At 68.0% G+C, this 54965-nt stretch carries 56 protein-coding genes (2 of these 56 running past the window's edge); 13 read left to right on the forward strand and 43 right to left on the reverse strand.

The window, feature by feature from the left end:
• The 3 genes from ACMV5O_RS01310 to ACMV5O_RS01320 all read right to left on the reverse strand — a co-directional run.
• Nucleotides 1-185 carry the 5' end (the start) of a porin gene (locus ACMV5O_RS01310; protein WP_416161766.1) on the reverse strand. Its footprint begins 967 nt before the window's first position, so the window shows 185 of its 1152 coding nt (coding positions 1-185); its start codon is at nt 183-185; its stop codon lies off the left edge, out of view.
• 173 nt (nt 186-358) lie between these two features.
• The gene (locus ACMV5O_RS01315) at nt 359-760 is read right to left on the reverse strand and encodes a type II toxin-antitoxin system VapC family toxin (RefSeq protein ID WP_416161767.1); all 402 of its coding nucleotides are present in this window, start codon (nt 758-760) and stop codon (nt 359-361) included.
• The gene (locus ACMV5O_RS01320) at nt 757-987 is read right to left on the reverse strand and encodes a type II toxin-antitoxin system Phd/YefM family antitoxin (protein WP_012584826.1); all 231 of its coding nucleotides are present in this window, start codon (nt 985-987) and stop codon (nt 757-759) included. The genes ACMV5O_RS01315 and ACMV5O_RS01320 overlap by 4 nt, the downstream gene beginning before the upstream one ends.
• A 150-nt stretch (nt 988-1137) precedes the next feature.
• On the opposite strand from ACMV5O_RS01320, the gene ACMV5O_RS01325 reads away from it, so the two are divergent.
• From ACMV5O_RS01325 to ACMV5O_RS01355, 7 genes are all read left to right on the forward strand, one after another.
• Nucleotides 1138-1446, forward strand: a complete 309-nt coding sequence (locus ACMV5O_RS01325; RefSeq protein WP_416161768.1) for a type II toxin-antitoxin system Phd/YefM family antitoxin — start codon at nt 1138-1140, stop codon at nt 1444-1446.
• A complete protein-coding gene (locus ACMV5O_RS01330; RefSeq protein ID WP_416161769.1) occupies nt 1443-1733 on the forward strand; it encodes a type II toxin-antitoxin system RelE/ParE family toxin in 291 nt (96 codons plus the stop codon). Before ACMV5O_RS01325 ends, ACMV5O_RS01330 begins: the two co-directional genes overlap by 4 nt.
• 88 nt (nt 1734-1821) lie before the next feature.
• Complete coding sequence (locus tag ACMV5O_RS01335; protein WP_416161770.1) at nt 1822-2085, forward strand: antitoxin; 264 nt, start codon at nt 1822-1824, stop codon at nt 2083-2085.
• Complete coding sequence (locus ACMV5O_RS01340) at nt 2082-2501, forward strand: type II toxin-antitoxin system VapC family toxin (RefSeq protein WP_416161771.1); 420 nt, start codon at nt 2082-2084, stop codon at nt 2499-2501. Before ACMV5O_RS01335 ends, ACMV5O_RS01340 begins: the two co-directional genes overlap by 4 nt.
• A gap of 87 nt (nt 2502-2588) precedes the next feature.
• Complete coding sequence (rpoH, locus tag ACMV5O_RS01345) at nt 2589-3440, forward strand: RNA polymerase sigma factor RpoH (protein WP_416161772.1); 852 nt, start codon at nt 2589-2591, stop codon at nt 3438-3440.
• A gap of 44 nt (nt 3441-3484) precedes the next feature.
• Nucleotides 3485-3721 carry a DUF433 domain-containing protein gene (locus ACMV5O_RS01350; RefSeq protein ID WP_416161773.1) on the forward strand — a complete coding sequence of 79 codons (237 nt, stop codon included), beginning with the start codon at nt 3485-3487 and terminating at the stop codon, nt 3719-3721.
• The gene (locus ACMV5O_RS01355; protein ID WP_416161774.1) at nt 3718-4050 is read left to right on the forward strand and encodes a DUF5615 family PIN-like protein; all 333 of its coding nucleotides are present in this window, start codon (nt 3718-3720) and stop codon (nt 4048-4050) included. The genes ACMV5O_RS01350 and ACMV5O_RS01355 overlap by 4 nt, the downstream gene beginning before the upstream one ends.
• A 5-nt stretch (nt 4051-4055) precedes the next feature.
• On the opposite strand, the gene ACMV5O_RS01360 is transcribed toward ACMV5O_RS01355, so the two are convergent.
• The 11 genes from ACMV5O_RS01360 to ACMV5O_RS01410 all read right to left on the reverse strand — a co-directional run bounded on the left by ACMV5O_RS01360 (nt 4056) and on the right by ACMV5O_RS01410 (nt 12910).
• Nucleotides 4056-4658, reverse strand: a complete 603-nt coding sequence (locus ACMV5O_RS01360; protein ID WP_416161944.1) for an SCO family protein — start codon at nt 4656-4658, stop codon at nt 4056-4058.
• 218 nt (nt 4659-4876) lie between these two features.
• On the reverse strand, nt 4877-5344 hold the full coding sequence (locus ACMV5O_RS01365; RefSeq protein WP_416161775.1) for a nuclear transport factor 2 family protein: 468 nt from the start codon (nt 5342-5344) through the stop codon (nt 4877-4879).
• Between the two features lie 2 nt (nt 5345-5346).
• A complete protein-coding gene (locus tag ACMV5O_RS01370) occupies nt 5347-6183 on the reverse strand; it encodes an SDR family NAD(P)-dependent oxidoreductase (protein ID WP_416161776.1) in 837 nt (278 codons plus the stop codon).
• A 60-nt stretch (nt 6184-6243) separates the two neighbouring features.
• Nucleotides 6244-6774 (reverse strand): DUF3833 domain-containing protein, encoded by a 531-nt coding sequence (locus ACMV5O_RS01375; protein ID WP_416161777.1) that lies wholly within the window; start codon nt 6772-6774, stop codon nt 6244-6246.
• Complete coding sequence (locus tag ACMV5O_RS01380; protein ID WP_416161778.1) at nt 6771-8234, reverse strand: MFS transporter; 1464 nt, start codon at nt 8232-8234, stop codon at nt 6771-6773. The genes ACMV5O_RS01375 and ACMV5O_RS01380 overlap by 4 nt, the downstream gene beginning before the upstream one ends.
• A complete protein-coding gene (locus tag ACMV5O_RS01385) occupies nt 8231-8821 on the reverse strand; it encodes a chalcone isomerase family protein (protein ID WP_416161779.1) in 591 nt (196 codons plus the stop codon). Before ACMV5O_RS01385 ends, ACMV5O_RS01380 begins: the two co-directional genes overlap by 4 nt.
• Nucleotides 8821-10062 (reverse strand): class I SAM-dependent methyltransferase, encoded by a 1242-nt coding sequence (locus ACMV5O_RS01390; protein WP_416161780.1) that lies wholly within the window; start codon nt 10060-10062, stop codon nt 8821-8823. The genes ACMV5O_RS01385 and ACMV5O_RS01390 overlap by 1 nt, the downstream gene beginning before the upstream one ends.
• Nucleotides 10062-10820: a DUF1365 domain-containing protein gene (locus tag ACMV5O_RS01395; RefSeq protein WP_416161781.1), complete on the reverse strand. Its 759-nt coding sequence runs from the start codon at nt 10818-10820 to the stop codon at nt 10062-10064. The genes ACMV5O_RS01390 and ACMV5O_RS01395 overlap by 1 nt, the downstream gene beginning before the upstream one ends.
• Nucleotides 10820-12160, reverse strand: a complete 1341-nt coding sequence (locus tag ACMV5O_RS01400) for an NAD(P)/FAD-dependent oxidoreductase (protein ID WP_416161782.1) — start codon at nt 12158-12160, stop codon at nt 10820-10822. The genes ACMV5O_RS01395 and ACMV5O_RS01400 overlap by 1 nt, the downstream gene beginning before the upstream one ends.
• Before the next feature lie 4 nt (nt 12161-12164).
• A complete protein-coding gene (locus ACMV5O_RS01405; protein WP_416161783.1) occupies nt 12165-12671 on the reverse strand; it encodes a GTP cyclohydrolase I FolE2 in 507 nt (168 codons plus the stop codon).
• Nucleotides 12668-12910 (reverse strand): hypothetical protein, encoded by a 243-nt coding sequence (locus ACMV5O_RS01410; protein WP_416161784.1) that lies wholly within the window; start codon nt 12908-12910, stop codon nt 12668-12670. The genes ACMV5O_RS01405 and ACMV5O_RS01410 overlap by 4 nt, the downstream gene beginning before the upstream one ends.
• A 201-nt stretch (nt 12911-13111) precedes the next feature.
• Here ACMV5O_RS01410 and ACMV5O_RS01415 point away from each other — a divergent pair, with 201 nt between their 5' ends.
• Nucleotides 13112-14797 (forward strand): Na/Pi cotransporter family protein, encoded by a 1686-nt coding sequence (locus ACMV5O_RS01415; protein WP_416161945.1) that lies wholly within the window; start codon nt 13112-13114, stop codon nt 14795-14797.
• A gap of 71 nt (nt 14798-14868) precedes the next feature.
• Here ACMV5O_RS01415 and ACMV5O_RS01420 read toward each other — a convergent pair whose 3' ends face one another.
• A complete protein-coding gene (locus ACMV5O_RS01420) occupies nt 14869-15783 on the reverse strand; it encodes a MerR family transcriptional regulator (RefSeq protein WP_416161785.1) in 915 nt (304 codons plus the stop codon).
• A gap of 239 nt (nt 15784-16022) precedes the next feature.
• Here ACMV5O_RS01420 and recQ point away from each other — a divergent pair, with 239 nt between their 5' ends.
• A complete protein-coding gene (recQ, locus tag ACMV5O_RS01425; RefSeq protein WP_416161786.1) occupies nt 16023-17873 on the forward strand; it encodes a DNA helicase RecQ in 1851 nt (616 codons plus the stop codon).
• A 117-nt stretch (nt 17874-17990) separates the two neighbouring features.
• Here the strand turns inward: recQ and ACMV5O_RS01430 are convergent, their stop codons facing one another.
• The 5 genes from ACMV5O_RS01430 to ACMV5O_RS01450 form a co-directional block, all read right to left on the reverse strand.
• Nucleotides 17991-18830, reverse strand: a complete 840-nt coding sequence (locus ACMV5O_RS01430) for a VWA domain-containing protein (protein ID WP_416161787.1) — start codon at nt 18828-18830, stop codon at nt 17991-17993.
• A 250-nt stretch (nt 18831-19080) separates the two neighbouring features.
• On the reverse strand, nt 19081-19992 hold the full coding sequence (cyoE, locus tag ACMV5O_RS01435; RefSeq protein ID WP_416161788.1) for a heme o synthase: 912 nt from the start codon (nt 19990-19992) through the stop codon (nt 19081-19083).
• A gap of 74 nt (nt 19993-20066) precedes the next feature.
• On the reverse strand, nt 20067-21152 hold the full coding sequence (locus tag ACMV5O_RS01440) for a COX15/CtaA family protein (RefSeq protein WP_416161789.1): 1086 nt from the start codon (nt 21150-21152) through the stop codon (nt 20067-20069).
• Nucleotides 21149-21706 carry a hypothetical protein gene (locus ACMV5O_RS01445; RefSeq protein WP_416161790.1) on the reverse strand — a complete coding sequence of 186 codons (558 nt, stop codon included), beginning with the start codon at nt 21704-21706 and terminating at the stop codon, nt 21149-21151. Before ACMV5O_RS01445 ends, ACMV5O_RS01440 begins: the two co-directional genes overlap by 4 nt.
• Nucleotides 21693-22454, reverse strand: a complete 762-nt coding sequence (locus ACMV5O_RS01450) for an SURF1 family protein (protein ID WP_416161791.1) — start codon at nt 22452-22454, stop codon at nt 21693-21695. The genes ACMV5O_RS01445 and ACMV5O_RS01450 overlap by 14 nt, the downstream gene beginning before the upstream one ends.
• A 23-nt stretch (nt 22455-22477) precedes the next feature.
• Here ACMV5O_RS01450 and ACMV5O_RS01455 point away from each other — a divergent pair, with 23 nt between their 5' ends.
• A complete protein-coding gene (locus ACMV5O_RS01455) occupies nt 22478-22687 on the forward strand; it encodes a DUF2909 domain-containing protein (protein WP_416161792.1) in 210 nt (69 codons plus the stop codon).
• A 26-nt stretch (nt 22688-22713) separates the two neighbouring features.
• Here ACMV5O_RS01455 and ACMV5O_RS01460 read toward each other — a convergent pair whose 3' ends face one another.
• The 5 genes from ACMV5O_RS01460 to ACMV5O_RS01480 form a co-directional block, all read right to left on the reverse strand.
• Nucleotides 22714-23586 carry a cytochrome c oxidase subunit 3 gene (locus ACMV5O_RS01460; RefSeq protein ID WP_416161793.1) on the reverse strand — a complete coding sequence of 291 codons (873 nt, stop codon included), beginning with the start codon at nt 23584-23586 and terminating at the stop codon, nt 22714-22716.
• A 61-nt stretch (nt 23587-23647) separates the two neighbouring features.
• Entirely contained in the window at nt 23648-24172 is a 525-nt protein-coding gene (locus tag ACMV5O_RS01465) for a cytochrome c oxidase assembly protein (RefSeq protein WP_416161794.1), read from the reverse strand.
• 25 nt (nt 24173-24197) lie between these two features.
• Nucleotides 24198-25796, reverse strand: a complete 1599-nt coding sequence (ctaD, locus tag ACMV5O_RS01470) for a cytochrome c oxidase subunit I (RefSeq protein WP_416161795.1) — start codon at nt 25794-25796, stop codon at nt 24198-24200.
• A 3-nt stretch (nt 25797-25799) separates the two neighbouring features.
• The gene (gene coxB, locus ACMV5O_RS01475) at nt 25800-26849 is read right to left on the reverse strand and encodes a cytochrome c oxidase subunit II (RefSeq protein ID WP_416161796.1); all 1050 of its coding nucleotides are present in this window, start codon (nt 26847-26849) and stop codon (nt 25800-25802) included.
• A 352-nt stretch (nt 26850-27201) separates the two neighbouring features.
• Nucleotides 27202-27429 (reverse strand): hypothetical protein, encoded by a 228-nt coding sequence (locus tag ACMV5O_RS01480; RefSeq protein ID WP_416161797.1) that lies wholly within the window; start codon nt 27427-27429, stop codon nt 27202-27204.
• Nucleotides 27430-27690: 261 nt separating this feature from the next.
• Here ACMV5O_RS01480 and ACMV5O_RS01485 point away from each other — a divergent pair, with 261 nt between their 5' ends.
• Nucleotides 27691-28401, forward strand: coding sequence for a PEP-CTERM sorting domain-containing protein (locus ACMV5O_RS01485; RefSeq protein WP_416161798.1), 711 nt, complete (start codon nt 27691-27693; stop codon nt 28399-28401).
• Nucleotides 28402-28469: 68 nt separating this feature from the next.
• Here ACMV5O_RS01485 and ACMV5O_RS01490 read toward each other — a convergent pair whose 3' ends face one another.
• A complete protein-coding gene (locus tag ACMV5O_RS01490; protein ID WP_416161799.1) occupies nt 28470-29519 on the reverse strand; it encodes a Glu/Leu/Phe/Val dehydrogenase dimerization domain-containing protein in 1050 nt (349 codons plus the stop codon).
• Nucleotides 29520-29619: 100 nt separating this feature from the next.
• On the reverse strand, nt 29620-33213 hold the full coding sequence (locus ACMV5O_RS01495; protein WP_416161800.1) for an indolepyruvate ferredoxin oxidoreductase family protein: 3594 nt from the start codon (nt 33211-33213) through the stop codon (nt 29620-29622).
• 524 nt (nt 33214-33737) lie between these two features.
• On the opposite strand from ACMV5O_RS01495, the gene ACMV5O_RS01500 reads away from it, so the two are divergent.
• A complete protein-coding gene (locus ACMV5O_RS01500; protein WP_416161801.1) occupies nt 33738-35081 on the forward strand; it encodes a sodium-dependent transporter in 1344 nt (447 codons plus the stop codon).
• A gap of 50 nt (nt 35082-35131) precedes the next feature.
• Here the strand turns inward: ACMV5O_RS01500 and ACMV5O_RS01505 are convergent, their stop codons facing one another.
• The 16 genes from ACMV5O_RS01505 to ACMV5O_RS01580 all read right to left on the reverse strand — a co-directional run bounded on the left by ACMV5O_RS01505 (nt 35132) and on the right by ACMV5O_RS01580 (nt 53867).
• Nucleotides 35132-35590 (reverse strand): Lrp/AsnC family transcriptional regulator, encoded by a 459-nt coding sequence (locus ACMV5O_RS01505; protein ID WP_416161802.1) that lies wholly within the window; start codon nt 35588-35590, stop codon nt 35132-35134.
• 94 nt (nt 35591-35684) lie between these two features.
• Nucleotides 35685-36029 carry an FKBP-type peptidyl-prolyl cis-trans isomerase gene (locus ACMV5O_RS01510; RefSeq protein ID WP_416161803.1) on the reverse strand — a complete coding sequence of 115 codons (345 nt, stop codon included), beginning with the start codon at nt 36027-36029 and terminating at the stop codon, nt 35685-35687.
• A 33-nt stretch (nt 36030-36062) separates the two neighbouring features.
• Nucleotides 36063-36629 (reverse strand): peptide-methionine (S)-S-oxide reductase MsrA, encoded by a 567-nt coding sequence (gene msrA, locus ACMV5O_RS01515; RefSeq protein ID WP_416161804.1) that lies wholly within the window; start codon nt 36627-36629, stop codon nt 36063-36065.
• Nucleotides 36630-36764: 135 nt separating this feature from the next.
• Nucleotides 36765-41129, reverse strand: coding sequence for a translocation/assembly module TamB domain-containing protein (locus ACMV5O_RS01520; protein WP_416161805.1), 4365 nt, complete (start codon nt 41127-41129; stop codon nt 36765-36767).
• Between the two features lie 9 nt (nt 41130-41138).
• Nucleotides 41139-41939: an indole-3-glycerol phosphate synthase TrpC gene (gene trpC, locus ACMV5O_RS01525; protein WP_416161806.1), complete on the reverse strand. Its 801-nt coding sequence runs from the start codon at nt 41937-41939 to the stop codon at nt 41139-41141.
• Complete coding sequence (gene trpD, locus ACMV5O_RS01530) at nt 41936-42976, reverse strand: anthranilate phosphoribosyltransferase (RefSeq protein ID WP_416161807.1); 1041 nt, start codon at nt 42974-42976, stop codon at nt 41936-41938. Before trpD ends, trpC begins: the two co-directional genes overlap by 4 nt.
• Nucleotides 42977-42998: 22 nt before the next feature.
• Nucleotides 42999-43586, reverse strand: a complete 588-nt coding sequence (locus ACMV5O_RS01535; protein ID WP_416161808.1) for an aminodeoxychorismate/anthranilate synthase component II — start codon at nt 43584-43586, stop codon at nt 42999-43001.
• Nucleotides 43587-43596: 10 nt separating this feature from the next.
• A complete protein-coding gene (gene trpE, locus ACMV5O_RS01540; RefSeq protein ID WP_416161809.1) occupies nt 43597-45072 on the reverse strand; it encodes an anthranilate synthase component I in 1476 nt (491 codons plus the stop codon).
• Nucleotides 45073-45369: 297 nt separating this feature from the next.
• A complete protein-coding gene (locus ACMV5O_RS01545) occupies nt 45370-46050 on the reverse strand; it encodes a phosphoglycolate phosphatase (RefSeq protein ID WP_416161810.1) in 681 nt (226 codons plus the stop codon).
• A complete protein-coding gene (rpe, locus tag ACMV5O_RS01550) occupies nt 46047-46742 on the reverse strand; it encodes a ribulose-phosphate 3-epimerase (protein WP_416161811.1) in 696 nt (231 codons plus the stop codon). Before rpe ends, ACMV5O_RS01545 begins: the two co-directional genes overlap by 4 nt.
• A gap of 58 nt (nt 46743-46800) precedes the next feature.
• Nucleotides 46801-49152: an ATPase, T2SS/T4P/T4SS family gene (locus ACMV5O_RS01555; RefSeq protein WP_416161812.1), complete on the reverse strand. Its 2352-nt coding sequence runs from the start codon at nt 49150-49152 to the stop codon at nt 46801-46803.
• 73 nt (nt 49153-49225) lie between these two features.
• Nucleotides 49226-49993 carry an MBL fold metallo-hydrolase gene (locus ACMV5O_RS01560; protein WP_416161813.1) on the reverse strand — a complete coding sequence of 256 codons (768 nt, stop codon included), beginning with the start codon at nt 49991-49993 and terminating at the stop codon, nt 49226-49228.
• Nucleotides 49994-50115: 122 nt separating this feature from the next.
• Nucleotides 50116-50853: an FHA domain-containing protein gene (locus tag ACMV5O_RS01565; RefSeq protein WP_416161946.1), complete on the reverse strand. Its 738-nt coding sequence runs from the start codon at nt 50851-50853 to the stop codon at nt 50116-50118.
• 148 nt (nt 50854-51001) lie between these two features.
• Entirely contained in the window at nt 51002-51895 is an 894-nt protein-coding gene (sucD, locus tag ACMV5O_RS01570) for a succinate--CoA ligase subunit alpha (RefSeq protein WP_416161814.1), read from the reverse strand.
• 12 nt (nt 51896-51907) lie between these two features.
• Nucleotides 51908-53068, reverse strand: coding sequence for an ADP-forming succinate--CoA ligase subunit beta (gene sucC / locus ACMV5O_RS01575; protein WP_416161815.1), 1161 nt, complete (start codon nt 53066-53068; stop codon nt 51908-51910).
• 232 nt (nt 53069-53300) lie between these two features.
• Nucleotides 53301-53867: a DUF2889 domain-containing protein gene (locus tag ACMV5O_RS01580; protein WP_416161816.1), complete on the reverse strand. Its 567-nt coding sequence runs from the start codon at nt 53865-53867 to the stop codon at nt 53301-53303.
• A 216-nt stretch (nt 53868-54083) separates the two neighbouring features.
• Between ACMV5O_RS01580 and ACMV5O_RS01585 the strand changes: the two genes are divergently transcribed.
• Nucleotides 54084-54965: the 5' portion of a FimV family protein gene (locus ACMV5O_RS01585; protein WP_416161817.1), read on the forward strand. The gene runs 777 nt beyond the window's last position; 882 of the gene's 1659 nt are visible here — the first part of the coding sequence; its start codon is at nt 54084-54086; the stop codon falls past the right edge of the window.

The following is a 54965-nucleotide window of genomic DNA, read 5'->3' on the forward strand; positions in this document are numbered from 1 at the left end:
GTGCCACGGAAGCCGATGCGGCTACCCGACAGCACGCCGCTCAGCACGCCGCGGAAGTCGGTATCGCCATGCTCGCCGTAGGCAAGACCGGCATCGACCACACCGTAGACGGTCACGTTCGACTGAGCGAAGGCCGGGGCCGAAACGAGGCCAGCAACAGCCAGCGCGATCAGTTTCTTCTGCATATGTTTCTCCTCAAATTTGAAGTTGAGACCGCGGCACCTGCCTCGGCCCTACTCACCTCTCTGGCGAGAAGTTGAGGCGATTCTGCAAACCTGCCGCCGGCCTTGCAAGCATGACAACGCGAAAACGCCACATTCCGGGCTTTGCTGTTGCGGACGTGCAACAGAACGGCCGTTCAGCGCCGCGCATCGAGCCGCGGCAGGGCCGTATTCCATGCCAACAGCTTCTCGTCCGCCGTCACCAGCGTCGCGCTACGCACGACCGCAGAGGCGGCGATGAAGCGGTCCGCAGGGTCGAGATGCAGGTCGGCGAATCCCGCCGCCGCAAGCGCAATGCGGCCATCGAGCGCAATCTCGACCAGCCCGGCGCCCAGCAGGCCTGCCCGCCAGCTTTCAACAGCAAGCGGCAGGACGATGCGGCCCTTCTCTACAAGCATCGCGCATTCCCAGAAGCTGATCGCGCTGACCGCGACCTCGCCCGCGGACCACGCCTGCCCGATGCGCGCGCGCGCCTGCGGGCCGAGCGCGGCATCGTCGGCATCCATCCAGATGAGCACATGCGTATCGAGGACGATCACGACAAGGCCTCCCAGTCCTCGTCGGCGACCGGCGACACGATGTCGCCCAAGATGCGCACGCCCGGGTGCAGCCCGAAAGGCGACGATGCCCGCGCGCCCTGATAGGGATGCAGCTCGGCGACCGGCTTGCCGTTCTTGGTGACGACGAGGATCTCGCCGGAAGCCGCCACCTGGTCCATCAGGGCGAGGCAGCGAGCCTTGAATTCGGAGGCCTGGATGGTTTGCATGGTCGTACTCCCTGGACAATAGATGACCATGATCATGACCATGGTTGCACATGAGATCAAGCCCAATCCACCATCCCGGATACAGACGCTTGCCGCACCGCCTAAAGTAGCTACTATGGACTCATCTCAACGCTAATCAGGACACTGATCATGAAAGTCATGACCGCACGCGAAGCGAAGAACCGATTCGGCGAATTCCTCGATGCATCGCGCCGGGAGCCGGTCGTCATCACCAGGAACGATCGCCCCGTCGGCATCATGGTGTCGATCGAGGACGCAGCGGACACACTGTTGCCCGAATTCCTGCTCGACAAGACGCCCGGTTACGACGGCTGGCTCTTCGAGAAGGTCACGGCGACGCTCGAACGCATCGATGCGGGCCAGACCACGCTACATGCCCACGACGAAGCCATGGCGCTGCTACGCGAGCGGGTGGCAGCACGGAATCGTCGTGCATGAACATCCTCTGGACTGACGAGGCGCTGGACGACTTTGAGGAGATCCTTGTTTATTACCACTCGGAGGCAGGCCCCCTGACTGCGGAAGCCGTCCATTCGCGCATCGTTGCCGAGATCGAAGCCTTGCGCGTCTTCCCCGAGCGTATTCGGGCAAGTGCACGAATCCCGGGGGTACGTGAGCTCGTCGTTCGCCGGCTACCTTACGTCGCCCTCGTGCAAGTCACTGACGACGCGGTGGTCGTGCTGAACGTCGTTCATACCGCAAGGGAATTTCCTGCGCGCCACTGAGATGCCACGAAGGGAGCAGCGAAGGTTTGCCGAACTGTTAGACAAACACTAATATACACACATAATCGTAATTACAAAGGGTGGCATGATGGAAACACTGCTAAGCCGCGTCTTCAACAATGGCAACAGCCAGGCGGTCCGCATCCCGGCAGAGTTCCGCCTCGACACCGACCGCGTCAGCATCACGCGCAACGACGCGGGCGACCTGGTGATTCACCCCTTGCGCGTACAGCGTGGCACCGCCCTGATGCAGGCCCTTAAAGCGCTGGGCGAAGTAGACGACGACTTCATTGCCGCACTCGAGTCCGAGCGGGAGGCGGCGCTGCCTGTGCAGGAGCGCGAGGCGCTGTGATCTACCTGCTCGACACCAACATCCTCATCTACCTGATCAAGAACCAGCCGCCCAGCCTCGCGCAGCGCGTCGACGCACTCCCCGAGACCGATACGTTGTGCATGTCTTTCGTGACCTGGGCAGAGTTGCTGAAAGGCGCCGAGCGCAGCACCCGCAAGACGGAGGTGCTGCGGCGGCTGAACGCCTTGACACGCCAGGTACCAGTGCGCTACCCCGCCGATCCCGCCATCTGCCGGCATTACGCGGAACAGGCCACCCGCCTCAGGGAGGCAGGCACACCGATCGGCGCGAACGACCTGTGGATCGCCTGCCACGCGCTGGCGGAGGGGGCCACCTTGGTCACCCACAATACGCGCGAGTTCAGGCGCATTTCGGGTTTGTGCGTCGAGGACTGGGTGTCCGCCGAAAAAGACTGAAAAAGGCCACCCCGGAACTCCCGCCGCCCCTTAGCACTCTCACGCCCCGAGTGCTAATATTGAGGCGCACAAGGAGGACCCAAGCCCATGTCACACGCCCTGACCTTTCCCGTTCCCGCCGCCGGCAGCCTGGACCAATACATCCAGAGCGTGAATCGCATGCCGATGCTGAGCGAGCAGCAGGAGGTGGAACTGGCGACGCGGCTGCGCGACGAGGGCGACGTGGATGCGGCACGGCAACTGGTGATGTCGCATCTGCGCGTCGTCGTCGCCATCGCGCGCGGCTATCTCGGCTACGGCCTGCCGCATGCCGACCTGATTCAGGAAGGCAACGTCGGCCTGATGAAGGCGGTCAAGCGTTTCGACCCGAGCCGCGGCGTGCGGCTGGTGTCGTTCGCGATCCACTGGATCAAGGCCGAGATCCACGAATACATCCTCAAGAACTGGCGCCTGGTGAAGATCGCCACCACCAAGGCGCAGCGCAAGCTGTTCTTCAACCTGCGTGGCATGAAGAAAGACAGCGCCACGCTGAACCCGAGCGAGGTCAGGGCGATCGCCGCCCAGCTCGACGTCAAGCCGGAAGAGGTGGTCGAGATGGAAACCCGCCTCGGTGGTCGCGACATCCCGCTCGACGCCGGCAGCGACGACGAGGACGAACGCTTTTCCCCGATCTCCTACCTGCCCGACCCGCAGGCCGAGCCGTCCGAGGTCATCGAGCAGGCCGAGCTCGCCCACCTGCAGGACAGCGGCCTGCGCAACGCGCTCTCCAGCCTGGACGAACGCAGCCGCGCGATCGTGCAGCGCCGCTGGCTGACCGAAGGCGACAGCGCCACGCTGCACGAGCTGGCGGCCGAGTACGGCGTGTCGGCCGAGCGCATCCGCCAGATCGAGGCCAAGGCGATGCAGAAGATGCGCGGCATGCTGGCGGCGGTAGTGTGAATAGCCAGCTATACTGCCGCTGACTCACGCCTCAAGGAGTAGGCATGCGACAGGCAAGTGAGCTCCACAAGCGAATCACGATCTCCGCGGACCAATGTGGCGGACGGCCCTGCGTGCGCGGCCTGCGCATCCGCGTGTCGGACGTCTTGGCGCTGCTGGGCGCGGGGGCAAGCGTGGAAGAGATTCTCGAGGATTACCCGCTGCTCGAAGAGGCCGACATCCGGGCCGTGCTCGAATATGCCGCGCGCCAGGCTGACCACACCGTACTGATTGCCGCGTGAAGCTGCTCGTTGACGCGCAGCTACCGGTCGCTTTGGCCCGCTGGCTGGCTGAGTGCGGCTTCGAGGCGAGTCACGTCAATGACGTAGGCCTCGAAAGCGCGTCCGACACGGCAATCAGGACGTATGCCCGTGCTGGTAGCTTGGCGATCGTCACGAAAGACGAGGATTTCAGGATGCTCGCCGACCAGTTTGGGCAGGTCCCGCCTCAGGTAGTCTGGGTTCGTCTTGGTAACTGTCGTAAGCCAGCCCTCCTGGCTGCGTTCGAATCCGTACTTGCACCACTGCGTTCGGCGCTCGAGCGCGGCGAGCGGATCATAGAGATCCGCTGAAGGCATCACTTCCCCTCCAGCAGCGCCTTGATGTCCGCCGCGACCACCTGCGGAGCTTCGCCGTGCCTCATGTAAAGCCGCAGCCGGCCGTCCGGCCCGAACACGTAGGTGCCGGCCGAATGGTCGATGGTGTAGTGGCCCTCGAGGTCGCCGCTCTTGCGGTAGAAGACGCGGAAGTCCTTGGCGACGGCGGCGATCTGTTCGGGCGTGCCATGCAGGCCGAGGAAGCGCGCATCGAACACCGGCACGTATTCGGCCAGCAGCGCCTGGGTGTCGCGCTCGGGGTCGACGGTGATGAAGATCACCTGCACGCGATCGCTGTCCGGGCCGAGCAGGCCCATCACCTCGCTCATGCCGACCAGCGCCGTGGGGCATACGTCCGGGCACTGCGTGTAGCCGAAGAAGAGGGTGACGACCTTGCCGCGGAAGTCGGCGAGCGTGCGTTGCTGGCCGTGATGGTCGGTCAGGCGCAGGTTCTTGCCGTACTCGGCGCCGCTGATGTCGGTGCTGCGGAACACCGGCTCGGCCGGCGCGCAGGCGGCGAGCAGCCCCAGGGCGAGCACCGGGAAGACGAACGCACGCAGGCGCGCGATGAGGGCGGACGGCATGGGGGACAAGGACATGGGCTTGCCTGTGTGACGGCTGAATCAGCGCCCGATGATAGACCCATCGACGGCGCGCCGGAACCCAATGCGGCAAACGGCCGCAGCCGCCTCAGCGGCTTGTCCGTCATCAAGGCGCACGGGCGTTCGAGCCCACCCGAACGCAGGCGCCCAACCGCAATCCGGCGCCGGCCGCCTGCACGCAAACGCCTTGCAGCCCGACCTCAGCCTGCCGACAGCCGCCTGCGCAGTGCGCGCATCAAGGTGCCCAGCAGCGGCAGCTTCTCGTACAGTTCCTCGGCGGCGTCCCAATAATCGCGGTGCAGCACCACCCGCCCGCCGGCGTCGAAGCGTAGATGGGTCACGCCGTGGACCACCACCGGCCGGCCGCGCAGCACGAAGTGGAAGTCCCAGCCCAGCATGGCCTGCGCGCCCTGCGCGATGCGCTCGGTGACGACGAAGCGCGGCGCGTCCACGGTGTCGAACATGTGCGCGAAGATGCGGCGGATCGCCGCCGTGCCGACGACCTCGTTGAACGGATCCTTGAAGCGCGCGTCGGCGGCGTAGAGCGCGTCGAGCCCGGCCAGCGTGTGCGGCGCGAGCGTCTCGTAGAAGCGCGCCACGGCCTCGGCGGCGCTTGCCCCAGGCCCCGTGCCGCCGAGGTCCGTGCCATCGAGGCCCGTGTCCTTCACCCTCATAGTCCGGTCGCCCGCCGCACGAGCGGGAAGTAGAAGCGCCGCGGCAGCCACTGCAGGAGCTTGAGCACGCGGGTGAAGCGCTTCGGAAAGTGAATCTCGAAGTCGCCCCGCGCGAAGCCGTCGACGATCGCCTGCGCGGCCTGCGCTGGCGTCTGCAGGGCCGGCATGTGGAAGTCGTTGGCGGCGGTGAGCGGGGTGGCGACGAAGCCGGGGTCGATCAGGAAGACGTCGATGCCGCGCGGCGACAGATCCAGGTACAGCGTCTCGGCGAGATTGATCAGTGCCGCCTTGGTCGGCCCATAGACGGTGGCCTTGGGCAGGCCGCCGTAGCCCGCCACGCTGCCGACCAGGGCGATCGCCCCGCTGCCCTGGCGCAGCAGCGCGGGCACCAGCTCGCCGACGCCGCACAGCGTACCCACCAGGTTGAGCGCCACCGTCTCGCGCACGGCCTCGGCGCTCAGCTCCCAGGCGCGCAGCGGGCGGTAGGTGCCGGCGTTGAACACCACCAGGTCCACGCCGCCCCAGCGCGCCAGCAGCGCGCCCTGGGCGCGGGCGAAGTCGCCATCCCGGGCGAGGTCGAGCGCCTCGACCACGCAGTCCGGCTCGGCCACGCCACGCTCGAGGCAGGCCGCGCGCACCACCTGCAACCGCTCCACGCCGCGCGCCGACAGCGCCAGCCGCGCGCCGCGCGCGGCCAGCGCCAGCGCCAGCGCCTCGCCGATGCCGGTGGAGGCGCCGACGATCCACACTCGCCGCCCCTGCCAGTCGCGGATCGGGGTGTTGAGCGGGGAAAACAGCCCGCGCGTTGTCCGGATCACCGTCGTCGCCGTCATTGCTGCCGCCCTCGGAGCTGCATGCTGCCTGTCACTCGCCACCCCCGCCTCACTCGCCGCTCAGTCCGTACGCTTGAAGAAGGACAGCGTGACCTCGCCGAGGCGAAAACCCCACTTGCTCATCAGCGAACGGTTGAGCATCACCTTGTCGTCCATCAGGAACATCCAGTCGTCGAAATCGACGTTGTACACCTTGCCATCGACCGGCAGCGCCAGCACGTAGCGCCAGCGCAGCGCATTGCCCGCGGCCTCGCCGCTGGCCTCGCCGACGACGTCGTCCGCGCGCCCGCTGTAGCGCCCCGGCCCGAGGCGGGTGATCGTCCACACGCGGCGCTGGGTGCTGCCGTCGGAGTAGGTGAAGTGCTCGTCCAGGGTGCCGACCTCGCCCTCCCAGCTCGCCTCGATGAGCACGTGAAAGCGCTTGACCACCTTGCCCGAACGATCCTGGAACATGCCATAGGCGTCGAGCGTGCCGTTGAAGTAATCGCGCAGCTCGAGCACCGGCTGCTCGGCGCGGTACTGATCGACATTCACCGTACTACACCCCCACAGGCCGACCACGGCCACCAGCCATACCAAGAAACGTCTCACGATTGCGCTCCCCCACATGCAGCCGCCTTGCGCAGGCCGTCGGCAGACGGCACGCCCGGCTCGATCCAGGCGCGCCAGCGCCACAGCAGCACGATCGCACCCAGCTTGAGCACGACCGGCACGAAGCCATACACCGCCGCCAGCGCCGCCAGCGCGCCCGGCTCGCGCGCGCCCGGCGCGTAGCCCAGCAGCGCGAGCAGCGGCAGCGCCAGCCCCGCCGCCAGCGCGAGGTTGGCCTTGGCGACGAAGTTCCACCAGCCGAAGCACGCCCCCGCCTGCAGGCGCGGCTGCGCACGCCCGGCCGCACTGCGCGCGATGAGGTCGGCGAGCAGCGAAGGCGGCAGGCTGAGGTCGGCACCGAGCGCAAGGCCCGACAACACGCAGATGAGCGCGTAGGCGAGCACGGCGCCCTCGCCGAGCAGTCCGGCCCAGGCAAACACCGCCACTGCCAGCACCATGCTGGCGAGCCAGGCGCGCAGCTTGCCGATGCGCTGCGACAGCCGCACCCACAAGGGCAGACTGGCCGCGGCGGCGACGAAATAAAGCACCAGGAAGAGCCCGGCGAGTTGCGCCGCGCCGAGCACGTCGGCGACGAAGAACAGCACCGTCGCCGACGGAATCGCCGCGGCGATGCCATTGGCGGCGAACACCGCGAGCAGGCGGCCGAAGCCGGCGTCGCGCACGGTTGCGCGCAGACCGGCCCACAGCGGCGTGGCCTTCCCGGGCCGATCCGCGGTGCGCGGGTGAGGGCCTGCAACGTGGTCCCGCCCGCGTCCTGCTGCCTCCACCCTGCTGCCCTCGAGCAATTCCGCCGCGTCGGCGGCCAGCGTGCGGACGGGCGCGGCAGGCGCACGCCACAGCGTCCACAGGCCGAACACCGCCAGCAGCGGCAGGAACAACCAGGCCAGGCGCGCCAGCCCGGTCGCCTCGCCGGCGCCCAGCGCCAGCACCGCCGGCAAGGCCGCCGCCAGCACCACGCCGCCAAGCCCGAAGGCCTCGCGGCTGGCAACGTAGCGGGTGCGCAGCAGCGGCGTGTGCGCCACCTCGGCGCCCCAGGCGTTGTAGGCGATGGTCGCCACCGACCACGCCAGCGAGACGCCGACCAGCAGCCCGAACAGCCAGCCGAGACCGGCTTGTGCGGGCGGCGCGAGCAGGCCGAGCATGCCGGCGCCCAGCGCCGGCAGCGCCAGCGCGATCCACAGCCGGCGCCGCGGCAGACGGTCGTTGGCCCAGCCGATCAGCGGGTCGGTGAGCGCATCGACGATGCGTGCGGCGAGCAGCACCGCCCCCACCAGCGCTAGCGGCAGGCCGAGCCCTTCGGCGTACAGGCGCGGCACATGGACGTAGATCGGCAGCGCAGCGAAGGCCAGCGGCAGGCCGAGCGCGCCATAGGCAAGCAGCGCCCGGCGCGAATCGGTGCCGGTGCCCGGGTCAGGTGCAGCGCCGGCGGCGGCGCTCATCGCCCGCGCTCCGCCAGGCCGAGCAGCTGCGCGCGCAGCCGCGGCTCGCGCGTGCGCGGATCGAGCCAGATCGCGAAGAAGGCCGCGGCCAGTTCGGCGTCGTCGAGCGCGGCGGTGGGCTGACCCTGGTGCCAGAACTGCGCGCCCTCGCCCGGCCGGTGCAGGCCGACGAGGGTCTCGCCCGCCTCCACCGAGGGCAAGGCGCGCGCCAGCGCCTGCCCCCAGCGCGCCAGCTGCGCCTCGTCATCGAAGCCAAGGCGACGCATCTCGCCCAGGCTGAGCTCGACCAGGCGATCGGACGACACCGCGCGTGCGTAGCGGATCGACAGCGCATGCTCGGCGCCGAGCACCTGCGCCACCTCGGCCTCGTCCTCAGGCGGCGCGGCCACCACCGCGGGCCTCGCCCACAGCGCCGCGTCATAGAGCTTGAAGCCGAGCCAGCGCAGCTCGCCTTCGCCGATACGCTGCAGCTCGCCCTGCAGCGCGGGCGGCAGTTCGCGCGCAAAGGACGGCACCGCGGCCAGCATGGCGGCGGCGACCAGCACCGGCGCCAGCAGGCGGCAGAGGACTGCAGCCCGGCCTGGCATCAGCGGCTCCCGCCAGTGCCGTCCGCATGCGCGAACACGTAATGGTGCACGTCGATGTCGCCGGTCTCGAAGCCGGCCTCGCAGTAGGACAGGTAGAAGCGCCACATGCGCAGGAAGCGCTCGGCGAAGCCCTGCGCGCGCACCGCGGCGGCCTGGGCCTCGAAGCGGCGCTGCCAGTGGGCGAGCGTGCGCGCATAGTCGCGGCCGAAGGCGAAGTCACCGACGGTCGCCAGCCCGGCACGCCGCGCCTGCTGGGCCACCGCGCCCGGGCTGGGCAGCATGCCGCCGGGGAAGACATGGCGCTGGATGAAGTCGGTGCCGCGCCGGTAGCGCGCGAACAGCGCATCGTCGATGGTGATCGCCTGGACCACGCAGCGCCCGCCCGGCTTGAGCAGCGCGCCGAGCTGGCCGAAGTAGGTCGGCCAGAAGCGCTCGCCCACCGCCTCGATCATCTCGATCGACACGATGTGGTCGTACTGGCCACGCACGTCGCGGTAGTCGCACAGCGCGAAATCCACCCGATCGGCAAAGCCGCCACGCTCTGCGCGCGCACGGGCGAAGGCGAGCTGCGACGGCGACAGCGTGATGCCGAGCACCTTGCAGCCGAACTCGGTGGCGGCGACCTCGGCAAAGCCGCCCCAGCCACAGCCGACCTCGAGGATCGTCTGCCCCGGCCGGGCACCGAGCTCGTCGAGGATGCGGCGGTACTTGCGCAGCTGGGCCTCGGCCAGCGACTCCTCGGGCGAGGCGAACACCGCCGCCGAATAGGTCATGGTCGGGTCCAGCCACAGCGCGTAGAAGTCGTTGCCGAGGTCGTAATGGGCCTCGATGTTGCGCCGCGAGCCGCTGCGGGTGTTGGCGCGCAGCAGGTGCTGCAGGCGGTGGCCGAGCAGGCGGAACAGCCGGCCGTAGATCGCGTCCTGCAGGCGGTCGCGGTTGGCCGACAGCAGGCGCAGCAGCGCGGTGAGATCCTCCGTGTCCCACAGGCCGTCCATCCAGGCTTCACCGAAGCCGATGTCGCCGCGGGCGAGCACCTCGTCGAACACCGCATGGTCGCGCACCCGCAGATGGGCGACGAGCGGGCCGTGGCCGGCGCGCAGGCGCAAGCCATCGGGCAATTCCACGACCAGCGCGCCGCCGTCGAGGCGGTCGAGCATTTCCAGGCACAGCCGGGTGGCGCGCGGCATGCGGGTGAGGCGCACACCGGCGATCGGCTGCAGGGCATGGTCCAGGGCGTTCATCAGGTGGTCTCCTCGATCGGGGGTGGCGGCTTGCGGAAGAAGCGCACCCGCCGCAGTGCAAGGCGCAGGGCCTGCCAATGGATGCGGGCAACGACGCCCAGGGTCATGAGGGGCTGGCGCGCGAGCCATTTCGCCATCGCGCCCCCGTCGAGCGCCTCGGCGCGGCCCGACAGGCGGGTGGCGAGCTGCAGTGCACCGCCGTCCCACAGGTCGACCGACACCGCATGCACCGCGCCGCGCTGCTCGAAGCGGAAGCGGTACTCCCCGCTCACAGGGAAGAAGGGCGAGACATGGAAGCACTTGCGCGCGCGCAATTCGTCGCCGGAGACGATCGGGCGCAGGTCGCCGTGGTGCACCAGGTAGTTGTGGCGCTCGCCGAAGGTATTGCTGACTTCGGCCAGCACCACCCGCAATGCGCCCTCGCGGTCGTGGCAGAACCAGAAGCTGACCGGGTTGAAGACGAAGCCGAAAAGGCGCGGCATGGTCTGCAATACAACCTCGCCATCGCACACGGCCTCGAGCCCGTGCGTACGCAACAGGCCGCGCAGCCAGGGCAGCAGGGGCGAACCGTCGCGCGCACCGTGGTCGCGGCTGCGGAAGGAGAACACATTGGCGCGCTCGATACCGAGCAGCGGCACCTGCAGCCGCTCGAGCTGCGACAGCGGCAGGCGCAGGAAGGCGGTGGGATAGACGAAGCGGTTGTGCGCCTCGACATGGCGCTCATGCATCACCGCGCCGAAGCACACGGCGGCGCGCATCAGGCTGCCGCCTCCAGCGGCAGGCCTGCAGGGACGCGACCGCGCCGCCACGGCACCTCCACGCCCATCGCCTCGACCACGGCGATGGCGGACTTGAGCCCGTCCTCATGAAAGCCGTAGCCGGTCCATGCGCCGGCGAACCAGCTCCGGTTGCGCCCCTGGATGCCCGGCAGCGCAGCCTGGGCATCGATCGCACCCTGGTCGAACACCGGGTGGGCGTACTCGATGCGACGGATCAGCTTGTCGGCAGCCGGCTCGACGAAGGGGTTGAGCGAGACCACGACCGGTGTGTCGAAAGGCAGCGGCTGCAACCGGTTGATCAGGTAGCTGACCGACACCGGCCGCGCAGCGGGCGCGCCCTCGCCGGCCAGGTAGTTCCACGCCGACCACACCTTCGGCCGCCGTGGCAGCAGCGCGGTGTCGGTGTGCAGCAGCGCGACGTTGGGCTGGTAGCGGACCGCGCCGAGGATGCGGCGCTCCTCGGCGGTGGCCTCGCTGCCGAGGATGGCCAGGGTCTGGTCGCTGTGGCAGGCGAACACGAGCTCGTCGAAGCGCTCCGGCCCGTGCGCGGTATGCACCCAGACGCCATCGGCATTGCGCACCACGCGCAGCACCGGGGCATTGACGCGCACATCGTCCAGACGCGCGAGCATGCGCCGCACGTAGCTGCGGCCGCCGCCCTTCACCGTCATCCAGGTCGGCCGATCGAAGATCTGCAACAGGCCGTGGTTGTGGCAGAACTGGACGAAGGTCGCGAGCGGGTAGTCGAGCATCGCCTGGGTCGGGCAGGACCAGATCGCCGCCGCCATCGGCAGCAGGTACCAGTCGCTGAAGGCCTCGGAGTAGCCCTCGAGCTCGAGGTAATCGCCCAGCGACAGCGCCGGCATCGTGCCTTCGCGCGCCATGCGGGTGGTTTCGCGGTTGAAGCGCAGGATGTCGCGCAGCATGGCGAGGAAGGCCGGGCGTACCAGGTTGCGGGGCTGCGCGAACACGCTGCCGAGATCGGTGCCGGACCACTCGATGTCGGGCTGGGACAGGCTGAGGCCGAAGCTCATCTCGGTTTCCACCGCCTCGACCTGCAGCAGGGCGAACAACGCGCACAGGTTGGGGTAGGTGCGACGGTTGAAGACCAGAAAGCCGGTATCGACCGGATGGGTGAGCCCATCGACGGTGACGTCGACGGTGTTGGTATGGCCACCGACGTAGCTGCCGGCCTCGAACAGCGTGACCGCGTCGCGCTGCGCCAGCAGCCAGGCACTGGCCAGGCCGGCGATGCCGCCGCCGATCACCGCCACGCGGCGGCCGGCGGCACCGAGACGCTCGAGCTCACCCAGCTTCATGGTCTCACTCCGCCGCGTTCTCGCCCTCGATCAGGGCGTACGCAGAATGGTTGTGGATGGATTCGAAGTTCTCCGACTGCACCGACCAGGCCGCGATGCGGGCATCGGCGCGCAGGCGCAGGGCAATGTCGCGCACCAGGTCCTCGACGAACTTGGGGTTGTCGTAGGCGCGCTCGGTCACCCACTTCTCGTCCGGGCGCTTGAGCAGGCCGAAGACCTCGCACGAGGCTTCCTCCTCGGCCATGCGCACCAGTTCGCGCAGGTCGAGATCGAGCGCCTCGCGCTCGGCCTCGAGCAGCTCGACGAAGCGCGACATGTGCGTGCCCTTGACGTCGGCGGGCAGGCCGACCGTCATCTCGAGGGTGGCGACCGTGTGCTGCACGCTGCCGTCGGTGTCACGGATCGACATCGGATAGCGCAGGCCGCGCACGCCGACGCGCTGGATGGCGAGCGCCCGATGGTCGGCACTGGACTGGACGTCGGGCAGGAAGAAGTTTTCCGGGGCGTTCATGAGTTGTCCTTTTGCTTGCTGGGGAGGGGGCGGAGCGGCAGGTCGGCGCGATGCATGAAGAGCATCAGGTCAAGGGGGGCGCCTGCATGCGTGTCCACGACGAAGTCGGGCGCCTGCACCACCGGCTTGCCTTGCGCCGCTTCAACCTGCGCGGCGGAACCTGCATGGATCGGGAATGTGGCGGCTGCCGCAACAGCGAAAAGCATGCCGGCGCGCCTCGTAAGCAGTGTGGCATTCATGGCTGTGTCCTGGACAAGCGTTGGTGACGACTGAACGATAGGCCAGGCTGCAGCCGCTGTCAATGTTTTGTCCAGGACAAACTAGAAGTTCCTTTGAGCTCCAGCGCAACTCGGCCCTTGTTAGCCCCTGCCAACGATCCCCTCCCCAAGCCGCCGCCGCGGGTTTAGGCTTGCAGGCCTTCGCCTCCCGAGGAGCCTCCCCTGGACAACCAAGCGCTCACCCCTTTCGCGGTCTTCGCCGGCCTGGCCGGCGGCATCGGCCTGTTCCTGATCGGCATGCACATGCTGACCGAAGGCCTCAAGCTCGCCGCCGGTCGCGCGCTCGAGGGCCTGCTCGAGCGCGGCACCGCCACGCCGCTGCGCGGCCTCGGTGCCGGCATGACGATGACGGCGCTGGTGCAGTCCTCGACCGCGGTCACGGTCGCCAGCATCGGCTTCGTCAATACCGGCCTGCTGTCGCTGCAGAACGCGATGTGGGTGATCTTCGGCTCCAACGTCGGCACCACGCTCAACGCCTGGCTGGTGGCGGCACTGGGCTTCAGCTTCAAGATCGACACCTTCGCGCTGCCCTTCGTCGGCGTCGGCGCGCTGCTGATGCTGGCCGGGCGCACGGTGCGCCAGCGCGCGCTCGGCCAGGCGCTGGCCGGCTTCGGCGTGCTGTTCCTCGGCATCGACGTGCTCAAGGACACCTTCTCGGGCTTCGGCGCGGCGATGAACCTGCAGGACCACATCGCCCCCGGCTTCACCGGCTGGCTGGTCCTGGTCGGCATCGGCACCCTGCTGACCGTGCTGATGCAGGCCTCGGGCGCGGTGATCGCCGTCATCATCACCGCCGCCCAGGGCGGGCTGATGTCGATCGAAGCGGCCTGCGCGATGGTGATCGGCACCAATATCGGCACCACCTCCACCGCCATCCTGTCGGCGATCGGCGCCACCTCCAACGCCCGCCGGCTGGCGGCCGCGCATGTGATGTTCAACCTGCTCACCGGCACCGTGGCAATCCTGATGCTGCCGCTGCTGATCGCGCTGCTCGGCGTGCTGCGCGAATGGCTCGAGCAACCGGCGACGCCGGCGGTGACGATCGCGATGTTCCACACCGCCTTCAACCTGCTCGGCGTGCTGCTGATGATCCCGCTGGCGCGCATGATGCTGCGCTTTCTGGCCGGACGCTTCCGCAGCCGCGAAGAAGAGATCGCCCGCCCCCGCCACCTCGACGCCACCTCGCTGGCCGTGCCCGACCTCGCCCTGCGCGCGTTGCGCATGGAGCTGGGGCGCACGCAGTCGTTCGCGGTAACCGCGCTCACCGCGGTGAGCCGGGTGCCGCCGGACGAACCCTGGATCGAACGCCAGGCCAGCACGCTTGACGCGCTCGCCCCGGCCATCTCGAACTACGTGCGCAAACTCAGCGCGAGCACCCTGCCGCCCGCGCTGGTGGAAGCGCTGGCGCACAGCCTGCGCGCGCTGCAATACCAGGAAAGCGCGGTCATCGCGGTGCGCCAGGCCTGCGCCCTGGCGACCGTGCTCGGCCCCCCCCCGGGCATGGAACTCGAAGCCGCGGCGAAGGCCTTTCACCAGGCCACGGCAAACCTGGCCGCCAGCGCCGACGGCGGCCGCGACGACTTCAGCGCAGCGGCGGTGGAGGTGCGCCTGCAGGAGGCCGAGACCTGTTACCAGGCCCTCAAGGAGGCGCTGCTGCTGGAAGGCGCCCACGCCCGCATCGACATCCGCAGCATGCAGGACTGGCTGCGGCTGGCGAGCCTGGAGCGGCGCGCGGTCGAACAGGTGGCGAAGGCCGCGCGCATGCTTGCGGTGCTGGATGGCGACCTGACGCCGCAGCAGGCGATCGAGGCCGAGACGCCGGGCGCCGAGACGGAGAACGCGCACTAGACGCGCCCACGGGTCATCCCTGCCCCGACCAAGCCCGCTGAGCGCGACGCGGCTGCACGCCGGCGCCGGGTTCAGGCGTGGGCGGCGCGCCACTCCTGCAGGGCGACGAGGGTGTCGTCGAGGTCCCCCACCACGCGGATGCCCGGCAGCCGCTTGTGCTTGTCGCGCACCGCCGCGCCGCCCGCCCAGATGCCCACGGCGGGCGGCAGGCTGGCGCGCAGCTCGAGCAGGCCGTCGATGGCCTGGCGTGCCGGATAGGCGATGCTGAAGGACAGGCCGACGATATCGAAGCCGCCCTCCACCGCCGCAGTGCGGATGTCCGCCAGCGGCGTGCGCGTGCCGAGCGACAGGCAGCTCGCGCCCTCGGGCACGAGCATGGCCTCGGCCATCAGCAGGCCGAGGATGTGCTCTTCCTCGGGAAAAGTGGTGAGCAGCACGCGCGGGCGGGCGCCGGCGACCGCATGCGCGCTGATCGCGCTGCGCAGCACGTTCTGCACCTGCTCGGTGAACAGATGCTCCTCGGGCACGTCCACCTCGCCGCGCATCCAGGCCTCGCCCACCGCGGTCGCGAGCGGCGCCACGGTATCGGCGACGAAGCGCTGCAGGCCCTGCTTCATCAGCGCCTGACGCAGGGCGGCGTTGAGCTCCAGGCTGCGATGCAGGCGCACCAGCTGCAGCAGGCTGTCGTCGCGCGCGGCCGCGGCGCCCTCGCCCGCACACAGGCAGTCCTCGAGCATGCGTGACAACTCCTCGCTGCTCGCGCCGACGATGCCCGCCGGCCGCCGGCCGTGGTCGATGAGGCGGCGGATCAGACGCAGCTTCTCGACCTGCTCGGGCGGGTACAGGCGCTCGCCGTTGGCATCGCGCGCCGGGGCGGGAAAGCCGTAGCGGCGTTCCCACACGCGCAAGGTGTCCTTCGGCAGCCCGGTGTCGCGTTCGACGGCGGCGATGCTGGAGGCGGCTTCGAAGCGGGCGGCGTCGGTCATGGCAGTCGGCACGGGCTTTGGGGAACAGGAGTGAGGGCGCAGCTTCGAGCCGGGCGGTCGAAGTGCGGACTTGCGCGAATAGTAGGCAGCCGAACTCAGTTTGTCCACGACAAACGAAGATTCTGTCCAGGCATGCACGCCCTCCCCGGCGACCGCCTCGCGCCAAACCACCGCCCTGCGCAACCTGCGGGAACGGTAAAATGGCCGCCATGTGTGCCGCCTCCCAACTTACGCCCCCCATGCCCGACTACGACCAGGCGCAGGCCGCGCCGAACGACTCAGGCGAGGCGCTGCGGGTGCTCGAGCACGTGTTCGGCTATGCCGCCTTCCGCGGCGAACAGCAGGCCATCGTCGAGCATGTCGCCGCGGGCGGCGACGCCCTGGTGCTGATGCCCACCGGCGGCGGCAAGTCGCTGTGCTACCAGATCCCGGCGCTGCTGCGCCACGGCACCGCGATCGTGGTGTCGCCGCTGATCGCCTTGATGCAGGATCAGGTCAGCGCGCTGGTCGAGGCCGGCGTGAACGCCGCCTTCCTCAACTCCAGCCTGGATGCCGAGCGCGCCCGCGCGGTGGAACGCGCGCTGTGGGACGGTGCGCTCGAGTTGCTCTACGTCGCCCCCGAGCGGCTGATGACGCCCCGCTTCCTCGACCAGCTCGACCACCTGCGCGACACCGGCCGGCTGGCGCTGTTCGCGATCGACGAGGCGCACTGCGTGTCGCAGTGGGGGCACGACTTCCGGCCCGAGTACCTGCAGCTCTCCATCCTGCCCGAGCGCTACCCGGCCATCCCGCGCATCGCGCTCACCGCCACCGCCGACCGCCAGACCCGCGAGGAGATCGCCGAGCGCCTCAACCTGCAGCACGCGCGCCGCTTCGTCGCCAGTTTCGACCGCCCCAACATCCGCTACACCATCGTCGACAAGGACGACCCGCGCCGCCAGCTGCTCGCCTTCATCCGCGAGGAATGCCCATCGGAAGCCGGCATCGTGTATTGCCTGTCACGGCGCAAGGTGGAGGAAACCGCCGCCTGGCTGCAGGAACAGGGCCTGAACGCCCTGCCCTACCACGCGGGCATGACGCAGGAGATGCGCGCCGAGCACCAGACGCGCTTCCTGCGCGAGGACGGCCTGATCATGGTGGCGACGATCGCCTTCGGCATGGGCATCGACAAGCCCGACGTGCGCTTCGTCGCGCATCTGGACCTGCCGCGCTCGATCGAGGGCTACTACCAGGAGACCGGTCGCGCCGGCCGCGATGGCCTGCCGGCGCAGGCGTGGATGGCCTGGGGCGCGCAGGACGTGGTGCAGCAGCGGCGCATGATCGACGAGTCCGAAGCGAGCGAGGAGTTCAAGCGCCTGGCGCGCAACCGGCTCGACGTGCTGGTCGGCCTCGTCGAGGCCACCACCTGCCGCCGCCAGCACCTGCTCGCCTACTTCGGCGAGGACTCCGCCCCCTGCGGCAACTGCGACAACTGCCTCAACCCACCGCAGACCTGGGACGCCACCGAGGCCGCGCGCAAGGCCTTGAGCTGCGTGTACCGCACCGGCCAGCGCTACGGCGCCGGCCACCTGATCGACGTGCTGCGCGGCGAGCTCACGGACAAGGTGATCGAGCGCAAGCATCAGGACATCACCACCTTCGGCATCGGCAGCGAGCTCGACGACAAGCGCTGGCGTACGATCTTCCGTCAGCTGGTCGCACGCGAGTTTGTCGCCGTCGACCACGAGCGTTACAACGCGCTGCGCCTGACCGACGCCGCCCGCCCGCTGCTGCGCGGCGAGGCCGAATTCCACCTGCGCCTCGAGCGCGAACGCAGCCGCAGCCGCGCCAGGCGCCGCAGCGCGGCGCCGCTGGACATCCCGGACGGCATCCCCACCACCCTGTTCGACCGCCTGCGCGCCTGGCGCTTTGCTACCGCCAAGGAACGCAACGTGCCCGCCTACGTCGTGTTCCAGGACGCCACCCTGCGCGAGATCGCCATCACCCGGCCGCAGACCCTGGCCGAACTCGCCGGCATCAGCGGCGTCGGCGACCGCAAGCTGGAGCACTACGGCGCGGCGATCCTGGAGATCGTGGGCGAGGCCCGCTGAGTCGACGCGCGCCGCCTTCCAAAGAACACCGGCCCGCCCCGCGCAGCGGAGAGGGCCGGATCTGGAGGGCGGCCAAGGGGGCACCCTCTTGATTCACATCGAAGTTTCCGAAGTGCCTCAGGCGGCAGCCTGCAGCATACCTTCGTCGCGACGACGGCGCATGGCGGCCAGGCCGAACATGCCCAGACCAAGCAAGGCGAGGCTGGTGGGCTCAGGCACCGTGCCGCCCTGGCAAGCCGGATCGTTCGGGTTCAAGGTGCAGAAATCGAGAATCTCCTGCAGCTTGGATGCCGCAAAATCATCCACGAAGTCGGAAACGACCTGCTGGTCGGTCGTGTTCAGGCCATTGAGATCGTAGACGTTACCGCCATGGCCGGCCGCAAGTGGCCCGTACGAATTGATCGTACTCGTGCCCCTGAGAACGGCATTGAACAGCGCATTGTTGTCCGTGAGCAAGTCATCGATGATCGAATAGCTCACCGTGACTCCACCCACCGTGCCGTAAGACAGCGAAGTGCCGTTATGTGGTTCGTCAGTGAAAATGATGAGATTCTTGACCGAATCGCCACGATAGCTGAACAGCGAGGCCTGGTTGTCCAGTTCGTTGAGCGCAAAGGCGGTCGCGGTGTAGCCGGGCTCTGTCCCACCGTTAATCAGCAAGCCCTGCGCTGCGATCGCGAACGAAGCGGAGTCCGTCAGATCCGTCAACATGCGCGGAGCAACAGTCGAGCTGCCGTAGCCGACCAGGCCATAGCGAGCATCGATACCCCCAGCAGAGAGAATCGACGCGAACTGACCAATGTTGTTCCGCAAGTTCGCCTGCACATTCCCCATCGACCCCGACTCATCCACGATCATGATGATGTCGGTCTTGATCAGTGCCGCATTGGCTGCGGCACCAAAACCAACCGAGAGCACCGCAACCGCAGTTGCAGCGACGAGTTTCTTCAATTTCATGTTTCTCTCCTGAGTCTTGGTGGCCAATTCGCACCGGATCGGCGACTGGCACGATCAAGTTAAGCAAGACTCAGGCCAATCTATTTTTTTGTTTTTTTATTAATGCCTTATGGAAAAATTGGTCGCCATCAGGATTAAAAATGTAAGAATTCTCGACAGCTTGCGGCACGGCGTCTACGCGCAATAGCCACCCTTCAACGCCCGTCTGCCGGACTCTCGGTTTGCCCCATTGAGGTGTCCGGATTGCCCGTCACGCTACGTAGTGATCCACCAGCAGCAGCAGGAACAGCAGCATCAGGTGGGTGATCGAGAAGCGGAAAGTGCGGATCGCCGTGTCCGGTCGCGCGGCGAACTTGAGCCGCCAGGCATGGCGCAGGAACTGCAGGTTCAGCACCAGGCTGCCCGCCAGGTAGAGCCCCCCGCTCATGCCCACCAGATAGGGCAGCAGACACACCGCCAGCAGCAGGCAGGTATAGAGCAGCACCAACGTCTTGGTGAAGTCGATGCCGTGGGTGACCGGCAGCATCGGGATGCCGGCGCGCGCATAGTCCTCCACCCGGTGGATGGCGAGCGCCCAGAAGTGCGGCGGCGTCCACGTGAAGATGATCATCATCAGCAGCCAGGCCTCGGCGCTCACCGTGCCGGTCACCGCCGCCCAGCCCAGCACCGGCGGCAGCGCGCCCGCCACCCCGCCAATCACGATGTTCTGCGGCGTGGCCCGCTTCAGCAGCACGGTGTAGATCACTGCATAGCCGAACAGCCCGGCGAGCGTCAGCACTGCGGTGAGGGCATTGACCGCCACCAGCAGCAGCACGAAGCCCGAGGCCGCCAGGGTGAAGGCAAAGCTGAGCGCCTGCGCGCTGCTCAGGCGCCCATCGGGCAGGGGACGCAGGCGGGTGCGGGCCATGCGGGCGTCGATCTTCTGGTCGAGCACATGATTGAAGGCGGCCGCCGCGCCCGACACCATGGCGATGCCCAGGCTGGCCACCAGGATCAGACCAAGGTCGGGTACGCCTTCGCTCGCCAGCATCATGCCCACCCAGGCGGTGAGCACCAGCAGGGCCACCACCCTGGGCTTGGTGAGCTGGTAGAAGGCGCGCGCGCTGCCCGCCAAGTCTGCACACGCACCGATCGCCACGCCGTCGCGCTTGCTGCCGTCCATGCTCGTCTCCCCGTTCGTTCTCATCTTCGTCGCTCCCCCTCGGCCCGTCCCTCGCCCGCCGCGCCGGACCGGGGTCAGCGCTGCGCAGCGAGCCGTGCCGGCGCGCTCGCCGCCGCCCTCGGCGCCACACGTCGCAACTGGATCTGGCGCACCAGCACCCCCAGCACCGCGAGCAGGCAGGCGCCCACCACGTTGTGCGCCACCGCATTGGCCAAGGGCACCTGGGCGATGACGTTGACCAGGCCCAGCGTCACCTGCAACGCCAGCAGGCCGGCGAGCGCCAGCGCTAGGCCGCGCACGGCGCGCGCCCGGGCCCACCGCCAGCACAGCAGGGCGAAGCTGCCGATCACCAGCAGCGCGAGCAGCGCGCCGAGGCGGTGCAGCACATGGATGCTCATGCGGGCTTCGTACTCGAGCACGCCGAACTCGTAGGTCTCGTGGCCGAGCGGCAGGCTGAAAGCGGCGCGCAGCGAGAAATGCGAGGTCCAGCCGCTCTCGCACAGCGGCAGTTGATGGCACACGAGCGCCGCATAGTTGGCCGAGGTCCAGCCGCCGAGCGCGATCTGCGCCAGCGCCACGCCGAATGCGACGCAGGCGAAGGGAAACAGCGCGCCGAGTCGGGGCTCTGCCGTCGGCAGTGCGACCGGCACAGGCTCGGCCACCGCTCGTGCCGACGCCCCCCCCTCCGCCACCGGTGCCCGACCGAGTTCGACGCGCAGCAGCGCGAGCAGGGACAGCAGCGCGAAGCCGCCCAGCAGATGCGCCACCACCACCACCGGCATCAGGTTCATCGTCACCGTCCACATGCCGAGCGCGGCCTGGAACAGCACCAGCGCCAACAGCACGCTGCTCAGGCCTCGGGCGCGGCGCAGGCGCTGGGCGACAACGAAGATTGCCAGCACGCACAGGCCGAGCAGGCCGGCGATGTAGCGGTGCACCATCTCGTTGCGGGCCTTGAAGGGATCGACCTGGGCGTCGGGGAAGCGCGCCTGCACGGCCTCGATGTGAACATCCTTCATCGGCGGCGTGAGGCGGCCATAGCAGCCCGGCCAGTCGGGACAGCCGAGGCCGGCGTCGGTGAGCCGGGTGTAGGCGCCGAGCGCGATCACCATCAGGGTCAGCACCAGGGTGAGATTGACCAGCCAGGTGAAGCGCCTCATACCCCGCTCCTGTCGTAGTTGAGCAGACGCAGCAGGTCGCTGCGGATGTCGGTGGCGACCTGCACCGCGTGCGCGGGGTCGCCGTCCACCGCATAGCGCAGCAAGGCCAGGCCCTCGCGATTGATGAGCACGATGTGGCGCGTGAGGGCCGCATCGGCGAGTGCGGCCACCTGCCCACCCGCGCCGGCCGCGCCCGCCTCCCAGCGCACGCTCGGAAAGCGCTCGAGCACCGTCGGACTGGCGGTGGCGACCATCACCGGGCGCACCTGCTCCTGCTTGCGGCCGAGGCCGGCATGCAGTTGCTGCAGGATGTGCAGGGCCGACTCAGAGGCGGCCTCGCAGGCGGCATCGCAATCGCGCGGCTGCACGTAGGCGAGGCGCCAGTGGGCATCGGCCGCTGGCGCCGCCGGCAGCACCTGTACCTCGTGGTCCAGCCATTGGCCGCGATTGGTGGCGTGGCCGGCGAACCAGCCCTGCTCGAGCGCCAGCCAGGCCGCGGCCAGCGGCAGCAAGGCACAAAGCAGGAACAGGGCCATGAACTTACGGCTGCTCATGCGGACGCTCCTTGTGCTGGCTGGCCGCCAGCGCGACGACGATCACCGCCAGCGCCAGCAGTGCCCACTGCAGGGCATAGGCGCGATGGCGCTCGGCCGGCAGCACCACCGGCTGGTAGTGGATGTGGAAAGGCGAGCCCTGCTGCTGATGCACCACGCCGCGCACCAGCGGCACCGACACGAACGGGGCCAGCGCGTCGACATCGACCTGCTGGATGCGCATCGGCCAGCTGCCGCGGTTCTCGAGGTTGGTGCCGAGCAGCAGGCCGCCGAGCTCGGTGCGGAAGACGCCCTGCACGCGCAGTTGCGCCGGGATGGGCGGCAGCGGCAGGGCGTCGCGCGCGGCGGGCGCCTCGACCCAGCCAAGGTTGAGCAGCACGGCCAGCCCCGCGGCGCGCGGGTCGCTGCGATCGCCGACCGCAATCAGCACGTCGTAGCCCGCCCGGCCATCGACGATGCGGTTGTCGATCAGCCAGACGGCCGGCGCCAGCCAGCGCGCCTCGAAGTCGAGCTGCAGGCCGTCGACCGCGCCCCCCCCATCGCCGGCCTGCAGCAGTTGCGCCAGCCGCGCCAGACCGACCGCGCCCTGCTCCTGCCAGGCTGCGATGCGCGCCAGCGTCTGCGTCTTCTCGGTCGCGCGCTGCAGCTGCCACAGCGACAGGCTCGCCAGCAGCGCGCTCGCCACCAGGCTGATCAGGGCCCAGTGCCAGCGAATGACCCAGCAGCGCCGGAAGGCGGTAATCTTCATCGCCATCCCGCCGGAGCCTCGCCATGTTCATCAAGATCCTGCTCGTCATCCTGCTCGCCGTGGTGATCGTCAGCCTGTTCCAGGCGCTCTACGTGATGCTGAAGAACGACGGCTCGCACACCCGCATGTCGCGCTATCTGGGCCGCCGGGTTTATTTCTCGGTGGCGGTGATGGCGCTGCTCATCGTGCTGCTCGCCACCGGCGTGCTGACGCCCAATCCCCGCCCCTACTGAACGCCGCCCCGCCATCCGCGCCCCGGTCAGAGCACGTAGACGAAGATGAACAGGTTCAGCCACACCACGTCGACGAAGTGCCAGTACCAGGCCGCGGCCTGGAACCCGAAGTGCTTGTCGGCGGTGAAGTGGTCCTTGATCACGATGCGCAGCCAGATCACCAGCAGCAGGATGGCGCCGATGGTGACGTGCAGGCCGTGGAAGCCGGTGAGCAGAAAGAAGGTGTTGCCGTAGATGCCCGAGTCCAGGCGCAGGCCGAGGTCGCGGTAGGCGTGCACGTACTCGTAGACCTGGAAGCCGAGGAAGACCACGCCGAGCACGATGGTGAGCCCGAGGAAGAGCTTCAGGCGCGCGCGATTGTTGTGCTCGATGGCGGTGTGGGCGACCTGCAGCGTCACCGATGAGGCGAGCAGGATCAGCGTGTTGATGAGCGGGATGCCCGACCACGGCATGTGCTGGGTCTCGGTGCCGCCGGGCGTCTTCAGCAGCGGCCACACCGCGTCGAACTGCGGCCATAACAGCTCGCCGGTCATCGCGTTGTTGCCGGCGCCGCCGAGCCAGGGCACGGCCAGCACGCGCGCATAGAACAGCGCGCCGAAGAAGGCGAGGAAGAACATCACCTCGGAGAAGATGAACCAGGCCATGCACTGGCGGAAGGAACGGTCGAGCTGGTCGCTGTAAAGGCCGCTGGTCGATTCGCGGATGACGGTGCCGAACCAGCCGAACAGCATCACCACCAGCAGCGCGATGCCGGCCCAGAAGATGTAGAAGCCGCCGCTCCCATGGGCCTGCGTCAGCCAGGACGCCGCGCCATAGCCGATCAGCAGCAGCGCCAGCGCGCCGAAGATCGGCCAGCCGCTGTCGTGCGGCACGTAATACCTCTCGTGCGTGGTGCTCATGCTCATCCCTCCGTGGGTGCGTGGGCTGCGGTGCGCGCGAGCCGTCGTGGCTGCGGGCTTTTCAGCGGCTGGCGGTATGGGTGCTCTTGTACAGGCGGTAAGACAAAGTCATGTTCTTGAAGCGTTCGGGCAACTCGGGATCGATGTAGAACTGCACCGGCATGGACCGCGTCTCGCCGGCCGCCAGGGCCTGCTCCTCGAAGCAGAAGCATTCGATCTTCTTGAAGTAGCGCGCCGCCTCGCCCGGCGAAACCGAGGGCACGGCGGTCGCGACCACGGCCTCGCCGCTCAGGTTGTGGACCTGGAACTCGACGACCTGCAGATCGCCCGGGTGGATGCGCACGCGCTTGGTGAGCGGCACGAAGGTCCACGGCATGTCGGCATCGCTGCGCGCGAGGAAGTCGACGCTGACCTCGCGCGACAGGTCGATGCCGGCGGGCTTCGCCGCGGCCACGTTCTCAGTCTTGCCGTTGATGCCGGTGATGCGGCAGAACACGTCGTACAGCGGCACCATCGCGAAGCCGAAGCCGAACATCGCGACGCACACCAGCAGCAGCCGGCGCACCAGGCCTGCATTGCTCGTCATGACCCTTCCTCCTGGCGCCGCACGCCTACTTGACGACCGGCGGCGTATCGAAAGTGTGGTAGGGCGCCGGCGACGGGATCTCCCACTCCAACCCGTGCGCGCCTTCCCACACCCGATCGCTCGCCTTCTCGCCAATGCCGCGCATGCTGCGCACCACGCCCCACACGAAGAGCAGTTGCGACAGGCCGAACAGCAGGCCGCCGATGCTCATCAAGGCATTCAGGTCGGCGAACTGCAGCGCGTAGTCGGGAATGCGCCGCGGCATGCCGGCCAGGCCGACGAAGTGCATCGGGAAGAACAGGATGTTGACCGACACCAGCGAGCACCAGAAGTGGGTCTGGGCCAGGCGCTCGCTGTACATCACGCCGGTCCATTTGGGCAGCCAGTAGTAGACGCCGGCGATGATGCCGAACACCGCGCCGGTCACCAGCACGTAGTGGAAGTGGGCGACGACGAAGTAGGTGTCCTGGTACTGGAAGTCGGCCGGCGTGATCGCCAGCATCAGCCCGGACAGCCCGCCGATGGTGAACAGCACGATGAAGGCGAGCGCGAACATCATCGGCACCTCGAAGGTCATCGAGCCACGCCACATGGTCGCCACCCAGTTGAACACCTTCACCCCGGTGGGCACGGCGATCAGCATGGTGGCGTACATGAAGAACAGCTCGGCCGCCACCGGCATGCCCACCGTGAACATGTGGTGACCCCACACCAGGAAGGACAGGATGGCGATGCTGGCGGTGGCCACCACCATCGACTCGTAGCCGAACAGCGGCTTGCGCGCGAAGGTCGGGATGATCGCCGAGACGATGCCGAAGGCCGGCAGGATCATGATGTAGACCTCGGGGTGGCCGAAGAACCAGAAGATGTGCTGGAACATCACCGGGTCGCCGCCGCCGGCCGCATCGAAGAAACTGGTGCCGAAGTACTTGTCGGTCAGCACCATGGTCACCACCCCGGCCAGCACCGGCATCACCGCGATGAGCAGGAAGGCGGTGATGAGCCAGGTCCACACGAAGAGCGGCAGCTTCATCCAGCTCATGCCCGGTGCGCGCATGTTGAAGATGGTGACGATGATGTTGATCGCCCCCATGATCGAGGACACGCCCATCAGATGCACCGACAGCACGAAGAAGGCGGTGGAGTCGCTGCTGTAGGTGGTCGACAGCGGCGCGTAGAAGGTCCACCCGGCCGCCGGCGCGCCGCCCTCCATGAACAGCGTGGACAGCAGGATGGTGAAGGCGCAGGGCAGGATCCAGAAGCTCCAGTTATTGACCCGCGGCAACGCCATGTCGGGCGCACCGATCATCAGCGGCACCATCCAGTTGGCCAGGCCGACGAAGGCGGGCATCACCGCGCCGAACACCATCACCAGGCCATGCACGGTGGTCATCTGGTTGAAGAAGTGCGGATCGACGAACTGCAGCCCGGGCTGGAACAGCTCGGCGCGGATCACCATCGCCAGGCTGCCGCCGATGAACAGCATCGCCAGTGAGAACAGCAGGTAGAGCGTGCCGATGTCCTTGTGGTTGGTGCTGTACAGCCAGCGCGTGATGCCGCGCGGCTTGTGCTCGTGCTCCAGGTGCTGGCCGGGGTGCAGCGCGCCGGTGTGTTCTGTGCTCATTGCTCACTCCCCTTTCTGGATGGCGGCTGCCACATCGGCCGGCTGCACCATGTCGCCGGTGTTGTTGCCCCAGGCATTGCGCTCGTAGGTGATCACCGCGGCCAGCTCGCTGCTGCTCAACTGGCGGCCGAAGGCCTGCATCGCCGTGCCGGCCTTGCCGAAGACGACGATGTGGATGTGGGCGGGGATGTCGGTGGTGACCATCGCGCTGCCCTTGAGGCCGGGGAACACGCCGGGCAAGCCCTCGCCGGACGGCTGGTGGCACACCGCGCAGGCCGTGCCGTAGACCTTCTCGCCGAGCGCCATCAGCTCTTCCATGCTCATCGGCGCCGCCGCCGCATCGGCCGCCCGCGCCGCCTCCTGCAGCGCGACCTGCTCGGCCGCCCAGGCCTCGAAGTCGGCCTCGCTCTTGACCTCGACCGCAATCGGCATGAAGCCGTGGTCGCGCCCGCACAGCTCGGCGCACTTGCCGTGATAGAGGCCGGGCTTGTCGACCCGCGTCCAGGTCTCGTTGATGAAGCCCGGGATCGCATCCTTCTTGATCGCGAAGGCCGGCACCCACCAGGAGTGGATCACGTCGTCGGCGGTGAGCAGGAAGCGCACCTTCTTGCCGGTGGGGATCACCAGCGGCTTGTCCACCTCGAGCAGGTAGAGCGGATCCTTTTCCGCCTCGTTGGCGATCTGCGCGCGTGGGGTGGCGAGCACCGAGAAGTACTCGATCGGGTAGTCGAGGTACTTGTAGTGCCACTTCCACTGCGAGCCGGTGACCAGCACGGTGAGATCGGACTCGGAGGCATCCTCCATCGCGATCAGGGCCTGGGTGGCGGGGATGGCCATGACGACGAGGATGACCACCGGGATCGCGGTCCACAGCAACTCGATCTTCATGCTGCCGTGGAACTGGGCGGGCACGGCGCCGGCCGACTTGCGGTGGCGCACGATGGACCAGAACATCAGCCCGAACACGATGATGGCGATCACCACGCAGATGTAGAAGATCGTCATGTGCAGGCCGTACACGCGCTGGCTGATCTCGGTCACGCCACGCGTCATGTTGTATCTGCTCTCCTGGGCAAATACCGCCTGACTCAACAACAGAAACAGACCACCAAGACAGAACCGCGAATACCTTGCCGAATACAACATGCCCAGGATGTGGTGTCTCACTGCACGACTCCTATTTATCGTTTGCGGGGTCCCGGCGACCCTGTAAGCGGAGGTCTGCTGCAAGCTGCGAAGCCCTTGCCGGACGCGTCGTGCGCGCGACCTGACGATTCACTATAAGCGGGGAATCAGGAAACGCAAGAATCAGCGAGAACCTGAAGAAGAATTAGTCCAAGTCGAGAAAAAGCCCAAAAACAAGGACCCGTGGTCAATTGGGGGTTTCCTTGATGCGCTGAAGGATTCAGCCCGGCACTTCTCGTCGGCGCCAGCGAAGACGATCGACTTCAGCAAAAACGTCGGAATTTCTTACATCGCTGTCGATGATTCCCGACACGAATGCCGCTCTGGCATGGCCAATCAATGCCAAACGGATGAAACTGGCGCAAGCCCTAGCATCGAGGCGACAGGCATCGACGTGATCCACTTCACGAGGCGGGACCGAAAGCGGGACGACGGCATTCGTTCTCATGAGAAGCTGCGGACAGCTTGTCGATGCGCTTTACAGTCACACGCCCGATTCACCGCAGAGCGAAGTGGGCGGCCCACGGCAAGGATCGCAATACGACAAATTTACATATAATTCAGTCTCTTAAATTAGCAGGCACGGTACATGCTTTAGTCGATTGCAGGCCTCGTTGAAGCGGAACATCATCCCGAGGAACCGACTCGTGACTGCACGCCCGCACAGCCGCGCGCCGCTCACGAGCAAACTGACAATCAAGGATTCCACATGAACAAGAACGCAATCGCTCTCGGGCTCGCCACCCTCCTCCTGTCCGGAACAGCGTTCGCTGCGCCGGTTTTCAGCGACGACTTCAATCGCAAGAACTCCAACCATGTCGGCGCCGCATGGAGCGAAATCGAGCGTAATGGCAAAGATGTCGCAATCAGCAACAACGCCCTGCAGCTGCGCGACGTCCACCAGCATTCGAATAGCACCGCGTCCTCGCCGGATGCGGCAGCCACCTTCTCGGTATCGACGCTGGGACTGGACAACCTCCTCCTCTCCTTCGCCTGGGCGCCGCTGACCGCCTCCGAAGCGGGCGACACCCTCAACCTGAGCTGGCGCGTTGCCGGTGGCAGCTGGATGGACCTGTGGTCGACCGGCCTGGGTGGCAACGGAGCGTGGAGCACTGCCAACGTCGGACTCGGCGCTGCGGCCGCTGACCAGCAAAGCATCGACATTCGCTTCTGGACGGACGTAAGGGTGTCTTGGTGGTTCATCGTGAGCGACTCGCCCGCAAACGAGGGCGCACGGATCGATTGGGTCACCCTGACCGGCGATGCCATCCCCGTCGCCGTCGCCCCCCTGGCTCCCGAGCCGACCCCTACCACCCCCCCTGAGGCTTCTCAAGCCGTCCCCGAGCCCGCCTCCCTCGCCCTGCTGGGCCTCGGCCTCGCCGGTCTCGGCGCCCTGCGCCGCCGCCAACACAAAGCCTGACACGGCGTCCGCGCATAAAAAAACGGCGACCCGCGGGTCGCCGTTTTTCATGCCACAGATCGGTCGGCTCAGCGCTTGAAGCGCTCCTCGGCGATCGCGTCGGCCACTTCGCCGGTCGGCCGCTCTTCCTTGCGCGCGCGCTCGAAGACCTCCATCAGGTTGTCGTGGATGCCCTCGATATGCTTGAGCAGCGCGCTGCGGTCGAAACCGATGCGCTCGTGATAGACGTCGATGATGCCGCCGGCGTTGATGACGTAATCGGGCGCATACAGGATGCCGCGCTTCATCAGCTCGAGGCCGTGTCGCGGCTCGGCGAGCTGGTTGTTCGACGCGCCGGCGACGATCTTCGCCTTCAGCTGCGGGATGGTGCTGTCGTTGAGGATGGCGCCGAGCGCGCAGGGGGCGAAGACGTCGACGTCGAGGCCGAAGATCTCCTCGGGCGCAACCACGGTGGCGCCCAGATCCTTGCCGGCCTGCAGCAGCGGCTCGCGGTGGATGTCGGTGACCCACAGTTGCGCGCCCGCTTCCTTCAGCTGGCGGGCGAGGTCGAAGCCGACGTTGCCCACGCCCTGCACGGCGACGCGCAGACCCTCGAGCGAATCGCGGCCGAGCTTCTCCTTGACCGCGGCCTTGATGCCGATGAAGGTGCCATAGGCGGTGGCGGGCGAGGGATCGCCGCTGCGCGTGCCTTCATCCGAGGGTTTGTCTACGATGCCGGCGACGTGCCGGGTGAACTGCGCCATGTACTTCATGTCGGCGACGCTGGTGCCGGAGTCCTCGGCCGCGATGTAGCGCCCGTTCAGCTGTTCGAGCGCACGGGCGAAGGCGGCCAGCAGCTCGGGCGTCTTGTGCGTGCGCGGATTGCCGATGATCACCGACTTGCCGCCACCCAGCTTGAGGTTGGCCATCGCCGACTTGTAGGTCATGCCGCGCGACAGGCGCAGCACGTCGCGGATGGCCTCCTCCTCGGAGGCGTAGGGCCACATGCGGCAGCCGCCGAGCGCGGGGCCGAGGTTGGAATTATGGACGGCGATGATCGCCTTCAATCCGCTCTTGTCGTCGCTGACGAAGACCACCTGCTCGTGATCGGCAAAGTCGCTCAGGGAAAATACGGCCATGTTGTGTCTCCTTCCTTATGGGATCGTGGGTATGAACCGTCCCGCCGGCACCACTCGTGGCGGGCCGGTGGGACGGCGGGGGTAAGAAACGGGAGCGGGCTCAGCCCGGGATGATCGCGATCGTCTTGCGCGCCTTGGTCGCCACCAGCGCGCTCACCGGCCGGCGGTGGCGGAAGTCCTCGAGCAGCGCGGCTTGGCGCGGGCGAGCACTGGCGAGGTAGCGCTCGCGGACGTGACCGAAGCCGCGGATCTGGTCGGGGATGGCCGCCAGCTCGATCGCCGCCTCGTGGTTGCTGCGGTCGAGGTTCACGATGATCTCCTCGACGATGCGCTCGTAGTCGGCAATCAGCTCGCGGTCGAGCTTGCGGTCGTGGCTGCGCGCGAAGGGATCCAGCATCGAGCCGCGCAGATGGCGGAACTTCGCCAGCGTGCGCATCGCCTTCAGCATCCACGGGCCGTATTCCTTCTTCTTCAGCTCGCCGGTCTGCGGATCCTTGTCGGCCAGGGTCGGCGGCGCGAGGTGGAAGACGAGCTTGTAGTCGCCCTCGAACTGCTCCTCGACGCGCTTGAGGAAGTCGCTGTCGGTGTACAGGCGTGCGACCTCGTACTCGTCCTTGTAGGCGAGCAGCTTGTGATAGCCGCGCGCCACCGCCTCGGTCAGCAGGGTGATGCCCGGCGCGACCTTCGCTTCGGCGGCCCGCACGCGCTCGACCAGCTTGCCGTAGCGCTCGGCGTAGGCGGCGTTCTGGTAGTCGCTCAGATGGGCCTTGCGGCGGGCGATGACCTCGTCGACGCTGGTCGACAGCTTGTGGTGCGCGGGCGTGCCGAACTGCGGCTTGGCCGCCTCGATGACGGCCTTCAGATCCACCGCGGCGCGCCGCCCCCACAGGAAGGCGGCCTTGTTGGCCTCGACCGCGGCGCCGTTGATCTCGATGGCGCGCTCGATCGCCTGCCGCGACAGCGGCACCAGGCCGCGTTGCCAGGCGTAGCCGAGCATGAACAGGTTGGTGGCGATCGAGTCGCCGAGCAGGTCGGTGGCGATGCGGGTGGCGTCGAGGAACTCGGCCTTGTCCGCGCCGACCGCGTCGACGATCTGCGCCTCCATCGACGCCGCCGGGAACTGCGGATCGGGGTTGGCGCCGACGTTGCCGCTGCGCGCCTGGGCGGCGAAACCGCGCACGAACTCGCTGGTGTTGGTCTGGTCGCGGTTGATGACGACGCGGGTGAGCCCGTTCTGCATCTTGGCCAGAGACTCGTCGCTGGCGGCCACCACCAGGTCGCAGCCGATCACCGCATTGGCCTCGCCGGCGGCGACGCGGGCGGCGTGCAGCTGCGCCTGGCTGTCGGCGATGCGCACATGCGACCACACCGCGCCACCCTTCTGCGCCAGGCCAGCCATGTCGAGCACCGAGATGCCCTTGCCTTCCAGGTGCGCAGCCATGCCCAGCAGGGCGCCGATGGTGACCACGCCGGTGCCGCCGACGCCGGTGATCAGGATGCCCCAGGGCGCAGCGGTGGACGGCAGCTGCGGCTCGGGCAGCTCACCGGCAAGGCGGCCGAGCACGCTCGTGCCGCTCGCCTTGCCCTTCCTCAGCTTGCCGCCCTCGATGGTGACGAAGCTCGGGCAGAAGCCCTTCACGCAGGAGTAGTCCTTGTTGCACGAGCTCTGGTCGATGAAGCGCTTGCGACCGAACTCGGTCTCGACCGCGCCCACCGACATGCAGTTCGACTTGTCGCTGCAGTCGCCGCAGCCTTCGCACACGAGGTCGTTGATGACGACGCGCTTGGCCGGGTCGGGGAACTTGCCGCGCTTGCGACGGCGGCGCTTCTCGGCGGCGCAGGTCTGGTCGTAGATGATCGCGGTGGCGCCCGGCACGGTGCGCAGCTCGCGCTGCACGGCGTCGAGTTCGTCGCGGTGACGGATCGGCACGCCGTGCGGCAGGTCGGCCGGCCCATAGGCACGCGGCGTGCCGTCATTGACGACGATCACCGAACCCACGCCTTCGGCCAGCAGCTGGCGGGCGATGATCGGCACCGACAGGGTGCCGTCGTGCGGCTGGCCGCCGGTCATCGCCACCGCGTCGTTGTAGAGGATCTTGTAGGTGATGTTCACCTTCGCCGCGACCGCCGCGCGGATGGCGAGGATGCCCGAGTGCATGTAGGTGCCGTCGCCGAGGTTGGCGAACACGTGCGGCGTGGTCGTGAAGGGCGCCTGGCCGACCCAGGGCACGCCTTCGCCGCCCATCTGGCAGAAGGTCTGGGTGTGCTCGGGCGACAGCCAGGTCGCCATGTAGTGGCAGCCGATGCCGGCGATCGCACGCGAACCTTCCGGCACCTTGGTCGAGGTGTTGTGCGGACAGCCCGAGCAGTAGTGCGGCACGCGCTGGATGGCCAGGCGCGGCTTGGCGAGCGCGGCTTCCTTGGCCTCGATGAAGGCCAGCCGCGCCTTGATGCGGTCGGACGTGTAGAAGCGCGCGATGCGGCCGGCGATGGCGCGGGCGATCATCGCCGGCGTCAGCTCGCCGGCGGCAGGCAGCAGCCACTCGCTGTGCGGCAAGGCCCACTCGCCCTTCTCATCGAACTTGCCGATCACGCGCGGGCGCACCTCGTCCTTCCAGTTGTAGAGCTCTTCCTTCAACTGGTATTCGAGGAACTGGCGCTTCTCCTCGATGACGAGGATCTCGTCCAGGCCGTCGGCGAACTGGCGCACGCCTTCGGCCTCGAGCGGCCACACCATGCCGACCTTGTACAGGCGCAGGCCGATGGCGGCCGCCTTCGCCTCGTCGATACCGAGGTCGTCCAGCGCCTGGCGCACGTCGAGGTAGCTCTTGCCACTGGTGATGATGCCGAGCTTGGCGTTCGGGCTGTCGATGACGGTGCGGTTGAGCTGGTTGAGCCGGCAGTAGGCGAGCGCGGCATACAGCTTGTGGTGCAGCAGGCGCTTCTCCTGCACCAGCGGCGGGTCGGGCCAGCGCAGGTTGAGGCCGTCCTCGGGCAGCGGGAAGTCCGCCGCGGACGGAATCAGGGTCTGCACCTTGAAGGGGTCGAGCTCCACCGATGAGGAGGTCTCGACCGTGTCGGTGAGCGCCTTGAAGGCCACCCAGCAGCCCGAGTAGCGCGACAGCGCGAAGCCGTGCAGGCCGTACTCGAGGTATTCCTGGATGCCCGCCGGGGCCAGCACCGGCATCATCAGCGCCTTGAACACATGCTCGGTCTGGTGCGGCAGCGTGGACGACTTGGCGGCATGGTCGTCGCCCGCGATCACCAGCACGCCACCGTGCTTCGAAGTGCCGGCGGCGTTGGCGTGGCGGAACACGTCGCCGGTGCGATCGACGCCCGGCCCCTTGCCGTACCAGATCGAGAACACGCCGTCGTATTTGGCATTCGGGTCCAGGTTGACCTGCTGCGTACCCCACACCGAGGTCGCGGCAAGGTCTTCGTTGAGGCCGGCCTGGAAGCGGATGTGCATCGGCTCGAGGTACTTCTTCGCCTTCCAGAACTCCTGGTCGACGTTGCCGAGCGGCGAGCCGCGGTAGCCGGTGACGAAGCCGGCGGTGTTCAGCCCGGCGGCTTCGTCGCGCATCTTCTGCATCATCGGCAGGCGCACCAGGGCCTGGATGCCGGTCATCCAGGCGCGGCCGGTCTTGAGGGTGTATTTGTCGTCGAGGCTGACGTTGGGCAAGGTGTTCGACATGGTGGCGTGAACCGTCGCCAGTCTGGGTGCGAAGCGCGGTTGGCGCAGGCAGCCGACGGGCCGACGTTGTCTCCTCTGTGCGTGAGTGGGGTTGTGCTTGGTGCTGGGCCCGCAGCGCGGGTCATGGACCGGAATGCTAGAGCGCTCGCGTGAAAAGTTTTTTCGTTATAGCGGCTGGGCGGAGCGATATAAGGAATATTTTTCCTCTCATCAGGATTTACGATCCACGCCGTCCAAGCGGCCAACCATGGCTGCAGACAAAACAAGGCAGGGCATGACTGGGGGAGGCAGGCAGTGCCGGTGTGTCGGCAGGCTTCGAGATCCACACTTGGGTCGCAAGCACCGAAACGTCTAGAATCCGCCCCTTCCACAAGCCCCATGCCCACCGCGTCACAAGCGCGAAAATACTGAGGAGACAAGCATGACCCACTCTGCCGCACTGCGCGGTCGGCGGCCCATCAGGCCGACCCGGCCCGTGCCCTACCCGCTGCCCCCCCTCCTGCTCACGAACGGGGTGCGATGACATGGCCAAGGCGCATACCCATGGTCAATGGACCTCGCGGATGGGCTTCGTGCTCGCCGCCACCGGCTCCGCCGTCGGCCTCGGCAACATCTGGAAGTTCCCCTACATGATCGGCCAGAGCGGCGGGGCCGCCTTCGTGCTGGTCTATCTGCTGTGCATCGCCGCCATCGGCCTGCCCATCCTGGTCGCCGAATGGATGATCGGCCGTCGCGGCCAGAAGAACCCGGTCAATACCATGGGTGAGCTGGCGCAGAAGACCGGCCGCAGCGGCGCCTGGGCGCTGATCGGCGTCACCGGCGTGCTCGGCGCCTTCCTGATCCTGTCCTTCTACAGCGTGATCGGTGGCTGGGCCCTGTCCTACACCGGAGACGTGATGACCGGCGGCTTCACCGGCATGGACAAGGACGCGGTGGGCAATGCCTTCACCGCCTTCCTCGCCAACGCCGGCAGCCTGCTGACCTGGCACACGGTGTTCATGGCGCTGACCATCGGCGTGGTGGCGATGGGCGTGGCCGGCGGCCTGGAGCGCGCCTCCAAGCTGCTGATGCCCTCGCTCGGCGTGCTGCTGATCGTCCTCGTCGGCTATGGCATGACCACCGGCGGCTTCGGCCAGGCCGTGGCCTACCTGTTCAACCCGGACTGGAGCAAGCTCACCGGCGAGGTGGTGCTGGCGGCCCTCGGCCATGCCTTCTTCACGCTGTCGCTGGGCATGGGCATCATGATGGCCTACGGCTCCTACCTCGGCGAAGACGTCGATTTGCTGCGCACCGCGCGCACCGTGGTGATCATGGACACCGTGATCGCGATCGCCGCCGGCCTGGCGATCTTCCCGATCGTGTTCGCCAACGGCCTCGACCCCGCCGCCGGTCCCGGCCTGATCTTCGTCACCCTGCCGATCGCCTTCGGCAACATCACCGGTGGCGCGATCCTGGGCACGATGTTCTTCCTGCTGCTGACCTTCGCCGCGCTGACCTCGGCGATCTCGCTGCTCGAGCCGGTGGTGGAGCTGGTTGAAGAACGCACGCCGCTGTCGCGTGCCGGTGCCACCGTGGTCGCGGGCGTCGCCACCTGGGCGCTGGGCATCGCTGCGCTGCTGTCGTTCAACCTGTGGAGCGATGTGACGATCATCGGCCTCAACGTGTTCGACCTGCTCGACAAGCTCACCAGCAAGTTCATGCTGCCACTGACCGGCCTGGGCGCGATCCTGTTCGCCGCCTGGTGCCTGGACCGCGACAGCGTGCGCAAGGAGCTCGGACTGGGCGAGTTCGGCTTCAGCGTGTGGAACCTGGTGTCGCGCTATGTGGCACCGGTGGGCGTGCTGATCGTCTTCGTCAGCAACCTCTGATCCGGCTCGCGCCGCACAGGCGCGATGAACCGAAAAACGGCCCTGACCGCTTACAGCGGCAGGGCCGTTTCGTTCTTGATCTCGCGCAGCGCGACCGCCGAGTGGGTGACGTCGATCTCGGGGATCTTGAGCAGGAAGTCATGCATGAAGGTCGACAGCGCCTCCAGGTTCGGCAGGTAGAGCTTGAGCAGGCAGTCGGTCTCGCCCAGCAGTTCGTAGCACTCGACGACCTCCTGGCAGCCCTTGACCACCCGCTCGAAGCGGTCGAGCACGTCGGCGCTGTGCTGCTTGAGCTTGACCCGCACCCACACGCAGGTGCCCAGACCCACCTTGTGACGGTCGACCAGGGCGACATAGCCGCGAATGATCCCGGCTTCCTCCAGTTCCTTCACCCGCCGCCAGCACGGCGTCGGCGACATGCCGATGCGCTCGGCGAGGACCTGGGTGCTGAGCGTGGAGTCCTTCTGCAACAGATTCAGGAGGTTGCGCTGCGACTGGTCGAGTTTCATGCCTGCCCCTTCACACCCTTGCCCGGACCGACTGCGCCCCGGCCTGACACCCGATCCGGCAAGCCGGCGCCGGCCCCGCCGACACCGGGCCCGATCACAGCACCTTGAGCAGTTCGACCTCGAACACCAGCGTGGCGTTGGGCGGGATCACGCCACCGGCACCGCGCGCGCCGTAGCCGAGCGCGGGCGGGATGGTGAGCTTGCGCTTGCCGCCCACCTGCATGCCCTGCACGCCCTCGTCCCAGCCGCGGATGACGTGGCCGGCACCGAGCGGGAAGTTGAAGGGGTCGTTGCGGTCCTTGCTCGAGTCGAACTTGCGGCCGTCGGTGAGCCAGCCGGTGTAATGCACCGACACCATCTTGCCCTTCTCGGCGGTGTCGCCGCTGCCGACCTCGAGCTCTTCGATGACGAGGCCGCTGGCGGTGGTGGTCTGGGTCATGCGTATCTCCTGCGATGGATGAAAGCCGGCATTCTAACCGCCGTGCCGGCCGCGGCGCTCGGCGAGCTTGCCGCGATACTTGGCAATCTTGGGCGCGACCACGTACTGGCAGTAGGGCTGGTCACTATGGTTCACATAGTAGTCGTGGTGCTCGATCTCGGCCGGCCAGAAGGTGGGCGCGCGCTCGACCCGGGTCACGATGGCCTTCGGATACACGCGCTGCTCGCCCAGCTCCTCGATGAAGGCGAGCGCCTCATGCAGCTGCTCGTCGCTGGTGACGAAGATCACCGAGCGATACTGCGGGCCGATATCGTTGCCCTGGCGATCGACCGTGGTGGGGTCGTGGATCAGGAAGAAGATCTCGAGCAGCTCGCGATAGCTCACCCGCACCGGGTCGAAGTCGATCTTCACCACCTCGGCATGGCCGGTGCCGCCGCTGCACACCTGGCGGTACTCCGGGTCCGCCACATGGCCACCGCAATAGCCGGGCACCACCGCGTCGACGCCGTCGACGAGGTCGAACACGGCCTCCAGACACCAGAAGCAGCCGCCACCGAAGATGGCGGTCTCGAGGCCGGGCTCTTGCTTGATTTCAGTCATTCAGCCACTCCTATTGGAAAGGGGTTCCAGCGCTACAGACCACGAATGCGCGCGTTCATTCCATCGGCGCGCGCGACCTTACCGCCACGCGCGCCCGTTTGCGTCATCCTACGCCCGGCGGGGCCGGACACGGCGTCAGCGGAAGGAGAAACCGTAATTGAGGTCGATCGCCGTGTCGGTGCCGCCCCGCGCCACCACCGACAGCCGGCGCGACAACTGGTAGCTGAGCTTCACCAGCGTGGCGGCGCCACCCAGGCTCTGCTCGAAGGACAGGAAAAGGTCGGGGCCGAGGCGCTTGCCCAGGCTCAGCACCTGGCCGGAGACGGTCGGCCCGCTGGCCACCGTGGAGCCACTGCCGAGCACCCGGCTGGTGCCGGTCCGGGTGGTGCTGGTGAGTTCGCCCTGGCCGATCGAAAAGGAATCGAAGCCCAGGCTGCGCGACAGCTCCTCGGTCATGCCGCCGCCGGGGCCGCCGAGCAGACCGGCCGCGGCCGGCAGCAACAGGCCGAGGTCGGCGCCGGACGCGGCGTCGGGCGCCCGCCCGAGCACGATCCAGGACAGCTTGGCGGGGTCCGGCACGTTGGGCTCGGACACCAGGCGCACCTGCGGGCGCTTGGCGCTGCCGGTGACCGCCACCCCCGCCTCCACCTCCAGCCCCTTGCGCAGCGCGACGATGTTGAGCCCGGGCGCATCGAGCGGGCCCTGGAAGTTCACCACCCCACGCTCGATCACCAGGTTCTGGCCATAGCCGCGGTAGCTGCCACCGACGGTGGACACCGTGCCGACCGCCATCAGCGGCCGCTCGGGCTGCAGGCGAATGCGCAGCTCGCCGGCGAGCCGCGTCTCCAGCCCCATCGCCGACAGGTAGAGCGCATCGCCCAACCCCACGCGGATATCGGCGTTGAGGGCGAAGCCACCGCCCTCGCTGAGCTCGTCGCGACCGAGGACGACGACGTCGTCCGACAGGCTGGGTGGCAGCGCCTCGGCGAACTCGATGTAACCGGCATCGGCGCGGAAATCCGCATCCAGCACCAGCGAGCTCCAGGTGCTGCGCGCCGTGCCCTGGCCCGACAGCAGCATCCAGCGGTCGTCGCGTTGCAGCAGCGGCAGGCGGTCGGCGGCAAAGCGGAAGTCGCCCGCACCGCTGTCGAGCGCGAGCTCGCCGCTGGCGGTGAAGCGGCCCGGCGTGGCGGTCAGCCGGGCGAGCGGGATGCGGTTCTCGCGCGGCTGCACGCGGTTGGGTGACACGAATTCGAGGCGCGTAAGGCGCACGCGGTCCTGGTCGAAGGCGAGATCGAACTCGCCACCGGACAGGATCATGCCCTGGTCGATCAGGGTGAAGCCGAGCTCGCGCCCATTCACCGTGCCGCTGGCGACCGGCGCGGCCAGCGTGCCGGTCACGCGGAAGGCCCCGTTGATGCGGCCGGCGGTCTCGACGTTCTCGCGCGCGAGCCGGCCAAGCCAGGTGATCGAGGGCATGTCGAGCCGGGCCGAGGCGCTGATCGGCGTCTCCTGCGGCACGCTCCAGATGCCGTCGGCGCTGCGTTGCGCGCGCAGGCTGGCCTCGCCCACCACGCTGCCGAACTCGCTGCCGCGCACGTCAAGGTTGAGATTGAGCCGGTCGCCGCGCGCCACGAGCACCGCCTCGAGCCGCTCCAGGCCGAGCCGGGTGCGCAGCTCGCCCTCGATGCGCACGTCGCCCGACTCGCGGAACACCCGCGCCTCGCCGTCCAGCGTACGGCCCACGCTCAGGTCCCAGCGCGCGCCCAGCACCAGCGGGTCGGCGCCGCGGCGCAACTGCCCGTCGGCGCGACGCGGTTCGAGCTCAAGGGTGAGGCCGCTGAGATCGCCGCGCAGCACGCTCTGCGTCGGCGACCAGGCGGTCTCCAGCAGGCGGATGCGCCCCTTGTCGCCGGCATTGATCTCGGCCGCGCCCAGGCGCACTGCGTCCGCCGCCAGCTCCAGCGTCGCCGGGGCGAGCAGGCGGGCGACGACCCGCCCCGCGCTCTGCAGGGCGACGAGTCGCCCACTCCAGCGCAGGGCCTCGCCCTCGACCAGGCCGCCCTGCAACTGTGCGTTCAGCACATCGGCCACGCCCTCGGTCGGCGGCGTGTTCAGCTCGAGCTCGATGCGGTGGGCGGCGCGCGTGCCTTCGGCCGCCAGACGGGCACTGGCGAGCCAGTCGGGCTGGGGCTTGCCGTCCGCGCCGGGTGCGCTGCTGCCGAGGCCGGACAGGCCGAGCGCCACCGTGAATGGGCCGTCGGCGCCGGCATCCAGCCGTGCCACGCCGTTGATGCCGGCAAGACGCACCTCGCCCGGCAGGCGCAGCGCCTCGGCAAAGAACTGCAGGGTGCCGGCGGGCGCCTCGAGCGTGCCACCGATCTCGCCCTGCGCTCCTGCACGGCCCGCCAGGCCGAGGCCTAGCGCATCCAGCGCCGGGGCGTCGAGATTCAGCGCGAGGCGGTCGGCAGCCGCGCCGAGCGCACCATTCGCGCGCAGGCGGTTGCCCGCGAGCTGGAGCGCCAGCTCGACCTCGGGCAGGCGCTCGCCCTCGAGCCGCAGCCGCCCCTCGCCGCTGAGCGCAAGGCCTTCGAGCAGGCTGTCGACAATCGCGAAGCGCAGCTGCGCCGCCTGCGGCAGGCCGGCGGCGGGCAGTTCCCCTTCGGCCTGCAGATCGAGGTTCAGACGCGCGGCGGGCGCTTCGGGCACGAAGGCGCGCGGCTCGACGCCGCGCAAGCCGGCGCTGAGGGAGAATCTGCGCAGCGGCGCGGCGCCGTCCGGCGCCACGTTGCCGTCCGCGTGGGCCGCCGCCGCACCGGCCGGCGACGAACCGCCGCCCTCCCCGGCGGGCTGCGCCCCCGGCGCCTCCGCCCGCAGCGAAGCCTCTAGATCGATGCGCGCGCTGCCGACATCGACACCTACGCGGGCCTGCTGGTAGATCTCGTCCGCCTCGGCGTCGATGCGCCCGGCGACGATCTGTTGCGGCAGACGGCTGTCGAGCGCACGGGTATCGATGCCCGCCAACTCGAGCGCGGCGACCAGCTGGCCGAAACCGATGTCGGTGGCCGCCTTGCCGTGCTGCACCGGTGCAGCCTCCGTCCCCTTGCCCGGCGCCTGCGCCGTCTCGGCCCCTGACTGCGCCTCGTCAGCCCTTGCCGACTCCCCTGCCGCCTCAGCATCCGATTCGCCGGGCGTCTCGCTTACCGGGGGGCGCCACGCGATCCGACCCGAGACGCGACCGTCGGCGGGCAGGCGGATGTCGAGCCCATCGATCGCGATCTCCTGCTCGCGCCAGTCGAGCACCCCCTCCAGGCTCAGCAGCGGCAGGCCGCCGAGGTCGGCCGCCTGCGGCAGCCGATTGACGAGGCGCAGCGGGCCGGCGAGCAGGCTCTGCCCGTCCGGCCCGGGCGCCAGCTCGGCCTCGAGGCTGAGCGCGGCAGTCGGCGCGCCGGCCGCGAAGCCGGCCGGGTCGAGCTCGCCAGCCCGCAGCGCCAGGCGGCGCAGCGGCATCGGCGCGAAGCTCGCGGCATCGGCCTCGAGCCGCGCCTCGAGGCCTTCGCTCTGCGCGTCCACGCGCAGGCGCGGCTCGATCAGGGTATTGGTAACGGCGAGCTGGGCCGCCAGCGCGCGCCCCTCGACCGCGCCGACGAAGCTGCCCTCGCCGTCGAGCGCAAACGGACTACGGCCATCGACGCCAGCGGCAAGCTCGAGCCGGCCCTGCGCCACGCTCAGCGCCAGCGCCTGCAGGCGGTGATGGCGGCCATCGCTGGCGAGCGCTGCGCTGAGATCCCACAGGATCAGGCCCTGCTCGGCAGCGATCTCTGCCGCCGCCTCGGCCGCCCGCTCGGGGTCGGTGACGGCGTCCTCGGCGCCCTGGATGGCCTTGGCGGCCTCCTGCACCGGGCCGGCGCCGTCGACAGCGCCGTCATCGTCGGCGGCCTCATCACCAGCTCCCTCGTCGGTGGCGCCTTCATCGGCGGCGGCCCCGTCCACGGTCAGCTCGCGCAGCGCCAGGGCGCCGAGCGTGAGCGCGCGCAGCTCGACGGCAAGCGGGATCTCCAGCGACTCAGGCTGCGGCAGCGGATCCTCGCGTGGCGGCTCGTCCGACGGCGCCAGCGCGACATCGATGCGCGCCGCCCCGAGGCGCTCGATCACCAGCCGACGCTCGAACAGCGCCCTGGGCTGCCAGTCGAAGACGAACTCGCGCACATCGACCTGCATCGCGGCCGTGTGGTAGTGCAACGCAGCCGCCTCGAAGCCGCCCAGCAGGCGGCCGCGCGCCTTGTCTACCCGCAAGGCGCCGTCGGTGGCGCGCTGCCCCAGCGCCAGCGCGGCATCGAGGCCGGACTGGGTGCCGAGCAGCCAGGCCGCCGCGCCACCCATCGTCACACCCGCCAGGGCCAAGGCGCCGGCCAGCCTCGCCAGCCAGCGGCGCGCGCGGCGCGGCGCCCTGGGCTGTGGCGCGCGCGCGGGGTCGCTGTGGTCCGTCGGCGCCGTCATGCCACGCGATCAGCCCGCGAACAAGGCCTTCAGCTCGGCGCCCGGATCGGCGGCACGCATGAAGGCTTCGCCGACGAGGAAGGTGTGCACCCCGCTGCCCCGCATCAAGGCGACGTCCGCGGCGCGCAGGATGCCCGACTCGGTGACCACGATGCGGCCGGCCGCGCCGCTGGCGATGCGCGGCAACAGCGCGAGCGTGGTCTGCAGCGAAACCTCGAAAGTGCGCAGGTTGCGGTTGTTGATGCCGATCAGCGGCGTCTGCAGCTGCAGCGCCTGCTCGAGTTCGGCACCATCGTGCACCTCGACCAGCACCGCCATGCCGAGCGCCTGGGCAAGCGCCTCCATGTCGCGCATCCGGGCCAGATCGAGGCAGGCGGCGATGAGCAGGATGGCATCGGCCCCCATCGCCCGCGCCTCGAAGACCTGGTAGGGGTCGACCAGGAAGTCCTTGCGCAGCACCGGCAGCGCACAGGCGGCGCGCGCCGCCTGCAGGTATTCCGGGGCGCCCTGGAAGAAGCGGCGGTCGGTGAGCACCGACAGGCAGGCGGCACCGGCCGCCTCGTAGCTGGCGGCGATCTCGGCGGGATGGAAATCGGCGCGGATGATGCCCTTAGACGGGCTCGCCTTCTTGATCTCGGCGATCACCGCGGACTGCCCGCCGGCATGCTTGTTGCGGATTGCGGCGACGAAGTCGCGCGCCGGCGCCTGCGCCTCGGCCTGGGCACGCAGGAGTGCGAGCGGCGTCTGCGCCGACGCGGCGGCGACCTCCTCGACCTTGACCGCGCAGATCTTTTGCAGGATGTCGCTCACGCCGCGCCTCCGAACTGGCGGGTGAAGCGCACGAACTCGTCGAGCTTGGCGCGCGCCGCACCGCTCTCGATCACCTCGCGCGCGCGCACGATGCCAGCGCCGATCGAATCGACCAGGTTGGCGGTGTAGAGGGCGGCGCCGGCATTGAAGACGACGATCTCGCGCGCCGGCCCCTCGCGGTTCTCGAGCGTGCCGAGCAGCACCGCACGCGACGCTTCGGCGTCAGCCACACGCAGGTTGCGCGTGCCCGCCATCTGCAGGCCGAAGTCCTCGGGGTGGATCTCGTACTCGGTCACCTTGTCGTCCTTGAGTTCGCCGACCAGGGTCGCCGCGCCCAGGCTGACCTCGTCCATGCCGTCCAGGCCATGGACGACGAGCACATGCTGCGCGCCCAGGCGCTGCATGACACGGGCCTGGATGCCGACCAGGTCAGGGTGGAACACGCCCATCAGCGTGTTGGGGGCGCCTGCCGGGTTGGTCAGCGGGCCGAGGATGTTGAAGATCGTGCGCACCCCCATCTCACGCCGCACCGGGGCGACGTTCTTCATCGCGCTGTGGTGGTTGGGCGCGTACATGAAGCCGATGCCGGTCTCCTCGACGCAGGCTGCGACCTGCTCGGGCGTCAGGTTGAGATTGACGCCGAGCGCCTCGAGCACATCGGCCGCCCCCGACTTGGACGACACACTGCGCCCGCCGTGCTTGGCCACGCGCGCACCGGCCGCGGCGGCGACGAAGACGGTGGCGGTGGAGATGTTGAAGGTGTGCGAGCCGTCGCCGCCGGTGCCGACGACGTCGAGGAAGTGCTCGTGCGGCGGGCTGACCTCGACCTTGGTCGACATCTCGCGCATCACGGTGGCGGCGGCGGTGATCTCGCCGATGGTCTCCTTCTTGACGCGCAGCCCGGTGAGGATGGCGGCCGTCATCACCGGCGAGATCTCGCCGGCCATGATCTGGCGCATCAAAGACAGCATCTCGTCGAAGAAGATCTCGCGATGCTCGATCGTGCGTTGCAGGGCTTGCTGGGCGGTGATTGTCATGTCGTGCTCTCTGGCCATGCGTTCAGGCGGCGGCGGGCATGCGGTCGCCACGCTCGAGGAAGTTCCGCAACAGCTCGTGGCCGCATTCGGTGAGGATGGATTCGGGGTGGAACTGCACGCCCTCGACGTCGAGCGTGCGGTGGCGCACCCCCATGATCTCGCCGTCGTCCGTCCATGCAGTGATTTCGAGACAGTCGGGCAGGCTGGATCGTTCAATCGCCAGTGAGTGGTAGCGCGTGCAGGTGAGCGGATTGGGCAGGCCGCGGAACACCCCGGCGTCGAGGTGATGCACCGGCGAGGTCTTGCCGTGCATGAGCTTCTGCGCATGCACGATGCGGCCGCCGAAGGCGGCACCGATGCTCTGGTGGCCGAGGCAGACGCCGAGAATCGGCAGCTTGCCGGCAAAGGCCTTGATCGCCGGCACCGAGATGCCGGCCTCGGCGGGCGAGCACGGGCCGGGCGAAATGACGAGCTGGTCGGGCCGCAGGGCGGCGATCTGCTCGAGGGTGATTTCGTCGTTGCGGAACACCTTTACCGGCGCCCCGAGCTCGCCGAAGTACTGCACGAGGTTGTAGGTGAAACTATCGTAGTTGTCGATCATCAGCAGCATGTCGCGCTCCTCACTGCACCGGCGTGTCCAGCCCGCCTTCGGCCATCTCGGCGGCGCGCAGCATGGCGCGCGCCTTGCTCTGGGTTTCCTGCCATTCGGCGTCGGGATCGGAATCGGCGACGATGCCGGCGCCGGCCTGGACGTGGATCTGACCGTCCTTCACCACCGCGGTACGGATCGCAATCGCGAGGTCCATGTCGCCGTGGAAGCCGAGATAGCCGACCGACCCGGCGTAGATACCGCGCTTGACCGGTTCGAGCTCGTCGATGATCTCCATCGCCCGCACCTTGGGCGCGCCGGACACGGTGCCGGCCGGAAAGGTCGCGCGCAGTACCGCGAGCGCATTGAGCCCTTCCTTGAGCCGGCCCTCGACGTTGGAGACGATGTGCATCACATGCGAATAGCGCTCGATGGTGAAGCGCTCGGTGACCTTGACGGTACCGGTCTCGGACACGCGGCCGGCGTCGTTGCGGCCGAGGTCGAGCAGCTGCAGGTGCTCGGCGCGCTCCTTCTCGTCGGCGAGCAGCTCCTGCTCGAGCGCGAGGTCCTCGGCCAGCGTGGCGCCGCGCTTGCGGGTGCCGGCGATCGGGCGCACGGTAACGACCTCGTCCTCGAGCCGGGTCAGGATCTCGGGCGAGGCGCCGACGACGTGGAAGTCCTCGAAGTTGAAGTAGAACATGTAGGGCGAGGGGTTGAGCGAGCGGATCGCGCGGTACAGCGCCATCGGGCTGGCGGCGAAGGGCTTGCTCATGCGCTGCGACAGCACGACCTGCATGACGTCGCCGTCGACGATGTACTGCTTGGCGCGGCGCACCGCGTCCTTGAAGGCGTCCTCGCCGAAGCTCGATACCGCAGGGGCGGGCTCGGCGCGCACGTCCTCGGGGACCTGCACCGGCGCCCGCAGGCGCGCGAGGAGCTCGCGCAGGCGCTTTTGCGCACGCTTCCAGGCGCCCGGCACCTCGGGCTCGGCATACACGACGAGGGTGAGCTTGCCGCTGAGGTTGTCGACGATCGCGACCTCCTCGGACAGCAGCAGCAGGATGTCGGGCGTGCCGACCGGATCCGGCTTGGCGCTCCTGGCCAGTTTCGGCTCGATGTAGCGCACCGTGTCGTAGCCGAAGCAGCCCACCAGTCCGCCGGCGAAGCGCGGCAGGTGCTCGCGTGGCGGCACCTTGATGCGGTTCATGAACTCGGCGACGAAGTTGAGCGGATCGCCGTAGTCGCGACGCTCGACGAGGCGGTTGCCGGTGAGCAGCAGGGCCGAGCGCTCGTAGACCTCGATGCGCGTGGGCGAGGCGAGGCCGATGAAGGAATAGCGGCCGAAGCGCTCACCGCCCTGCACCGACTCCAGCAGGTAGGTATAGGGCTCGTTGGCGAGCTTCAGGTAGATGGAGAGCGGGGTGTCGAGATCGGCGAAGGTCTCGAGCGTAACCGGAATGCGGTTGTAGCCCTCGGCGGCAAGGGCGTTGAATTCGTGTTCGAGCATGGGGACTCCACGGACAGCGTTTGAATCGGACAGGCTTGCAGCAGGCGGGAAGGCAGGCAGTCAAGGGGTGCGCACTCGGCGCTGCCCGCCCCCCGCGAAGGGGAATCGCGTTCAGTGGCCCAAAGGCCAACGCCAGCCGCCGCGCCAGACGGGCTGGACGGAGGAGCTGGCGGCGAGGAGGCGATCCCGGAGTGCGCGCATCACGATGTCGATCTGAGGTGGAGTGAGAAGGCCCGACGAGGTGCAAGCCGGACCGCGGAAGGGGGTTCGGCCCGCATCCTGCTGCGCGAGCGGCAGCTATGCCGAGCCGATATGGTCCAGCACCTGAAGCGCGTTCGATAGTAGCCCATCGCATTCGATAGTGTCCACCGGCACCCCTTCGCTGTAGCCATAGGTGACGAGCAGCACCGGCATGCCCGCACCCTGGGCGGCAACCGCATCGTTGGCCGAGTCGCCGACCATCAGCGCCTCGCCCGGCGCGACGCCGAGGCGCTCGCAGGCGAGCACGATCACCGCGGGATCGGGTTTCTTCACCGGCAGCGTGTCGCCGCTCACCACGGCGTCGAAATAGTGCGCAATGTCCATGCGCTCGAGCAGCGGCAGGGTGAAGGCTTCGGCCTTGTTGGTGACGACGGCGAGCGGCAGCTCACGCGCCCGCAGCGCGGCGAGCAGTTCAGTGACGCCGGGATACGGACGGGAGTTCACCCCGTTGACCACTGCGTAGTGGCGACGGAAGACCGCGACCGCGGCGTCGATCTCGGCCTCGGTGGCAACCGTGCCCTCGGTCATGCAGCGGCGCACGAGGTTCGGAATGCCCTTGCCGACGAAGCTGTGGATTTCGTCCTGCCTGCGCGCCGGACGGCCGAGCTCGGACAACATCAGGTTGGCAGCGTCGGCGAGGTCGGCGATGGTGTCGAGCAGGGTGCCGTCGAGGTCGAACAGCACCGCCCGGGGCGAGAAGCGCGTGCTCACGCTCATGCCGCCACCCTGGCGAGCTCGGCGCGCAGCGCGCCGATGATCGTGTCGTAGCGGTGGGGGTCGCTGTCCCTGCCGGCACCGAACACGGCCGAGCCGGCGACGAAGGTGTCGGCGCCGGCGCGGGCGATGTCGGCGATGTTGTCGGTCTTCACCCCGCCGTCGATCTCGAGCAGGATGCGGCGGCCCGTACGCGCCTCGTAGGCGTCGAGCTTGGCGCGTGCGGCGCGCAGCTTGACGAGCGTCTCGGGGATGAACCTTTGCCCGCCGAAGCCGGGGTTGACGCTCATCAGCAACACCACGTCGAGCTTGTCCATGACGTGATCCATGTGGTGCAGCGGCGTGGCCGGGTTGAACACCAGCCCGGCCTGGCAGCCGGCATCGCGGATCAGGCCGAGGCTGCGGTCGATGTGCTCGGAGGCCTCGGGGTGAAAGGTGATGACGTTGGCGCCGGCCCTGGCGAAGTCGGGGATGATGCGGTCGACCGGCTTCACCATCAGGTGCACGTCGATCAGTGCCGCGGTGTGCGGGCGGATGGCCTCGCACACCAGCGGGCCGATGGTGAGGTTGGGGACGTAATGGTTGTCCATCACGTCGAAGTGGATCCAGTCCGCGCCGGCGGCGATGACGTTACGCACCTCCTCGCCGAGGCGGGCGAAGTCGGCGGACAACAGGCTGGGGGCAATGCGGTACATGGGCAGTCTCCGGAACGGGGGTCGCTCCGGATTCTAACCGCCATGCGCGCGCCTGCGCTCAGCGCACGCAGACCTTGCGCACCTGCTTCATGTCGGTGATGCCCGACAACACCTTCTCGACGCCATCCTGGCGCAGCGTGCGCAAGCCCTCGGCGAGCGCCTGGCCGAGCACCTGCTCGACCCGGCCGCGCTCCTGGATGAGGCGCTTGATGGCATCGGAGCCGAGCATCAGTTCGTGCAGGCCGACGCGTCCCTTGTAGCCCTGGGTGCAGTGTTCGCAGCCGACCGCGCGATAGAGCGTGAAACCGCCGTCCTGGTCGGCGAAAGCCTCGCGCCAGCGCGCGAGCACGCGCTGGCGCGCGCCGTCGGGGTCGGCACGAAAATCGGGAGTCAGGTGCATGTCCTCGCAGTACTCGTCGACCAGGCGCTGCAGTTCGCCCGCGTCGGGCTGATAGCGCTCGCGGCACTTGGTGCACAGGCGCTTGGCCAGGCGCTGGGCGAGCACGCCGAGTAGCGCATCCGAGAAGTTGAACGGATCCATGCCCATGTCGAGCAGGCGGACGACGGACTCGGGTGCGCTGTTGGTGTGCAGGGTGGAGAACACCAGGTGACCGGTGAGCGATGCTTCGATGCCGACCGCCACGGTCTCGTGGTCGCGCATCTCGCCGACCATGATCACGTCCGGGTCGGCGCGCAGGAAGGCGCGCATCATGGTGGCGAAGTCGATCCCGGCCTTGCGATTGACCTGCACCTGGCGCAGCCCTTTCTGCGTGATCTCGACCGGATCCTCGACGGTCCATATCTTGGTGTCCGGCGTATTGATGTAGCTGAGGATGGAGTGCAGCGTGGTGGTCTTGCCCGACCCGGTCGGGCCGCAGACGAAGAAGATGCCATAGGGCTTGGCGATCGCCGACTTCAGGCGATCGAGGTTGAAGGGCAGCAGGCCGAGTTCGTCGATCGGGATCGGCTTGCTGTGCGCGAGCAGGCGCATCACCACGTCTTCGATGCCGCCCTGGGTGGGCAGGGTCGCCACCCGCAGCTCGAGGTCGACCGGCGCAAACTTGCGGAACCTGATCTTGCCGTCCTGGGGCTTGCGGCGCTCGGAGATGTCGAGGTCGCACATGATCTTGATGCGCGTCACCAGCGCGTTGCGGTAGCTGGCGGGGATCTCGATGTACGGCACCAGCGAGCCGTCCTTGCGAAATCGCACCAGCGTCTTCTCCTTGCCCACCCGCGGTTCGATGTGGATGTCGGAGGCCCCCTGGCGGTAGGCGTCGATGATGATCTTGTTGACCAGCTTGACCAGCTCGTTGTCCGCCGCGGCCGTGACGTCGTCCTTCAGCGAGGTGCTGTCGTCATCGCGGTCGTTGAGGTCGGACAACAGGTCGGAGACCGAGGCATCGTCGAGCGTGGTGCCGAAGTACTGCTCCACCGTCTGCTCGAAGTCATGGATGGTGGTGACGCGGAAACTGAGCCGCTTCTTCGGCAGCACGTTCTGCGCCACGCCCGAACTGCGTACCTGCTCGGGGTCGATGCACAGGATCACCACCCCCTCGGGGGTCTCTTCGTAGGGCAGCCAAAGGCTTTGCTCGACGTATTCGCGCTTGATGTTGCGCAGCAGGTCGATCGGCTTGACATGGTTGGTGACGAAGGGCTGGTAGGGCACACCGAAGTAGCGCGCCGCGGCCGCACCCAGCTCGGCATGCGAAAGCCCGAGTTGCTCGACCAGCAGCGCTTCGGTGGAGCTGCCGCTGGTGCGCGCCTCACGCGTGATGTCGGCGAACTCTTCGGCGGTGATGCGGCCATCGACGACAAGCGCATCGAAGCGCGAGCGCAGCCGCCCCGGCTCGCGGGTGTGGCGCAGGAAAGCCACCCCCAGCGTCTGCGCCAGCCCCAGCACCCCCTCCTCGGCCACCTTGGAAAAGGCTTCGCCATTGCGGGTGTTGATCAGTTGCACCACCCCGAGCAGGCTGCCGGTGTCGGGATCGCGGATCGGGGCGACCAGCATCTGGCGGGAATGGAAACCCGTGCTGGCGTCCACTTCGCGTCGCAACTGAAGCCCCGGCGCGATCGCCCGCAGTTCCTGATCGTCGTACACGTCGCGGATGTTGACCAGCTCGCCACTGAGCGCGACGAAGCCGGCGATGCTGTTCTCGCCGATCGGCAGGCGGATGCTCTGCACGCCGCTGAGACCGGTCTTGACCCGGGTGACGATCGAGCCGCCGCCCTCCTCCAGCGCATAGATGGTGAATCGCTCGGCTTCGAACAGCGCACAGAGCTGGGGCGCGAGCTCGAGCATGATCTCGTCGATGTCCTTGCTCGCGTGGATGCGGTTGGTCAAGGCCTGCAGACCCTTGAAGAAGGACAGGCGGCGCGACACGGCGCTGGACGTGGGGGCGGTTTCGCTCATCGTGGCTCGGACTTCCTTCAATGCATGGCGGGGTCAGGCGCTCCTGCCGCAGAGGACAGCGTTGCCGCGGAGCTCAGAACTCGAGCACTTCACCCTGCTCGAGCCGACGGACCGACAGCCGCGGTGCTCCTGCGCGCAACTCTTCCATGATGCGCAGGCTGCCGCCGGGCTTCAGGTGGCTGATATGGACGACAGGCGTCCCGCGCACTTCATCCAGCACCGCGAGCGACATGCTCGGGCACAGGTGCCGCGACGCCAGCGCCAAACCGTGCTGCTCCTCGGCGAAGGCAGTCTCGAGGATCAGGTGTCGCAGGGCAGGCTGATCGTTGATCGCGGCGATGAGTTCGGGACAGTAGGCGGTGTCGCCGGAGAACACAAGCTGGCCTTCGCCACTGTCGAGGCAATAGGCGACCGCGGGCACGGTGTGGCGTGCCGGCAGGGCGGTGATCCGCCGGCCATCGAGTTCGACGCACTCGCCAACCTTCATCGGCTGGAAGCGCATGAAGGGCTGATGATGGTCGGGAATGGCCGAGAAGTCCGGCCATATCAGCCAGTTGAAGACATGCGAGTGGAGGATGCGCAGGGTTTCCGGCGTCGCATGGATCAGGATCGGCGTGCTGCGCAGTTCGCCCACCGAATCGATGAGCAGCGGCAGCGCGGCGATGTGATCGAGGTGGGCATGGGTCAGGAAGACGTGGTCGACCCTGCGCAGCACGTCGAGCGAGAGGTCGCCGACGCCTGTGCCGCAATCGATCAGAATGTCCTCATCGACAAGAAAGGCTGTCGTACGCGATTGCGAACCACCGATCCCGCCGCTGCACCCCAGCACCTTCAGCTTCATCGCCTTTTCCACCCGCATCACCGGCAGTGTGCGGGCTGCCGCGCGTTGATTCCTCGTGAGCGCAGACATTATCACCCCGTCAAACGGGGCAGCGCGGCACAAATTCACGTCGCTGCGGGGACTCAGCCGCGCAGGAAGAACTCCATCTTCACGCCGGCCAGCTCCACGATGTCATGGTCATTGAGGTGACGCGCCTGCGCATCGATCGCCTTGCCGTTGACGAGCGGAAAGCTCGCCCCCTCGACGTGCGTGATGAAGTAGCCGTGCGGCCGGCGGGTGATCACCGCGACCTGGCGCCCGGGCTTGCCCAGCGTCGTCATCGATTTCGTCAGTTGCAGCTCGCGCCCGGCGTTCGCCCCGCTCAGGACCTGGATCACCCCGAGCCGTTCGGCCGCTGCCGCGGGCCCGCCCGCCTGCTCGAGCTGGTGCCGGGCCGCGGCCGCGACGACCTGAGTCTCGGTCGGCGCCGGGCCGGCGGCCGAGGCGGTGACGTCGGTACTCACCCCCGGCATCTCGAAGGGCTTGAGTGCCGCGGTATCGATCATCTCGGAAGGGGAAAGGCCGGTCTTGACGCCGTCGGTGAGGAACTTGATCTTGTACTTGCCGAGTTCGATGACGTCGTTGTTGCGCAGCACGTTCTTCTTGACCGGCTGGCCATTCAGATAGGTGCCATTGGTGCTGTTCTGGTCTTCGAGGAAGGCATCGTTGGTGATGCAGGTAATCACCGCGTGATGACCGCTGATGGCCAGGTTGTCGATCTGGATGTCGTTGTCCGGCTTGCGCCCGATGGTCGTGCGCTCCTTGGTGAGCGCCAGCTCCTTGAGCACCAGACCATCCATGCTGAGAACCAACTTCGGCATGCCCCCACCCATTGAATAGTTGCCGCGGCATCCCTGCAGCACGCGGCCATTGACGGCGAATGTGAGCATTCTAACGCGCGCCCGGGTGCGGTTAACAAAAAAGGCGCCGGACCAGCCGGCGCCTTCGATCTGCACGTGTTGCGCAGGATCAGAGCATGGCCTTGAGCAGCTTGGCCATCTCGGACGGGTTGCGCGTAACCGTGAAGCCGCACTCTTCCATGATGGCGAGCTTGGCGTCTGCAGTGTCAGCACCGCCCGAGATCAGCGCACCGGCGTGGCCCATGCGCTTGCCCGCCGGCGCGGTAACGCCGGCGATGAAACCGACGATCGGCTTCTTCATGTTTTCCTTGCACCACATCGCGGCTTCGGCCTCGTCCGGACCGCCGATCTCGCCGATCATGATCACCGCGTCGGTGTCGGGGTCGTCGTTGAACATGCGCATCACGTCGATGTGCTTCAGGCCGTTGATCGGGTCGCCACCGATGCCGACCGCGGAGGACTGGCCGAGGCCGATCTCGGTGAGCTGGGCAACGGCTTCATAGGTCAGGGTGCCGGAACGCGACACCACGCCGATACGACCCTTGCGGTGGATGTGGCCGGGCATGATGCCGATCTTGATCTCGTCGGGCGTGATCAGGCCGGGGCAGTTGGGGCCAAGGAGCAGGGTTTCCTTGCCGCCGGCGGCGACCTTCTGCTTCATCTTGTTGCGCACGATCAGCATGTCGCGCACCGGGATGCCTTCGGTGATGCAGATCGCCAGGTCGAGGTCGGCCTCGCAGGCCTCCCAGATGGCGTCGGCAGCGCCCGCGGGCGGCACGTAGATGACCGACACGGTGGCGCCGGTCTCAGCGGCGGCTTCCTTCACCGAGGCGTAAATGGGGATATCGAAGATCTTCTCCCCCGCCTTCTTCGGGTTGACGCCGGCGACGAAGCAGTTCTTGCCGTTGGCGTATTCCTGGCACTTCTCGGTGTGGAACTGGCCGGTCTTGCCGGTGATGCCCTGGGTGATGACCTTGGTGTCTTTGTTGATCAGGATGGACATTCGAAGCTCTCCTTACTTGACCGCAGCGACGATCTTGGTCGCAGCTTCCGCCATGGTGTCGGCGGCGATGATCGGCAGACCCGACTCGGCGAGGATCTTCTTGCCGAGGTCTTCGTTGGTGCCCTTCATGCGCACCACGAGCGGGACGGAGAGATTGACTTCCTTGGCTGCGGCGACCACGCCGGCGGCAATGGTGTCGCAGCGCATGATGCCGCCGAAGATGTTCACCAGGATGCCCTTGACCTTGGGGTTCTTGAGCATGATCTTGAAGGCTTCGGTGACCTTCTCGGTGGTCGCGCCGCCGCCGACGTCGAGGAAGTTGGCCGGCTCGGCGCCGAACAGCTTGATCGTGTCCATGGTGGCCATCGCCAGGCCAGCGCCATTCACCAGGCAGCCGATGTTGCCGTCGAGGCTGATGTAGGCGAGGTCGAACTTGGAGGCCTCGATCTCGTCGGCGTCCTCTTCGTCGAAGTCACGGAAATCGACGATTTCCGGGTGACGGTAGAGGGCGTTGGAGTCGAAGTTGAACTTGGCGTCCAGAGCCTTGATGTTGCCGTTGCCTTCGAGGATCAGCGGGTTGATCTCCGCGAGCGAAGCATCGGTTTCCATGTAGCAGGTGTAGAGCTTCTTGAGGGTGTCGACCGCCTTGTCGAGCGAGCCTTCCGGAATGCCGATGCCCTTGGCCAGTTCGGTGGCCTGTGCGTCGGTGAGGCCGACGAGCGGGTCGACGAAGACCTTGATGATCTTCTCGGGCGTGTTGTGCGCGACTTCCTCGATGTCCATGCCGCCTTCCGAGGAGGCCATCATGGCGACCTTCTGGGTGGCGCGGTCGGTCAGCGCGGCGACGTAGTACTCGTGCTTGATGTCGGCGCCTTCCTCGATCAGCAGGTTGCGCACCTTCTGGCCCTCGGGGCCGGTCTGGTGGGTGATCAGCTGCATGCCGAGGATGTCGTTGGCGTGCTGGCGCACTTCGTCGAGCGAGCGGGCGAGCTTGACGCCACCGCCCTTGCCGCGGCCGCCGGCGTGAATCTGGGCCTTCACCACCCAGATCTTGCCGCCCAGTTCCTCGGCTGCCTTGACTGCCCCATCCACGGACACGCAATGGAAGCCGCGCGGCGTGACGACGCCATACTTTCTCAGTAGTTCTTTTGCCTGATACTCATGAATCTTCATGATTGCCCTTCGATCGAAGCCGCGACGGCGCGAACCGCCACGAGCAGGTTGATGGCATGCTTCGGAGCGCGCGCTCCACGACGGGCGCCGTCTCCCTCGACCGTCGCCCCCCGTCTTGAATCGGGACCCCCCGACCCGACCCGCGGCACGCACGCAAACCCGCGCCACGACCGCAAGACTCCATAATTATAACCAATTTTGCGCAGTGCACAGCCGATCCGCGCACGGCGTGTCAGACCTTACCCGGGCGTCCCTGCGCATCCGCGCGATACCATTTCGGGTAGTACACGCGCACCGCCTCGGCCGAGCTCTCGAGCGCGTGACAGCGATCGAGTTGGAAAGGCTTTTCGGGCGTGTCCTCGTTGTCACGGCGGAAGGTGGCGAAGGTCTGGATCGCGGCCGTAGGCAGCGACAGCAGCATCTCGGTGAGATGGGTACAGCCGCGCACGTCGGCAAACATCTCGCCAACCGTACGCCGGAAACCGCGCACGAGATTGAGACCGACCAGCTTGCGGTAGGCCGGACCGATGGTGTCGCACATGCCCGGATAGGGCACGCCGTCCGAGCAGGCGACGGCCTCGAGGATGTTGAAGGCCTTGTCGATGGTGATGCGCACGCGCATCAGGTGCACCGGCACGCCGGCCGGACGCAGCCCGGACGCGATCGGATAGTCGATGTCCTTGACATCGCAGAGCGAGGCTTCGAGTTCGTAGAGCCCGTCCTCGCGCACGAAACCCTGGACTTCGATGCGCCGGGTGTGAGCACGGCGACGTGACACCGGGTGATCGGGAAGCGGCATGATCGGCCTTGACGTACGCTGACGTATGGATCGTCGATCTTAACCGATTTGAGCGCTGCGCCACAGCCCGGCCCCTTCGCCTGGCCAGGCCGGCGCGCACCAAAAAAATCACGTTGCGACATAATCAGCATCCGGTTTGCGACCCAGTCGCTGGAATGGCTGTAAAGACTCTGATACAAACCCAGCATCGATTCCATCCCGCCGGAAGCGCGGACAATGACGAACAACCGGATACCGCTCGCCCTCGCCCTCGCCACGGCACTGTTCAACAGCGCTCCGGCGGCCTCTGCCGCCGCCCTTGGCGAGTTGGGCGCATTGTCTGCGATCGGCGCACCGTTTCGCGCCGAGATTCGCCTGACCGGTGGCGAAAGGCCAGCTGTGGCCGAGTGCTTCCGCGTCGTCGCGCCGTCCGGTTCGAGCGCCGACCTGCCCTGGCTGCAGGCCGGCCAGATACGGATCGTCGGCAGCGGCGCCAACGCCCGCCTGGTCGTGAGTAGCCGCACGCCGATGAACGAGCCCGTGCTCAAGCTCGCCATCGAGAACACCTGCGAGTCCCGGTTGCGGCGCGAGTACACCCTGCTGCTGCCCTACCCCGATGCAGCCCCCGTCCAGGCCACCACGGCCCCGCGCGCCAGTACGCCACGCGCGGCCCCCGCCGCTCCGGCCCGCTCGCAGGCCCGTCCTCCGGCGCGCGCGACCCCCCCAGCGCGCACGGCGGCGGCGCCCGCCCGCGCCCGAAACCAAGCCACGGCCAATGCCGCCAGCCAAGACCGGCTCGAGGTCGACAAGGCCGCGACACCGGGCGGGGCCCGCGCGGGCTCGGCAGCGGCCGCCGCCGCGTCCGCGAGCGATGCGCTGCTGGCGCGCGAACGCGAACTCGCGGCCGCCATCGACCGCAGCATCATCGCGGAGATGGAGTTGCTCGCCCGCATCCGCGAGCTGGAGGAGATGCAGGCCCGGCTCGAGACGCGCATCCGCGCACTGGACGCAGAAGCAGCCGCGCGCGCAACAGCACCGGTGGTCGACCGCGCGCCCATCGCCGCGCCATCGACGACGGCACCGGCCGCGCGCCCAGCGTCCACCGGTGCCAGCGCCAGC

The sequence above is a fragment of the Thauera sp. WH-1 genome, assembly GCF_047806685.1.
Classification (GTDB): domain Bacteria; phylum Pseudomonadota; class Gammaproteobacteria; order Burkholderiales; family Rhodocyclaceae; genus Thauera.

Excerpts from the sequence above, each read along its gene's own strand:
- ACMV5O_RS01320 (WP_012584826.1), bottom strand. The coding sequence starts at position 987 with ATGCAAACCATCCAGGCCTCCGAATTCAAGGCTCGCTGCCTCGCCCTG.
- ACMV5O_RS01325 (WP_416161768.1), top strand. The coding sequence starts at position 1,138 with ATGAAAGTCATGACCGCACGCGAAGCGAAGAACCGATTCGGCGAATTC.
- ACMV5O_RS01330 (WP_416161769.1), top strand. The coding sequence starts at position 1,443 with ATGAACATCCTCTGGACTGACGAGGCGCTGGACGACTTTGAGGAGATC.
- ACMV5O_RS01335 (WP_416161770.1), top strand. The coding sequence starts at position 1,822 with ATGGAAACACTGCTAAGCCGCGTCTTCAACAATGGCAACAGCCAGGCG.
- rpoH (WP_416161772.1), top strand. The coding sequence starts at position 2,589 with ATGTCACACGCCCTGACCTTTCCCGTTCCCGCCGCCGGCAGCCTGGAC.
- ACMV5O_RS01350 (WP_416161773.1), top strand. The coding sequence starts at position 3,485 with ATGCGACAGGCAAGTGAGCTCCACAAGCGAATCACGATCTCCGCGGAC.
- ACMV5O_RS01360 (WP_416161944.1), bottom strand. The coding sequence starts at position 4,658 with ATGCCGTCCGCCCTCATCGCGCGCCTGCGTGCGTTCGTCTTCCCGGTG.
- ACMV5O_RS01370 (WP_416161776.1), bottom strand. The coding sequence starts at position 6,183 with ATGACGGCGACGACGGTGATCCGGACAACGCGCGGGCTGTTTTCCCCG.
- ACMV5O_RS01380 (WP_416161778.1), bottom strand. The coding sequence starts at position 8,234 with ATGAGCGCCGCCGCCGGCGCTGCACCTGACCCGGGCACCGGCACCGAT.
- ACMV5O_RS01385 (WP_416161779.1), bottom strand. The coding sequence starts at position 8,821 with ATGCCAGGCCGGGCTGCAGTCCTCTGCCGCCTGCTGGCGCCGGTGCTG.
- ACMV5O_RS01390 (WP_416161780.1), bottom strand. The coding sequence starts at position 10,062 with ATGAACGCCCTGGACCATGCCCTGCAGCCGATCGCCGGTGTGCGCCTC.
- ACMV5O_RS01395 (WP_416161781.1), bottom strand. The coding sequence starts at position 10,820 with ATGCGCGCCGCCGTGTGCTTCGGCGCGGTGATGCATGAGCGCCATGTC.
- ACMV5O_RS01400 (WP_416161782.1), bottom strand. The coding sequence starts at position 12,160 with ATGAAGCTGGGTGAGCTCGAGCGTCTCGGTGCCGCCGGCCGCCGCGTG.
- ACMV5O_RS01405 (WP_416161783.1), bottom strand. The coding sequence starts at position 12,671 with ATGAACGCCCCGGAAAACTTCTTCCTGCCCGACGTCCAGTCCAGTGCC.
- ACMV5O_RS01410 (WP_416161784.1), bottom strand. The coding sequence starts at position 12,910 with ATGAATGCCACACTGCTTACGAGGCGCGCCGGCATGCTTTTCGCTGTT.
- ACMV5O_RS01420 (WP_416161785.1), bottom strand. The coding sequence starts at position 15,783 with ATGACCGACGCCGCCCGCTTCGAAGCCGCCTCCAGCATCGCCGCCGTC.
- recQ (WP_416161786.1), top strand. The coding sequence starts at position 16,023 with ATGCCCGACTACGACCAGGCGCAGGCCGCGCCGAACGACTCAGGCGAG.
- ACMV5O_RS01430 (WP_416161787.1), bottom strand. The coding sequence starts at position 18,830 with ATGAAATTGAAGAAACTCGTCGCTGCAACTGCGGTTGCGGTGCTCTCG.
- cyoE (WP_416161788.1), bottom strand. The coding sequence starts at position 19,992 with ATGGACGGCAGCAAGCGCGACGGCGTGGCGATCGGTGCGTGTGCAGAC.
- ACMV5O_RS01440 (WP_416161789.1), bottom strand. The coding sequence starts at position 21,152 with ATGAGGCGCTTCACCTGGCTGGTCAATCTCACCCTGGTGCTGACCCTG.
- ACMV5O_RS01445 (WP_416161790.1), bottom strand. The coding sequence starts at position 21,706 with ATGAGCAGCCGTAAGTTCATGGCCCTGTTCCTGCTTTGTGCCTTGCTG.
- ACMV5O_RS01450 (WP_416161791.1), bottom strand. The coding sequence starts at position 22,454 with ATGAAGATTACCGCCTTCCGGCGCTGCTGGGTCATTCGCTGGCACTGG.
- ACMV5O_RS01455 (WP_416161792.1), top strand. The coding sequence starts at position 22,478 with ATGTTCATCAAGATCCTGCTCGTCATCCTGCTCGCCGTGGTGATCGTC.
- ACMV5O_RS01460 (WP_416161793.1), bottom strand. The coding sequence starts at position 23,586 with ATGAGCACCACGCACGAGAGGTATTACGTGCCGCACGACAGCGGCTGG.
- ACMV5O_RS01465 (WP_416161794.1), bottom strand. The coding sequence starts at position 24,172 with ATGACGAGCAATGCAGGCCTGGTGCGCCGGCTGCTGCTGGTGTGCGTC.
- ctaD (WP_416161795.1), bottom strand. The coding sequence starts at position 25,796 with ATGAGCACAGAACACACCGGCGCGCTGCACCCCGGCCAGCACCTGGAG.
- coxB (WP_416161796.1), bottom strand. The coding sequence starts at position 26,849 with ATGACGCGTGGCGTGACCGAGATCAGCCAGCGCGTGTACGGCCTGCAC.
- ACMV5O_RS01480 (WP_416161797.1), bottom strand. The coding sequence starts at position 27,429 with ATGAGAACGAATGCCGTCGTCCCGCTTTCGGTCCCGCCTCGTGAAGTG.
- ACMV5O_RS01485 (WP_416161798.1), top strand. The coding sequence starts at position 27,691 with ATGAACAAGAACGCAATCGCTCTCGGGCTCGCCACCCTCCTCCTGTCC.
- ACMV5O_RS01490 (WP_416161799.1), bottom strand. The coding sequence starts at position 29,519 with ATGGCCGTATTTTCCCTGAGCGACTTTGCCGATCACGAGCAGGTGGTC.
- ACMV5O_RS01495 (WP_416161800.1), bottom strand. The coding sequence starts at position 33,213 with ATGTCGAACACCTTGCCCAACGTCAGCCTCGACGACAAATACACCCTC.
- ACMV5O_RS01500 (WP_416161801.1), top strand. The coding sequence starts at position 33,738 with ATGGCCAAGGCGCATACCCATGGTCAATGGACCTCGCGGATGGGCTTC.
- ACMV5O_RS01505 (WP_416161802.1), bottom strand. The coding sequence starts at position 35,590 with ATGAAACTCGACCAGTCGCAGCGCAACCTCCTGAATCTGTTGCAGAAG.
- ACMV5O_RS01510 (WP_416161803.1), bottom strand. The coding sequence starts at position 36,029 with ATGACCCAGACCACCACCGCCAGCGGCCTCGTCATCGAAGAGCTCGAG.
- msrA (WP_416161804.1), bottom strand. The coding sequence starts at position 36,629 with ATGACTGAAATCAAGCAAGAGCCCGGCCTCGAGACCGCCATCTTCGGT.
- ACMV5O_RS01520 (WP_416161805.1), bottom strand. The coding sequence starts at position 41,129 with ATGACGGCGCCGACGGACCACAGCGACCCCGCGCGCGCGCCACAGCCC.
- trpD (WP_416161807.1), bottom strand. The coding sequence starts at position 42,976 with ATGACAATCACCGCCCAGCAAGCCCTGCAACGCACGATCGAGCATCGC.
- ACMV5O_RS01535 (WP_416161808.1), bottom strand. The coding sequence starts at position 43,586 with ATGCTGCTGATGATCGACAACTACGATAGTTTCACCTACAACCTCGTG.
- trpE (WP_416161809.1), bottom strand. The coding sequence starts at position 45,072 with ATGCTCGAACACGAATTCAACGCCCTTGCCGCCGAGGGCTACAACCGC.
- ACMV5O_RS01545 (WP_416161810.1), bottom strand. The coding sequence starts at position 46,050 with ATGAGCGTGAGCACGCGCTTCTCGCCCCGGGCGGTGCTGTTCGACCTC.
- rpe (WP_416161811.1), bottom strand. The coding sequence starts at position 46,742 with ATGTACCGCATTGCCCCCAGCCTGTTGTCCGCCGACTTCGCCCGCCTC.
- ACMV5O_RS01555 (WP_416161812.1), bottom strand. The coding sequence starts at position 49,152 with ATGAGCGAAACCGCCCCCACGTCCAGCGCCGTGTCGCGCCGCCTGTCC.
- ACMV5O_RS01560 (WP_416161813.1), bottom strand. The coding sequence starts at position 49,993 with ATGAAGCTGAAGGTGCTGGGGTGCAGCGGCGGGATCGGTGGTTCGCAA.
- ACMV5O_RS01565 (WP_416161946.1), bottom strand. The coding sequence starts at position 50,853 with ATGCCGAAGTTGGTTCTCAGCATGGATGGTCTGGTGCTCAAGGAGCTG.
- sucD (WP_416161814.1), bottom strand. The coding sequence starts at position 51,895 with ATGTCCATCCTGATCAACAAAGACACCAAGGTCATCACCCAGGGCATC.
- sucC (WP_416161815.1), bottom strand. The coding sequence starts at position 53,068 with ATGAAGATTCATGAGTATCAGGCAAAAGAACTACTGAGAAAGTATGGC.
- ACMV5O_RS01580 (WP_416161816.1), bottom strand. The coding sequence starts at position 53,867 with ATGCCGCTTCCCGATCACCCGGTGTCACGTCGCCGTGCTCACACCCGG.